Below are 53,398 nucleotides of genomic sequence, written 5' to 3'. Positions count from 1 at the left end.
GGCCCTCGTGACCCCGGTTCTTCACTCCTGCGCTCCTCCGCTTCGCTCCCCCGCTCCGTCGCTCCAGAACCGGGGCGGGCCCCGACCACTGAGGTCGACCGTCCGAATGAGGCGGAAGAGGTGCGCGGAGGTGCGCCCGGAGCAACCTGGGTAGGCGCACGTCACGGGAAGTACTCCCGGATCGCCGATCCGTAGAGGGCCGGATACATGCGCTCCGAAGCCACGGCGAGCCCGGACGGCTCAGGTCGACGTCCGGAAAGCAGTTACCAGTCAGCTGCCGTGTACGAGTTCACATACCGACCTGGACATCGACTGCCGCCGCACCCTACGAGTCGAGTTCTGCGAGACACCCTCAAAGGGTTGAGGCCCGTCTCGCCCTTGACCGGAGGTGCTCAACGGTCGCATTCATGGATGGCCGACCGCACGTCGCATGAGCCGAAGGCGCGAGTCCCGAGGCCTGAACGGCGAGACTTCGGGGGCCTCAACCCGCGCGCGCCAGCGCGCCAAAAACACAGCACCTTCACGAGCAACCCCACCTCGCACCTTCGCGAGCAACCCGCCTCCCCTTCACAAACAACCCCACCCCTCACCCTTCACGAACAACCCCACACCTAGACCTTTTCGAGCTCACCCAGCCCCCGTCGACCACAATCCGCCCCTACCGGTGCGTCCTGCTCACAACTCCCCGGGCGCCGCGGGAACCAGTGTGTGCGACTCCCCGCGCAGCGTCGCGTTCGCCCACCAGGCGACCTCGACCAGCACGATGCCCACCGCACCGCAGATGAACGCGGCCGTGGTCAGCCGGATGTTCGATGGGTCCAGCGCGAAGAATTCCCGGGTGAACGGCACCGTGAACAGCACCAGGTACGCCAGCACCGAGACCGCGATGAGCACGACTTTCCACCATGTGTAGGGCCGGGCGACGATCGCCAGTACCCAGACCGCGATCATGATCAGGGTGATGAGTGCCGTGGTGCCGGCCTGCATCTTCTGCTGTTCGCTGGCATCGGGACCGGCGTAGGCGATGAGGTAGGCGATGAAGGTCGCGGTGCCGATGACCACGCCGGAGGGGATGGCCAGTCGCATCACCCGGCCGACGAACCCGGTGCGGGCCCGCTCGTTGTTCGGGGCGAGCGAGAGGATGAACGCCGGGATTCCGATGGTGAACCAGGCCGCGATGGTGACGTGCCGCGGCAGGAACGGGTAGCCGATGGGTTCGTAACCGAAGATCTGCGAGCCGACGCCGGCGGCGCCGACCAGGAATGCCAGCAGCACCGAGTAGACGGTTTTGGTGAGGAACAGGTTGGAGACCCGCTCGATATTGCCGATAACCCGGCGGCCCTCACCCACCACGTACGGCAGGGTGGCGAATTTGTTGTCCAGCAGCACGATCTGCGCGACCGCGCGGGTGGCCGGGCTACCCGCGCCCATGGCGACACCGATATCGGCGTCCTTGAGGGCGAGTACATCGTTGACGCCGTCACCGGTCATGGCCACGGTGTGGCCCCGGGATTGCAGCGCGCCGACCATGGCCCGCTTCTGATCGGGGCGGACCCGCCCGAAGGTGGTCTGCTCCTCCAGTACCCCGGCGAGTTCGGTACGTTCCGCGGGCAGGGTGCGCGCATCGACGGCGTGTTCGCCGCCGGGCAGGTCCAGCGAGGAGGCGACCGCGCCCACCGAGACCGCGTTGTCGCCGGAGATCACCTTGATCGCGACGTCCTGGCTCGCGAAGTAGTCCAGAGTGTCGCGGGCGTCCGGGCGGACCTTCTGTTCGAGCACCACGAGGGCGACGGGGGTGAGGGTGCCGGGCGCGCCGGTGGCGTCCACGGCCCGGTCACCGCGGGCGAGCAGCAGCACCCGCAGGCCCGTCGCGCCGAGTTCTTCGGCGGCGCGGGCATCGGCCGAACCGCTGTCGAGCAGGACGTCGGGTGCGCCCAGCAGCCAGTCGCCGTGCTCGCCGTAGGAGAATCCGCTCCATTTCTTGGCTGAGGAGAACGGCGCGACCGCCGTGTACTTCCAGCCGGGTGTGTCGGGGAGTGCTTCGGCGATGGCCTGGACGCTGGCATTGGGCCGGGGATCGTCGGCGGCCATGGCGGCCAGGGCCTGCCGTGCGCGTTCTTCGGTGCCGGAACCGGTTTCGATCATCCGGAGTTCGGCCAGGCGCATACCGTTCTCGGTGAGCGTGCCGGTTTTGTCCGCGCACACCACATCCACCCGGGCCAGGCCCTCGATGGCGGGCAGTTCCTGGACCAGGCACTGACGCTGCCCCAATCGCACCACGCCGACGGCGAAAGCGATGGAGGTCATCAGAACCAGGCCCTCCGGCACCATGGGCACCAGGGCGGCCACCATACCGGTCACGGCGGGCCGCCAGGATTCCCCGCTGGACACCAGTTGGTTGTAGATACTCAGCGCGCCGGCCGGGATCAGCAGATAGGTGATGACCTTGAGGATGGTGTCGATGCCGTTGCGCAGTTCGGATTTCACCAGGGTGAACTTGCTGGCTTCCTCGGCCAGTTTCGCGGCATAGGCGTCCTTGCCGACCTTGGTCGCCCGATAGGCACCCGACCCGGACACCACATAGCTGCCCGAGAGCACTTGCGCGCCGGATTCTTTGGCGACATCGTCGGATTCGCCGGTGAGCAGTGATTCGTCGACCTCGAGCAGTTCGGCTTCCACCACTTCGCCGTCGACCACGATCTGGTCGCCCGGCCCGAGTTCGATCAGATCGTCGAGGACCACCTCACTGGGCGGGATCTGTTCGGCCCGGCCGTCCCGGCGCACGGTCGGTTCGGCCCGGCCGACGATCGCCAGCCGGTCGAGCGTGCGTTTGGCGCGGGTCTCCTGGATGATGCCGACCGCGCTGTTGGCCACGATCAGCAGGCCGAACATTCCGTCGATCACCGATCCGGTGGCCATCACCAGGACGAACAGCACACCCAGGATGGCGTTGATCCGGGTGAACACGTTCGCCCGGACGATATCGCGCACCGAGCGGCTGGCCCGGTCCGGTACATCGTTGGTGAGCCCGTCGCGCCGGCGCTGCGCAACCTCCGCGGCGGTGAGACCCGGCATCCCGACGGACTGCACAGTTGTCGACATGGGTGTCAGCGTAGTCAGCGGCGCGGCGCGCGGCTCACCAGGCGACGTTGATCGGGCCGGGCGACCAGGTTCCCGGATGGTCCTCCTGGGTGGTCTGCGGACGGGCCGGTACCGCTTCGGGGTCGATGGGGAGGTACTGCTGGAGTTGTCCCCAATCACGGTCCCAGTCCTGGTCGAGGTAGGTCGGCAGGGTGCGGGCGTAGAGCAGCAGGCCGGTCCAGCCGAGCGGGCCGCCGCCGTCGTGGTTCTGCCACAGGTCGGTGTCGTGCGCGCCGACCCGGTCCGGCAGGATCCGGTACTTCGGCGTCTCCGCGATTCCGACACGGTGATCGAAGGGCCGCTGGCAGGGGAACTGCAGACCCACCGCCCAGTCCAGTAGTACCGGATCGGTCGAGCCGACGACCGTGTTCAGGTCCTGGGTCCGCGGCATCCGCGGTGGGGTGAAGGCGAGCCACTGGCGCGGATCGCGGTCGCGGTCGGCGGCGACGATCCGCACGGTGTCGGCGTCGGCGTAGGGCGCCAACGGAACCCGCAGATTGCGCCACGAGGGAGCAGGGCCGATATCGATCGGGTTGACCCGGCGCAGCGGCACCGGATCGGCGGCCGAACCGCCGGGCGCGGTGGTGGAACCGAATTCGAGTTCCAGCGACTGTCCGTGGGTGACCACACCGTCGGCGTCCCGCGACCAGATCCGGCCGGCGGCGCTGAGCGCCAGGATATCCGCGCGGTCGGCGACCGGCGGTAGCGAATACCAGCCGGAGGTCAGTTCGGCCGGTCCGTCGGCGCGATCGCTGCCCAGTACAGGTGTTCCCGGGTCGAGGCCGAACGGCAGTGCGGGACTGTCGGTTTCGGTGGCCACCCCGGTACCGGCCGTCGCCGCGCCCACCGAATCGGCGATGGCGGCGTCGGCGCCTTCCTCGGCGTCGGCGCTGAGGTCGGCCGCGACACCGGTGGGGCTGAAGCCGGTTCCCGTGCCGGCCAACGCCGAAGCGGGATCACCGGACAGCGGTGCGAGCAGTCCGCGATTCGGATCGGTCTCGACCAGGATGTGCGGGGCCAGGCCGCAGGTGTTGCCGGCGAGAACGTTCAGATTGGAGCTCGCCAGCGAGAACGCCGGATACTGGGTGACAGCGCCTTTCGCGAACGACGCGACTTCGAAGAGCACCATGAAGGCGGCCGCCACCGTCAGTGTCGGAACCTTCGCGACCCGCCAGCCCCAGCGCGAGATCCGGTGGTGCCCGTCGTCGGGCGCCCGCACATGCCACCATGCCGCCAGCGCCAACAGCGCGACCGCGCCCAGCAGGAAGACCTTGTTGAAGGCGATCCCGGCCACCGACGGTTGTTTGTCCCACCACGGGACACTGTAGGAGGAGACGTACCACCAGCCGTTGGGACCGGCGAACACGAGGGCCAGCAGAAACGCCACCGCTGCGCCGAACAGTGCCCGGTTGCGCGGCGCGCGCATGACCCGCGGCCCGATGGCCACCGCGGTCAGGACCGCCACGGCTCCGGCGAGGCCGGCGAAGACACCGAGGTGATGGGTCCATTTCGTGGGGGTGGTCATCATCAGAGCCATCGCGCCGACGGTGACGCCCAGAATGCGGCGCGACGGCCCCACGGCGGCCGTCGGGATCCGGCCGCCCTTGCGCAGCAGCGTCAGCAGGCAGACGGCCAGCCCGGCGATCATCACGAAGATCCCGAACCGGCGGGCGACCGAACCGTCCACCGTGCCCATGAACAGGTACTGGTAGCGCAGGTATTCGTCGAACCAGAGAACGTTCGGTCCGGCCAGTTCGTGGACACGCTGCATCTCCAGCATGGCGCTGAACGGCTGATCGGCGAAGGCCACCACCAGAACCAGCACACCCGCGGCGAACAGTGGCAACAGCTGCGGCAGCCAGCCCGCGCGCGGGGCGCGAGCAGCCAGGATCTTGATCAGTGGCCGGAGCCCGGCCAGCAGCGCGGCCACACAGATGACGCCGTGCGGGCCCGCGGTACAGCTGAAGGCAGCGATCAGGAGGGCGACCGCGAACGGCAGCAGGCGCCGGGTGGCGATACCGCGCTCGACCGAGCACCAGGTGAGCAGTACCCCGAGCGCGACCATGGGTTCGGGTCGCAGCCCGTTGTTGTAGGGCAGCCAGACGGCGAGGAACACCAGCGCACCGGTCCACGGGACGAACCGGTTGCGATGCAGCGCGGCCCCGAACCGGGGCACCACCTCACGGCTGATCACCAGCCAGGCCAGCATTCCGGCCAGCAAGCTCGGCAGCCGTACCCACGGGCTGGCGGTGCTGAGATCGGCCATCCGGCCGATGAGGTCGTAGTACGGGGTGCCCACCGGGTTCTCCGGGACCCCGAAGTAGCGGAAGTAGTTCGCCATGTAGCCGGCGGCCTGCGAGGTCCGCCCCATCCCGAACTGGTAGCCGTCGTCGGAGGTGGTGGCACCGATGAAATGCCAGAGCAGCAGAGTGCCGAGCACCACGACATCGACGGGCCGGAAGGTCCACCAGCGGGCCGGTAGGAACCGGCGGGCGCGGCGACCGTCGAGACTGTCGAGCCGGTACAGCGCGAACAGCGAGATCAGGGTCGCGACGACCGCCGACCAGATGGCGATCCGCTTCAGCGGTGTGGGACTGGAGGTGAACCGGCTGTCGATATCCGCGGTCACGCTGGTGCCCGCCGGGTCCGTGAGATCGCTGAACACACCGACCATCTGAGGGCGGAAGTCACCGCCCAGCACCACCTGTTCGGATCCGGTGAGGGTGGCGACGGCTTCGGTCATATCGGCGCGGACCCCGAGTTCACAGCCCGGGGGCAGTTCCGCGACGGGCACGCTGAACAGCGATTGGTTACGCAGGACGACATCGAGTAGCGGGCCGGCCTCCGGGGTCGCGGGCCGGACCCGGGCGAGGAATCCGTAGCGTTCCAGGTCGGGGGCGCCGTAGGGCGCGGTCGAGCTCAGCACCCCGCCCTCGGGGCCTAGCTGTTGGATCGCGGCGCACGGCACGGTCGCCGTGAAGTTCAGCGGCGCGTAGGCCACCAGAGGTGCCTCGATCGAGGCGGCGGAATCGTCCTGCGGCCAGGACAGGGTGGCGGCATCCACCCGCACGGGCAGCAGCGGTACCGCCAATGCCAGTAGTGCTCCGATGAGCGCCGACACCAGCGCGACCGGCCGGGCCCAGCCACCGCGCGATCGGGATCGGGGACGTTCGGAGATATCTGCCGGCTCGGGCGCCGCCACCACCATCGTGTCAGCCACGGGGCGCAATCCTAGCGGGGCCCGTGTCCGCCCTTGCGCCTGCGCTCACCGAGCGCCCCGAACGACACCGGCCGGTCCGCTCAGCGCGGACCGGCCGGTTCGAACCGTGCGGAATCAGGCCACGCAGGCCGGGGACTGCACCTGGGCCTGGGCGAGCATATTGCAGGTCCAGGTCTTCTCGACCTTCCAGACACCGTCTTCGGCGACGAAGGGCACATCGACCACGTTCTGGGTGTCGCCCAGTTTGAAGTTGGCCTTGGCGTTGATGGTGTCGGCGAAATCGTTGACCTCGGTGACCTCGATGGTGGCGCCCGAATCCGTGTAGAACTGGGCCAGTTTCGCCGGCAGCTCCGGATCCGCCTCGGCGCCCTGCACCATCTGCAACTTCTCCTCGTTGGGCACGGCCGGGTCGAGGGCGCGCTGGAGTTGAGAGTTCAGGTCGGCGACCGACGGCACCGGCGGCAGATCGGCGGAGGCCTCTTCCGAGGCAGCCGCCGACGCGGAAGTGGTGCTCGCGGCTTTGCTGTCCGAGTCGGAATCATCGCTACCACACGCCGTCAGGGTCAGCGCGGCCACGGCGGCCACGCCGGCGATCGCGATACGTCCGGTCTTGCGAAGCTTCAACTGCTCGTCCTTTGCGTTCGAGGGTTCGGTGTCGTGCGCTACGACAGAGCCACCGGAACCGGCGACGCTGCCCCGGACCAAACTACCCGGCGGTCCTCACGACAAGCTGCCGAGCGGGTCCGCTGAGCACAACTCCGTATTGTCGGCAGCGAAAGTACGCGCGATCCCCGGTCCTGTCGAGCGGGTCTCGAACCGGACGGTCACTCGTCCGTGGCCGCAGCCCTGCACCCATCCGAACCCGAATTCGGGATGCCGCACATCCGAACCCGGCCGCCACCGTGCGTCGCCACCAGCGGAAACACCGGAATCCTGCGGTGCGGTGCGGTTTTCACCGGCGATCGCCGCGCCGGGCGGCCGATCCCGCGCAGTGTCCACGGAACTCGCCGTGGCCGCCGCACGTCTTACCGAATCCACAGAGGTCTCTTCGGGTACCGCCAGAGAATCCGGGGCCCGCGCCGCGGCCGGATCGACGGTGTCGGCGAGTACGGCCGGCTCGGCGCCCAGCCGGTCCAGTTCCGGGAACAGGGATTCCTGCCGGATCGCCGACAGCCCGGCGTAGCCGACGCCGACCAACCGGATCGGGCCCAGTTCCCGCGGGTCCACGGCGGCCCGCTGGGCGGCGGCGGTGAGGGTGGGCAGGTCCTCGGTCGCGTAGGCCAGTGTGGTGGAGCGAGTGGTGATGCTCATATCGGCACGACGCAGTTTCAGCACCACCGTACGTGCGGCGCGACCGTCACGGGTGAGCCGGCGGTGTGCGGCGGCGGCCATCTCACTGATCGCCGGACGTAACCGTTCGAGAGTGACGATGTCGTGCTCGTAGGTGGTTTCGGCACTGATCTGTTTGGCTTCGGCGCGTTCGGTGACCGGCCGGTCGTCGATACCGCGCGCGAGCCGGTGCAGCGCGGCGCCGATACTGCCGCCGAGGATCGATACCGCCTCGGTCTCGGGCAGCGCCGCGAAGCCGCCGACCGTTTCGATGCCGAGAGTGCGCAGCCGGGCCTCGGCCACCGGCCCGATACCCCACAGCTTCCGCACCGGGAGCGCGGACAACAGCGCCTGCTGCTCCGCGGGCGCGATCACCCGGATCCCGTCGGGTTTGGCCATCCCGGACGCGATCTTGGCCAGCTGCTTCCCGCTCCCGGCGCCGACCGAAGCGACCAGCCCGGTCTGCTCCCGGACCGCCGCCCGCAGCCCGGCGCAGAACGCGTTCACCGCGGCCGCGCCCGCTCCGGCCAGTTCGACCGGTTCGGCGAACGCCTCGTCGAAGGACAGAGTCTCCAGAACCGGGACCCGGGCGCGCAGAGCATCGAAGACCCGGCCGCTGAGCACGCTGTAGAGCGCGCCCCGTGGCGGCACCACCACCGCGGAAACCCCGACCAGCCGCCGCGCCTGGTGCATGGGCATGGCCGAGCGAGCGCCGAAGACCCGGGCCTCGTAACTCGCCCCGGCGACCACGCCGCGGGCTCCGGTCCCGCCGACGAGTACCGGCCGGCCGCGCAGAGTAGGACGGGTGAGCTGTTCACAGGACGCGAAGAACGCGTCCATATCGATGTGCAGCACCCAGCGCCGGGAAGTCTCTCCGGGTGCGCGGCGGCCGGGGCCCGGCCCGGCCGCCGGATGCCCGCCGCTCACCACGGGTCGGCCCGCGGTTCACCGGCCGGCCGCCACCGCCCCCGCACTCGGCGGCCGCGCGGACCGACGGCGGTACCGGTGAGCATGGAGTCCATGGGCGCAGAATCTACGCGGCGCTACCGACAGGCCCGGGGATGCGGATCGGTCACTACCGGGTTGCCGGGAGTTCCCTGGCCCGGCTACGTGTCACGGGGCCTTGCCCAGCCACCGCTTCCCTCGGCCGATCGACCCGGCCACCGGGCGTTTCCGGGATCACTGGACCGGGCCGGGATACCACGCCCCGGGTGCCGGGTATGTGATGATCGGACGATGAAGATCCGCAAGGCCGTGATCCCCGCTGCCGGTATCGGTTCCCGACTGCTGCCGCTGACCAAGGCGATCCCCAAGGAGATGCTGCCGGTCGGCGACAAGCCGGTGATCGAGCACACGGTACGTGAGCTGGTGGCCTCCGGGATCACCGATATCACCATCGTGGTCAGTGGCGGCAAATCGCTGATCCAGGACCATTTCCGGCCCAACCCCGCACTCGTGGCGCAGTTGCGCGCCGACGGTAAGACCGCCTACGCGGACGCGGTGGAGGAGGTGGGTGAACTGTCCCGGCTGGGCCATATCACCTACCTGGACCAGCACGGCCCGTACGGTAACGGCACTCCGGTGCTCAACGCGGCCCGGAGCGCCGCCGATGAGCCGATGCTGGTGCTGTGGCCCGACGACGTCTTCGTCGCCGAGGAACCGCGCGCCCAGCAGTTGATCCGCGCCTACGAATCGACCGGCTGCCCGGTACTGGCATTGATGCCGATGAATCCGAACGAATCGCAGCGCTACGGCGTCCCGGTGGTCCGGGAGGACCTGGACGACGGCCTGCTGCGCATATCGGGACTGGTGGAGAAACCCAAGCCCGAGGACGCACCCTCGGCCTTCGCCGCGATCGGCGGCTACGTGGTGACGCCGGGGATCATCGACGAACTGCGAGCCCAGACCGAGGATTGGTACACCCATCGCACCGGCGAGGTCTACCTGACCGATTCCATCAACGCCTACGCCGCGAATCACGCGGTGTACGGGCAGGTCATCCAGGGCCGCTGGTACGACACCGGGAATCCCGGTGACTACCTCATCGCCCAGTTCGCCTCGGCGCTGGCCCACCCCGACTATGGGCCGCTGCTACGCCGTCAGGTCGACTGACCACCGTTCGGCGGCGTCGTTGCCGCCGGCCGCCTCAGAAACGGCGGATGCTGTAGATGTAGAACTGATCGAGCGGGGTGAGTCCCACGGGGAACCCGGCGGCGTAGGCATTGAGCACCTGGCCGAACCCGGCGTAGATCCCCACATGGGACGCGTCCTGGTTGATGATGACGACGTCACCGGGTGAGAGCGCGTATCGCGGCACCGAAGCGCCGACCTCCGCTTGTTCCCATGTGGTTCGCGGGAGCATGACTCCCACCTGACGGAAGGCCCACTGCACCAGGCCGGAGCAGTCCCAGGTGTCGGGGCCGGTCGCACCCCATTCGTACATCTTGCCGGTCTGGGAGGTCGCTGCGGCCAGCGCACCCAGGCCGTTGCTGCTGGAGACCGGTAGCGCGGCCGACCCACTGGCGCTGAGCGATCCGGAACCGGAGGACGATCCGCTGGCCCCGCTACCGGTCTGCGCCCAACCGGGGGCGGCGCCGACGGCGCCGACGGCCGTCGCGAGAAGCACGCCGGCGATACCCCGGCGCAGTGCTATTCCGATCACTTGCCCACCCTTCTGCCCATCGGTGCCGGGACGTCGTGCGACGTCCCGGTTTTCTCGCGGCACCGCCACGGGGGTGGGGATACCGCAACCACAGGGGTCGCGCCGGGTGAATCTGTTCCGGCGCAACTTCACTCAGGTAGAACCGAACGAAATGATCACCGTTCCCGGTGGTCCGGGGACCCGGACTCAGCGGTATCGGGGATGATTTTGCCCGGCCCGCCGGGGGGCGGACAAGCTTCTAGCAAATATCTAGCATGTGATGAACATCACAAAAATGTTTATTGCGTTTGGGTCGCCACGTCGTTCAGCGTCTTGAGAACGACATCCTTGGTGGCCGCCGGGGACTCCACGAAGACCCCCACCTGCCAGACCGGTTCACCACCCGGCTCGGCGGCGAAGAAGCGGCTGAAGTCCACCGAGTACTTACCCTCGTCGTTGACCGCGGTCTCCACGTAGGAGGTCCGGTCGTCGAACTTGCGGGCCTTGCCCGGCTCGTCGAACCAGGCGGCGTCGAACTGGACCTGGGTGGCGGCATCACAGGTCGCTGGACATTTGCGAATGATGAGGTTGACCTTCTGTCCCGCAGCGGAATTGCCCTCGTCCACACAACCCCACGCCTGGGCATCCGGGATCTTCTCGATCGAGCCCTTCATACAACCCCACGAGCCCGGTGCCCGGAATGCGAAGGGCCAGCCCTGGAACGCCATCGTGTACGTGCTCTCCCCTGCCTGCCAGGTGGGGCCGAGCACAGCGACCGGCGCCAAACCCTCACGCAGCACGGGCTCGTCCGACGACGGCAGGGCGCTGGTGGTCGCGGCGCCGGAGGTCGTGGTGGCCGACGCGGACGGCTCGGCGGAATCGGTTGACTCCGAAGAGGTTCCGGACGCGGTGTTCTCCTCGGACCCCCGCCCCTGGAGGGCCACCAGCCCGACCACTCCGATCAGGACCAGCACCACCACAGCGACCAGTACCGCGATCAGCGGACCGTTGTTCTTCGCCGGCGGGCCTCCGTACCCACCGGCATCCAACGGGGGCACCTCCCAGGCCCCCTGCGGCGGAGCGGGTTGCGGGCCGTGCCCGGCCGTCTGCCCCCACTGCACGCCGGGACCCGGCTGCCCGCCTTGTGGCGGGTAGCCCTGTTGCCACTGCCCCGACGGGGAGTTCTTCTGCTGTCCCTCGGGAGAATGCTGCCACCACTCGTCGGGATTGTCCGAAGCCATAAGAACTCACCCTAATGTGCGACACCGGCCCGGGCATGACCGCGATTTCCCCGGACCGGTACCCCACGCCCTCACCTGTGAAGACCGCCGGCGGCGGCCGAGATCACGCCGGGCCGGGCGGATCACGCGGCCCCACCGGCCGGACCCGGGTCCGGCCGGTGTGAGCTCAGCCCGCCTTGACGATCCGGGCGCGCACCCCACCGGTGAGCTCCGCCGCAGCCGGACCAGCAGGCCCGAATTCCAGCTCGACGGCGAGGATCTCACCGGCGATCAACCCGCGATGGGTGTTCGCCCACGCGCTCCGCTCGGACGGCACTTCCAGTGTCGCGGTGACGCGGTCGGAAACGTCGAGGCCCAGCGATTTCCGGGTCTCCTGCAGATCCCGGATGAGATCGCGAGCCCAGCCCTCGGCCTCCAGTTCCTCGGTGACCACCGAATCCAGCACCACCAGACCCGCGTTACCGGGCAGCGCGGCAGTGGACTCCGGTTCGGCCGCCACCAGCCGCTGGGTGTACTCCTCGGGCAGCAGTTCGATCCCGGCGGCACTCACCACACCGTCGGCGGTCTCCGACCAGTCACCGGCCTTGACCGCCTTGATCACCCGCTGCACCTCCTTGCCGAGCCGGGGCCCGGCGGCACGCGCGTTGACCGCCAGCTCGAACCGGCCGTGGGTGGCGACATCGGTGGTCAGGTCGACCTTCTTGACATTCACCTCATCGGCGATGATGTCAGCGTAGGGGGCCAGCCGTTCCGCGTCCGGCGCGGCGATCGTCACCTCCGCCAACGGCAGCCGGACCCGCAGTTTCTGTGCCTTGCGCAGACTCAGCACCGTCGAGCACACACTGCGCGCCTCGTCCATCGCCTCGACCAACTCCGGATCCTGCGGCAGCGTATCGGCGGCCGGCCAGTCGGCCAGATGCACCGAACGCTCACCGGTGAGCCCCCGCCAGATCACCTCGGCGACCAGCGGCAGCAGCGGAGCCGCCAACCGCGTCACCACTTCCAGCACCGTGTGCAGGGTGTCGACGCCGTCACGGTCCTCGGCCCAGAACCGCGAACGCGACCGGCGCACATACCAGTTGGTGAGCGCGTCGGCGAAGGTACGCAGTTCCTCGCAGGCCCCGGCGATATCGAACTCCTCCAGCGCCGCGGTCATCACATCACGGCTCTGTGCCAGCTTCGCGAGGATGTAGCGATCCAGCACGTTGGGCGAATCGGTACGCCACACCCCGGGCTCGGTGGCGTAGAGCTGCAGGAACGTCCACGCGTTCCACAGCGGCCGCAGCGCATGGCTCACACCTTCACGGATACCGCGCTCGGTGACGATGAGATTGCCACCACGCAGGATCGGCGAGCTCATCAGGAACCAGCGCATGGCATCGGAGCCGTCCCGGTCGAACACCTCGTTCACATCCGGGTAGTTGCGCTTGGACTTGCTCATCTTGAGCCCGTCGTCGCCGAGGACGATCCCGTGCGCGACCACGTTCTCGAACGCCGGGCTGTCGAACAGCGCGGTGGACAGCACGTGCAGGTTGTAGAACCACCCCCGGGTCTGCCCGTTGTACTCGACGATGAAATCGCCCGGGAAATGCGAGTCGAACCACTCCTGGTTCTCGAACGGGAAATGGACCTGGGCGTACGGCATGGACCCCGACTCGAACCAGCAGTCCAGCACCTCCGGCACCCGGCGCATGGTGGACTGCCCGGACGGATCGTCCGGGTTCGGCCGGGTCAGTTCATCGATCGCGGGGCGGTGCAGATCTGTGGGACGCACACCGAAGTCACGTTCGAGCTCGTCGAGCGAACCGTAGACATCGATACGCGGATACGCCGGATCGTCGGACATCCAGACCGGGATCGGACTGCCCCAGTAGCGGTTCCGGCTGATGTTCCAGTCCCGGGCGTTCTCGAGCCATTTGCCGAACTGGCCGTCCCGGATATGCTCGGGAACCCAGCTGATCTGCTTGTTCAGCTCCACCATCCGCTCGCGGAACTGCGTCACCGCCACGAACCACGAGGGCACGGCCATATAGATCAGTGGCTGCCCCGAGCGCCAGCTGTGCGGATACGAGTGGTCGATGGTCTCCTGCCGCAGCAGTTTTCCGGCGGCCTTGAGATCTTTGATGATCACCGGATTGGCGTCGAACACCATCAGGCCCTCGTACGGCGGCACCATGGAGGTGAACTTGCCGCCCGGATCGAGCGGCTGCACCAGCTCGATACCGTTGGCGCTACAGACGTCCATATCCTCCTCACCGAAGGCGGGCGCCATGTGCACGATGCCGGTACCGGAGTCGGTGGTGACGTAATCGGCCGAGAGCACCCGGTGCGCGTTGGGATGCCCGGCGAAGAAGTCGAACGGTGGGGTGTAGCGCAGATCGACCAGTGCGGCGCCGTCGTACTCCCCGACCACTTCGGGCTGTTCGCCGAGTTCGCGCGCGTAGTGCGCGACCCGCTCGGCCGCGAGCACATAGCGTTTGCCGTCCGCTCCGCGCACCTGTACGTAGCGGACATCCGGATGCACCGCCACGGCGAGGTTGGAGGGCAGTGTCCACGGCGTGGTGGTCCAGATCAGCGCGTTGGCGCCGTCCAGTTCCCGCAGGGGGTGGTCCGGCGGCACCGACAGGGCCATATCCACCGTCACCGCCGGGTCCTGGCGCATCCGGTAGGCGTCGTCGAGCCGGGCCTCCTGATTCGACAGCGGCGTCTGCTCGTACCAGCTGTACGGGAGCACCCGGAAACCCTGGTAGATCAGGCCCTTGTCGTACAACGACTTGAACGCCCACATCACCGACTCCATGAAGTCGAGATCGAGTGTCTTGTAATCGTTGTCGAAGTCCACCCAGCGCGCTTGCCGGGTCACATAATCGCGCCATTCCCCGGTATAACGGAGCACCGACGACTTGCACGCGGCATTGAATTCCGCGAGCCCCATCGAGTCGATCTGTGATTTGTCCGTGATACCGAGCTGCTTTTCCGCTTCGATTTCCGCCGGCAGCCCGTGGGTATCCCATCCGAAACGCCGTTCGACCCGCTTACCGCGCATGGTCTGGAATCGTGGGATGACGTCTTTGACGTAGCCGGTGAGCAAATGACCGTAGTGCGGCAGACCGTTGGCAAACGGTGGCCCGTCGTAGAAGACGAACTCCTCGGCATCGGCGCGGTTGTCGATGCTGGCGCGGAAGGTTCCGTCGGCGGCCCAGGCGTCCAGTACGGCCCGTTCCAGCTCGGGAAAGGACATACCGGACCCGCCGCCGAGGTCGACCCGGGGGTATGCGCTGCTACTGGAATTCTCGTCCGCCATCGCGGATACACGTCTCCTCGTGCCCGGCGCGCCCGCAGGCGCGGTATCTCGGCACGGGGACGATCACGGCGCAGCGGGTGCGCCGGAACCGCGGTACCACCCCGCTTGTCCGCACCCGGCGAACCGGGCGGACCTCTCGTTGCGAGCTGTGACGGGCTCACCCGTTCGGTTCTAATGAGCGTGCGCACCGTAGGAAGCGCTGCGCGGCGCCGTTCTTCCGAAAGCTCCCCGGTGATGGCCGGATCGTCGCCGACTTACAGGTTTGATTCTAACCAGGACGGTCAACCACTTATACATCCGCCCGCGGAGCCGCGGCCCCGCAACCCCGGAAGGACGTTTTGGTTCTCGCTCGTTCTGCTCGTCAGCGCTTCGCGTGCTGGTCCCGTGGCGGCAATTCTTCGTCCGGTGCGCGCATCGACAGCGCACTCACCAGCAACACCACAGCACCGAGAACGCAGACGACGATGCAGCCCCAGGCCCACATCACCGAACCGGTGGCCAGGGACAGGATCAGCAGCGCCAGGCCGATTCCGGCCAGCGCCAGTGTCAAGACAAGCATGGTGACCCCCAGAACAGCAGGCCGGGTGCCCGTTCGCCCCCAGCGTTATCGGGCGTTCAGTCGCCTTTACCGAAGGACGCGGGGGCAAGCTGGTTGGCCCCGGTATCGAAGGAGTCACCCTCGTCGACCGGTACCGCCGAACCACGGTTCTCCAGCTCCTCGAGCTGCGACTCCAGATACGATTTCAACCGCACCCGGTACTCGCGTTCGAAGGTCTTGAGGGTCTGGATCCGGCTCTCCAGCACATTGCGCTGCTGGGTGATGGTCCCCATGATCTCGGTGTGCTTGCGCTCGGCATCCGCCTGGAGCGCGTCGGCCTTCTCCTTGGCCTGGCGCAGCTGGCTGTCCGAGCGGGTCTGTGCGTCGGAGAGCATGGCATCGGACTTGTGCCGCGCGTCGGCGATCATATCTTCCGACCGCGCCCGCGCATCGTTGACCAGCCGCTCCGAATTGGCCCGCGCGTTCGCCAGCAAATTCTCGGCTTCGGTCTTGGCATCACTGGTCAGGCGGTCCGCCATCTCCTGCGCCAGGCTCAGCACCTTCGCGGCCTGCATATTCGCGTCCGCGGCGGCATCGGCGGCCGACGGCGCGGGCGGCACCACCGGGATGGGCACCGAGGGCGGCGCCTGGACCGGGGGTTTGATCGGTTCCGGCGGCGGTGCCTGCTGCACCGGTTTACCGAGGCCGGGCCCGCCCGGGCCGCGGTTGCTCTTGGCGTCGGCCAGTTCCGCGTCGAGCTCGGCAACCCGCTGGCGAAGGTCGGCGTTCTCCTCGATCAGCCGGGAAAGTTCCTGCTCCACCAGATCCAGGAAGGCGTCGACTTCGTCCTCGTTGTAGCCGCGTTTCCCGATAGGCGGTTTGCTGAACGCGACGTTGTGCACATCGGCTGGGGTCAGCGGCATGGAAGGATCCCTTCGCGCGTTGGCAGATCTAGCGGCTCTGGCAAGTCTTCACGGCCCATTCTGTCACACCGGAGCTACCGGCTGCCCGAGCCGGCTCACGACCGACATCAGGATGAAGACCAGGAACAGCAGAACCATAATCGACAAATCGAGCCGAATTCCGCCCAGGGAGACCGGGGGTATCAGGCGCCGCAGCAGCTTCACGGGAGGATCGGTGATGGTGAAGATCACCTCGAGGATCACGACGACCACTCCGGTGGGGCGCCAGTCGCGGGCGAAGCTCCGGATGAACTCGACGATCACCCGGCTGATGAGCAACAGCCAGAAGATGAACAGTACGAAGTACAGCACCGCGAACAAGGCCACGACCTCACTCTGCCGCAAAATCGGCGCGGTGCAAAATGACCGCGCCGATCTTGTTTCCGGCATACGGCGCCCGACTCGGCGCGCCGTCCGCTATTTCTGGTTGTAGAACCCGGTTTCCGCGATCCGGCGGCGTTCCTCCGCCGATACGTCCACATCGGCCGGAGAGAGCAGGAACACCTTGGTCGCGACTTTGTCGAACGAACCACGCAGGGCGAAGGCCAGCCCGGCGGCGAAGTCGACGAGGCGTTTGGCATCGGCGTTGCTGAGATCGACCAGATCCATGATCACCGGGTTGCCCTCGCGAAACCGCTCCCCGATGATCGCGGCTTCGCTGTAATCACGCGGACGCAACGTGGTGATCTTGGACAAGGGACCTCCGTCCTCGAATATCGCGGGACGGCGGGCGGCGACCGGTTCGGGGCGGACCCGCTCGGCCAGCCGCCGCTCCTCGGCATCGGGGTCGACTGCCAGCGCTCCCCTGGTCGCGCCGCGCAGGGAGGCACCGCCGCCCGGACGATACCGGCCGGAGGAGGCGGCGTCGATCCGGGTGGGACGGCGCGGCCCCTCGTAGTCCTCGTCGTAGGCGTCGCCCGGGTAGTCGTCCCGGCGCGGCGCGGGATAGCTGGGCTGATAGGACGACTTGTACGGCGACTCGCGGTAGTCCGGGCCGTCGTAGCGGTCCTCGGGGTACCGGTCGTAGTCCGGACGGTCGTCGTAGTCGCGGGGAGCGCGGTCGGAGTAGTCACGCGGACGACGCGCACCGCGATCCTCGACCCCCCGGGGGGTGCGATCGTCGACGTAGTCGTCTTCGTAATCCTCGAGGGGAACCATGCCGAAGTACGCCTTGAACTTGTGCAGCGTACTCATGACCGTGCCTCGCTGTCGCTCGGCCCCGTCACGAGCACGCCCGTGGCTGCGCCCATAACTCGCTCGCTGCGCTCACTCATGACCGTGCCTCGCTGTCGCTCGGCTCCGTCATGACCACGATTGTGGCTGCGTCGAGTACTCGCTCGCTGCGCTCGCTCATTCTGGTCGACCTTCCTTCGGCCCCGGTGGCGGCCGGGTGTTGAAGTCTTGCTCAGCCCTCGTCGTGTCCCAGCATATGTGTCGAATGTGACTGATGAGGTTTGTTTGCTACGCCGAGGTTATCGGTCGGCTGCCCATGAGAGCGGTACCGACACGCACACACGTGGATCCATGGGCAATAGCTCTTTCAAGATCGTTGGACATTCCGGCGGACAGCTCTGTCGCACCGGGGTGTCCGGTGCGCAGACGGGTAGCGACTTCGGCCAGGCGGGCGAATTCCGCATCCGGATCGGCGGCGCGCGGCGGAATGGCCATAACCCCTGCTAGACGCAGCGCGCCGGATGCGGCGATCCGGTCGGCCAGCGCCGGCACCGCATCGGGCCGCACGCCGCCACGGGCCGGATCGGCATCCAGGCTCACCTGGATCAGGACCTCCAGCACAGTGTCCCGCTCACCGGAATCCAGCGCCGCCGCGGTGGCAGTCGCCAGCGCGGTCGCCAGACGTTCGCTGTCCACCGATTGCACCGTATGCACCCACCGCACCACCTGACGTACTTTGTTCCGCTGCAACTGCCCGATCAGATGCCAGCGCACGCCGAGGTCGCTCAATTCCGCGGCCTTGGCACCTGCCTCCTGTGGGCGGTTCTCCCCGAAGTCCCTGCGGCCCAGACGATACAGTGCGGCGATATCGGATGCCGGGAAATATTTCGTGACCGGCAGCAGCCGGACGTCCGCCGGATCCCGGCCGGCGGCCGCGCACGCTGCGTCGATCCGCGCGAGCACCCGGTCGAGACCGGCCGCCAGTTCCACCATCCGGGAGTCGTTCCCGGCCGCGGCGGCGCCGGTGTCCGGGACAGCCTGCGCCCCATCGCCTCCGGAAGCCGGCGCCCGCGCCGGGGAATCTGCATCCGTCCCGTCCCCCGAATGCGAGCCGGTCATCGCGACCCGCCGATCCGCCACGAACCCGCCTCGATCATCGGCCTCCCTGCTTCCCGCGCCGATCATCGGCTATCAGTCGAACATGTTGCGCGAGTACGGAACCCGCGCCGACCGTGACCCCACGGCGGCCGTAGCCGGCGCCGCGGACCACCCGGCCTGTCACGCTGTACCCGAATCCATCCAGATAACACTGCCCAATCGCCCGGTCGGGGCGCCGCGGCGATGGCTGAAAAGAGTCCTGTCCTCGATCGTGCAGCGCGGGTCCTCGGCGATCGCCGTGACCCCCGCGGCGGTGAGCTGCCGCCGTATCCCCGCGCGCAGGTCCAGACCGGGAGTGCCGTGCACCGTGGTGGTGGCGCTACCGGGGAGATGTGCTTCCACATCGGCCCGCATCGCGGCGGGCACCTCGTACTGCCGGCCACTGGCGGCCGGGCCCAGCAGCGCCCCGATCCGGTCGAGCCGGGCTCCGGCGGCGACCATCGCGTCCAGAACCCGCGGCACGATACCGATCCGGGCACCCACTCGTCCGGCATGCACAGCCGCCACGACTCCCGCTTCGTCGTCGGACAGCAGTATCGGCACGCAGTCGGCGGACAATGCCACCAGGGCCAGACCCGGCCGCGTGGTGATCAGGGCGTCGGTCCCGGGAAAGGGTTCGGTGCGCGGCCCGTCCACCGTCGCCACCGTCCGGCCGTGGATCTGTTCCATCCAGATCACATGATCGGCCGGCAGCCCGAGGGTCTCGGCGAGCCGGGCGCGGTTGCGTCGCACCGCCTCCGGATCGTCGCCGACATGATCGCCGAGGTTGAACGAATCGTAGGGCGGCGCGGAGAATCCGCCCGCGCGCGTGGTGACGACCCGTCGAACGGTGAGTACCGGTGCCGCTGTCATGACACCGAGCCTAGTGGCAACTCCGGCCGGGACCGGCTTCCGCGCAGGCCGGAGCCGACGACCCGGTGCGCGAACGTCCCGCCCTGTCCCGGCGGCCGCAAGGACCTCGGTCGCCACATCGGCGCGCGGGCGGCGAAAAGACGCCGGGCCGCCCGCGTGTCAGCGCGAGCGACCCGGTGGAAGTCGTGCAGTGTCCCCGATATCAGCGGCGCATGAAATCCGGGACATCCACATCGTCGTCGTCATCGTCGGGCAGATCCGGCGGCGGCTGGATATGCGACCGGCTGTTGTGACTGAGCGTCGGATCCACCGGCGGACGGGTGCGTTCGGTATCGCGGTAGCTCGGGGCCGGGCCGCGGGCGACGGACGAGCCCGGACCATCCGATGCCCGGACCGGGGCGGACTCCTCGGAATGGCCGCGGCCCGCGCCCAGTTCGGCTGTCCTGGACTGACCGAGTTCGGCGGTACGCGATGCCGCGGAGATCTCCGTGGTGCGACCGGATCCCAGCGAACCCCGGGTAGTGGCGGGGTCGAATGTGCGGCGCGCCGGGCCACCACCGTCGAATCCGGCGGCGATCACGGTGACCCGCACCTCGTCGCCCAGCGAATCGTCGATAACCGTACCGAAGATGATGTTGGCCTCGATATGCGCCGCTTCCTGTACCAGCGAGGCGGCCTCGTTGATCTCGAACAGGCCCAGATCCGAACCACCGGCGATCGAGAGCAGCACTCCGTGCGCACCGTCCATGGAGGCTTCCAGCAGCGGTGAGTTGATCGCCGCCTCGGCCGCTTTGACCGATCTGCCCTCCCCCCTGGACGAACCGATACCCATGAGCGCGCTACCGGCACCCGACATCACGCTCTTCACGTCGGCGAAGTCGACATTGATCAGACCCGGGGTGGTGATCAGATCGGTGATGCCCTGCACACCGTTGAGGAGTACTTCGTCGGCGGAGCGGAAGGCGTCCATGAGACTCACCGCCGCGTCCCCGAGTTGCAGCAACCGATCGTTGGGAATGACGATCAGGGTGTCGCAGGATTCGCGCAGCAGGTTGATACCGACCTCGGCCTGATTACCACGCCGCTTACCCTCGAAAGAGAAGGGCCGAGTGACCACACCGATGGTGAGCGCGCCCAGTTTGCGGGCGATACTCGCCACGACGGGTGCGCCGCCGGTACCGGTACCGCCGCCCTCTCCCGCGGTCACGAAGACCATATCGGCGCCCTTGAGCACCTCTTCGATCTCGTCCTTGTGATCCTCGGCGGCCTTTCGGCCCACCTCCGGGTCGGCGCCGGCGCCGAGGCCCCGGGTGAGCTCCCGCCCGACATCGAGTTTCACGTCGGCATCACTCATCAGCAGTGCCTGGGCGTCGGTGTTCACCGCGATGAACTCGACACCCTTGAGACCCTGCTCGATCATTCGGTTGACGGCGTTCACGCCGCCGCCGCCGATACCGACGACCTTGATCACGGCAAGGTAGTTGTGCGGGGGCGTCATGAGCTCTCGCCTTCCTTCGACTCAAAGTCTGTCGTTTTCGGATGTCCGGTACCGATCCGCGCGACCACGATCCGCGGACCACGATCCGGACAAACCCTGAACCTCAACCATAGGGTTGGAGTTATGTCAAGTATCCGACTGGTGCGGAACGCTATTCGCCGCCGTCGCGATCCGCTCGCAGGCGCGCCGAGACGATAACCAGTTTCTTCGGCGAACTTGCTTCTACCAGGGCGGTACGCGACGTATCGTGAACGGTTGCCCAGCGGTCGGCGCCCACATCGTGGGACGCCCCCGGCTCCCGCAACATACGGCCTCCGGGTGATCGCCCGGGACCGCGGTGGAGCTTCGAACCGAACAGGGTCGAACCGAACAAGATTGCTGGGAATCATTTTACCGTGACCAGACTGGGACTCGAGACGTCGAACACGGTCCCCGGCTGGGTGAGCAGCGGCAGTACCACCGCCGATTTGCGTTCGCCGTCCTCGCTGCTGCCCCAGAGTACAGTGCGACCGTCGCGCAATGTCAGCGAAATCTGCGACGCACCCTCGGCGCGCACGGTTTCCACCTGCACGTCCAGCGCCGGCGGCAGCACCCGGGCCACCTCGACCGCGGCGCGGGTCAGCGCATCGTCGCTGCCCGGCCGGGCGGTGACCAACTCCGGCACCCCGATCGGCGCGGGTTCGACGGCGTACTCGATACCGTCGGCGTCCAGTAGATGCGCGCCCTCGGGAGAGTCGTAGTACAGCACCGGGGTTCGCGCCTCGATCCGCACCCGCACCGTCGACGGCAGATCCCGCTGGACCCGGACGCTGTGGATCTTCGGAACAGTCGCCACCCGCGCCGCCATCGCCGCGGTATCGATCCGCAGGATCGAACCGGTCTCCGGTATCTGCAACAGCTCCCGGATCTGTTCCTCCGGGATCTCGCCCGCACCCTCGATCCGCACCTCCCGCACCGAGAGCAGCGGCGAGAACCAGGCGAGTGCGGCCAAGGTGACGACCAGGGCGAGCGCGGGCAGCGCCCACAGCCGGTAACGCCGCAATCCGCCCACCTCGAATCGCCGCGCCCCGGTCCGCACCATGCCTCACCGCCCGTACTGCGGACGCGCGCGTAGTCCGTCCAGGATCTGGCTGCCGAGCATGGTGACATCACCGGCGCCCATGGTGATCACGACATCGCCGGGCTGGGCGAGGCCGGCGACCTGACGGCCGACCCGGGACATATCGGGTTGGTAGTGCACGGGTTTGTGCACCGACTGTGCGACCAGCGCGCCGTTGACGCCCGGCAACGGCTCCTCGCGCGCGCCGTAGACGTCGAGCACCACGACCTCGTCGGCCAGGTCCAGGGCGGCACCGAACTCGGCGGCGAAGGTCGCGGTGCGACTGTAGAGATGCGGTTGGAAGACCACGATCACCCGACCCCGGCGCGAGAGCGCACCGTCGCGGGCCTCCTGCTCGACCAGTTCGGCCGCGGCCCCGAGTACCGCCCGGACCTCGGTGGGATGGTGTGCGTAGTCGTCGAAGACCCGCACCCGGTTCTCCCGGCCCACGAACTGGAAGCGGCGGTGCACACCACCGAAACCCTCCAGTCCCTGGATGATCTCGTCCACATCGGCGCCGGCCGCCCGTGCGGTCAGCAGCGCAGCCAGCGCGTTGAGGGCCATATGCCGGCCCGGCACCGCGAGCCGCAGCGTGCGCGGGGCCGGCTCGTCGGCGAGCTGGAACTGGGCGATACCGCCCACATCACGCGGTTCCCAGCTGTACAGGCGCACCCCCACGGGAACGGGAGCGTCGGGCAACTCCCCGGAGCCGTATCCCAGGACCCGGACACCGCGCGCGGCCAAGCGCTCGCCGGTGCGCTCGGCGAGCGCCCGCGCGCCGGGGTCGTCCAGGCACACCACCAGCAGCCCACCGTCCGCGAGCCGATCGGTGAAATCGTCGAACACCTGCACATAGGCCGCGTCGGAGCCGAAGAAGTCCAGGTGGTCGGATTCGATATTGGTGACCACCGCGACATCGGGGTCGTACTGCAGCAGCGAGCCGTCGCTCTCGTCGGCTTCGGCGACGAAGATATCGCCGCTGCCGTGATGGGCGTTGGTACCCGCCTCGTTGAGTTCACCACCCACCGCGAACGACGGATCGAGCCCGCAGTGCTGTAGCGAGACGATGAGCATCGACGTGGTGGAGGTCTTCCCGTGCGTCCCCGACACCAGCAGCGTGCGGTGTCCGCTCATCAGCGCCGCCAAAACGGTCGGCCGCAGCAGCACCGGGATATCGCGGCGATGCGCCTCGACCAGTTCCGGATTGGTCTTGGGGATGGCCGCGTAGGTGGTCACCACCACGGTCGGACCGCCCGGCAGCAGATCCAGCGCACCGGCGTCGTGTCCGATCCGTACCTGAGCCCCACGGGCCCGCAGCGCAAGCACACCGCGGCTCTCCTTGGCATCGGACCCCGACACCGCACCGCCGCGCGACAGCAGGATCCGGGCGATACCGGACATCCCGGCGCCGCCGATACCGACCATATGGACCCGGGCCAGTTCCGGCGGCAACGCGCCGGGACCGGTTTCGGGAGCGGTCAACTGCTCCCCGCTCACCGGCCCGCCGCCCGCAGCACGATTCGGGCGACCTCGTCGGCGGCATCGCGATGGCCCGCACCGGCGGCGGCACGGCCCATCTCGGCTATGCGTGCTGGATCCGTGAGCAGCGGTATCACCTCATCGATCACATATTTGGGGGAAAGTTCGGGGTCGGCAACGATTCTGCCACCACCGGCCGCGACAACGGGCCGGGCATTGAGTTCCTGTTCACCGTTTCCGTGCGGCAGCGGTACATACACCGCGGGCAGGCCCACCGCCGACACCTCGGCGACCGTCATCGCCCCGGACCGGCAGACCACCGCGTCGGCGGCGGCGTAGGCGAGATCCATCCGGGAGAGGTAGGGCACCGCCACATACGGCGCGGCCGGATCCACCGACTCGATATCGACCGAGTTCTTCGGGCCGTGCGCGTGCAGCACCGAGATCCCGGCCGCGGCCAACTGCGGCGCCGCACCGGATATCGCCTCGTTGAGCGAGCGCGCGCCCTGCGAGCCGCCGAACACCAGCAGTACCGGCCCCTCGGCCGGCAGGCCGAAATGCTCCCGCGCCTGCGCGCGCAGCCCGGCCCGGTCCAGCGAGGTTATCGCCGCGCGCACCGGGATCCCGACGACCTCGGCGTCGAGCCCGGAACCGGGTACCGCGGCCAGCACCCGGGTCGCCCGCCGCGCGCCGACTTTGTTCGCGATACCGGCCTTCGCGTTCGCCTCGTGCACCACCACCGGTACAGCACGGCGACGACGCAGCAGGCCGCGGCCGGCGGCGAGATAGGCCGGCAGCGCCACGTAACCGCCGAATCCGACGATCACATCGGCTTCCACCGCGTCGATGATCTCGCGGGTCCGCGATACCGACGCCCGGACCCGGCCCGGCAGCCGCAGCAGATCCGCGCTGGGTTTACGGGGCAACGGCACCGGCGGGATCAGTTCGAGGGGATAACCCCGTTCGGGCACCAGGGTGGTCTCCAGTCCGCGCTGGGTACCGAGCGCGGTCACCCGGATCCCCGGGTCGAGTCGCCGCAGCGCATCGGCGACGGCCAGGGCCGGTTCGATATGCCCCGCGGTACCGCCACCCGCGACGATCACCGATATCCCGTCCGCGCGCGGCGCCGTGTGCTCGCCTGCGGACTTAGGTGCGCTCACCTGTTTCTTCCCCGTTCTCGTGCGTGTGTCACCGAATAGCTGGGTTCCCAGGCCCGGGTCGCCCGCAGGGTGTCGGTACCGCGGCTGTTGGTACGCGGGCGGGTGCGCGGCGGCTCGTCGCGGGCGGGGCGGCGAGCCGGGCCCGGCTCGCGCGCCGGCGCGGCGGCCCGGGCGCGGGCGGGATGGTAGATCTCCGGTTTCGGCAGCCGCAGCAACCGGCTGACCCGGCCGTCCTGACCGGCGTGCAGGGCCGCCACCGCTTCGGGTTCGTGCCGGGCCGCGTTGGCGATGATGCCGAACATGAGCAGGGTCAGCGCCAGCGACGAACCACCCGCGGACACCAGCGGCAACTGCAACCCGGTCACCGGCAGCAGACCCACCACATAACCGATATTGATCAAGGCCTGTCCGGTGATCCAGGTGGTGGCGGTCGCGGTGAGCAGGCGCAGGAAGGGGTCCACCGAGCGGGCCGCGATCCGCAGGCCCGTGTAGACGAAGAGCGCGAACAGGCCCAGGACCAGGGCACACCCCAGGAAGCCGAGTTCCTCGCCGATGATGGCGAAGATGAAGTCGTTGTGCGAGTTGGGCAGATAACTCCATTTGGCCCGGCTCTGGCCGAGTCCGCGGCCCCACAACCCGCCGTCGGCCAGCGAGTACATCGCCTGCCGGGCCTGATAGTTGATGCCCTGTGGATCGTCGGCGGGATTGAAGAAGGCACGCATCCGGTCGGAGCGGTACCCGGCGGAGAGCGCGAGCGCGAGCGCTGCGATGGCGCCGGAGGCGAGAATGGCGACGAACAGCCGCACCGGTAGGCCGCCGAACCAGAGCAGGGCCAGCAACACGATTCCGAGCGCGATGGTGGTCGACAGATTCGGCTGCAACACGATCAACAGGCACACCAGCAGACCGGCCGGCACCAGCGGTACCAGCAGATTCTTCAGGCCCCCCGGATCGTTGGCCGCCCGGCCCGCGGCCCGGCGCGAGATCAGCAGATGCGCCCCCCACACCACGAACGTCACCTTCACCAGCTCCGAGGGCTGGACCGAGAAGATCCCCAGATCGATCCAGCGGCGAGCACCGTTGGCCGTACTGCCGACACCCGGGATGAGCACGAGCACCAGCAGCAGTACCGACCCCGCGAACACCGGGAACGACAACTGCCGCAACCGGCGCAGTGGTATCCGCAGCGCCAGATAGAACAGCACCGCACCGACCAGCGCGTACATCATCTGCTGTACGAACAGCGAATAGGCCGATCGACCGTCGACGTAGGACTCCACGCTGGAGGCCGACAGAACCATCACCAGGCCAAGCAGGGTGAGCAGGGTGGCGATGGTGACAACCAGATGGAACGAGGCCAGCGGCCGCGCCAGCCAGGCGCCGAACCGGCCCACCTGCACCTGTCGCGTGCCGCGCGGTCTCATAACCGCCGCCCGAGGTCCTCGTCCTTCAGGTCCTCGACCGCACCGGCGAAACTGCGGCCGCGATGGGTGTAGTCGGTGAACATGTCCAGCGACGCCGCCGCGGGCGCCAGCAGCACGGTATCGCCGGGTCCGGCGAACGCCGCCGCTTCCCGCACCGCACGCTCCATGATCGCGTCGGCGATCTCGGTGTTACGGGTCCCGGTGATCGCCTCGTCCATGACTGCCTGCCCCATACCGGCATGATCCCGCGTATCCAACTCGACCACGGGGACTTCCGGCGCGTGTCGCGCCAGCGCGGCGGCGATCACCGGGGCGTCGGCACCGAACAGCACGACCGCGACCAGCCGCTCGGCCACCTCCTCCACCAGATCCTCGACCCCTGCGCCCTTCAGCTGACCGCCGGCCAGCCAGACGACATGCTGATGACCCAGGATCGACGAACGCGCGGCATGCGGGTTGGTGGCCTTGGAATCGTCGATGAACTCGACTCCGCCCAGTTCGCGGACCAGCGCCGACCGGTGCGGGCCGACCTTGTGCTCGATCAGGCCCTCGCGGACGAATTGCGGCGCCACATCAATGGCCCGGGTGAGCGCGGCGGCGGCCAGGGCATCGGCGATACCGGCCGGACCGGGCGGGCTGATCTCTTTGGATTCGGCCAGGATGGCCGCCTTGGTGAAGGCCCGGTCGAGCAGTTTGCCGTCGACCACACCGAGTTCACCGTCGGCCGGCACCCCGATCCGGAAGCCGATGGTGCGACGCGCCTTCGAACGGCGGGCCAGCCGGGCGGCCACCGGATCGTCGAGTCCGACCACCCCGACCCGGCCGAGCAGGGCCCGCGATTTCGCGGCCGCGTACGCGTCCAGTCCGCCGTGCCAGTCCAGATGGTCCTCGGCCACATTCAGCACGACCCCGGCTTCCGGCCGCACCGACGGCGCCCAGTGCAGTTGGAACGACGACAGCTCCACGGCCAGCACCTGCGGTCCCGGATTGCGGCGCAGCGCGTCGAGAATCGGCAGGCCGATATTTCCGCAGGCCACACTGGGGATACCGGCGGCACGCAGAATGGAATGGGTCATCTGGGTCGTGGTGGTCTTACCGTTGGTGCCGGTCACCACCAGCCATTTACGGACCGGACCGTAGATCCGCGCCTGATCCACCCACCAGGCGAACTCGACATCGCCCCAGACCGGGATGCCCTCCGATACCGCCGAGGCCAGGACCGGAGAGTCCGGCCGCCAGCCCGGGCTGGTGATCACCAGCGCGAAACGCGACCAGTCGGTCCGCTCCAATTCGGGTGCGGGCGCGATCTCCAAGCCCAGTTCGGCGGCTTCCGCCAGCGCCGCGGGCCCGCTGTCGGTGACCACCGGCCGGGCCCCGATATCGCGCAGCGGTGTGATCAGCGAACGGCCCGAGACACCCCACCCCGCGACCAGCACATCGCGACCGCGCAGGAATTCCAGCATGGGGCCCGGCGAGCGCAGGGCCCGCGACGTATGTTCCTCCATCGTCAACTCACCCGACCGCGGAGAGATACTCGCTGTAGAACAGCGATAGTCCGGCTGCCGAGGCCATGGCGGCCAGCAACCAGAACCTGATGATCACCGTGGTCTCCGCCCATTTACTCAGTTCGAAGTGATGGTGGAACGGCGCCATCTTGAACAACCGGTTCCGGGTGGTCCGGAAGACGGCCACCTGCAGCACCACCGACGCCGCCTCGGCGACGAACAGCGCGCCGATGACCACCATCAGCAGTTCGGTCCGGGTGGTGATGGACAGTCCGGCGAGCAGACCACCCAGGGCCAGCGACCCGGTATCGCCCATGAAGATCTTGGCGGGAGCGGCGTTCCACCAGAGGAACCCGATACACGCCGCGGTGCCGGCGGCACAGACGAGCGCCAGATCCAGCGGATCGCGCACGTTGTAGCAGCCGGTCTCGGGTTTGGTCTCGCACGAGTGGTAGTACTGCCAGAACGTGATGACCACATAGCCGCCGAGCACCAGGCTCATCGACCCGGCGGCGAGACCGTCCAGACCGTCGGTGAGGTTCACCGCGTTCGACCAGGCCACCACGATGAGGCAGACGAAGGCCAGGAACACCACGACACTCATGGACACGGTGTTGATATCGCGCACATAGGACAGCTGCCGGCTGGCCGGGGAGAGCCCGCTGCCGCCGGGGAACTGCAACGCCAGCACACCGAAGACGACCGCCGCGGTGATCTGGCCCAGATATTTACCCGCGGCCGTGAGCCCCAGGTTGCGGCCCTTGCGGATCTTGATGAAATCGTCGATGAACCCGACGACACCCAGCGCGGTGGCCAGGCCGAGCACCAGCAGCGCCGAAGCTGTCGGACCTTCCGCCTCATAACCGATCCCGATCAGATGGGAACCGAGATACCCGGCCCACATACCGATGATGATCGCCACCCCACCCATGGTGGGTGTACCGCGTTTGGACTGATGGCTGGCCGGACCGTCGACCCGGATCTCCTGGCCGAAGCCCTGCCGGGCGAATATCCGGATCAGCAGCGGAGTCAGCAGGATCGACACCGTCAGCGCGATCGCCGCCGCGAACAAGATCTGTCTCATCGCACTGCCTCCGTGCTAACCCCGTCGGCGGCGGTGCCGCCCGGTGCCGGTGTGCCGGCACCCGTGTTCTTCTCACCCTCGGCCAGCAGCTGTTCGGCCACCGCCCACAGGCCGACCGATTGCGATGCCTTCACCAGCACCACATCACCCGCGCCGACTTCGGCGGCGAGCAACTCCACGGCCGCTTCGATATTCGGGACGAGTACCGATTCCTCACCCCATGAGCCTTCCATGACCGCTCCCTGGTGCATGCCCCGGGAGGGTCGTCCGGTCCCGACGACGATCAGCCGGTCCACATCCAAGCGGACGGCGAGACGGCCGATCCCGTCGTGTTCCACCACCGATTCCGGGCCGAGTTCGGCCATTTCGCCGAGCACCGCCCAGCTGCGCCGCGGAGTGTCGCCGGAGCGGGCCATGGTGACCAGTGCTTTGAGCGCGGCTCGCATGGAATCCGGGTTGGCGTTGTAGGAATCGTTGATCACCGTGACTCCGGCGACGCTTGTCCGCACGTCCATCCGCCGTGCCGATGCGGCCCGGGCGCCGGACAGCGCGGTGACCAGGGTGTCGAGATCGGCACCGCATTCCAGGGCCACCGCGGCCGCCGACAGTGCGTTCCCGACCTGGTGCTCGCCGTGCACGGCCAATGTCACCGGGCGCTCACCGAGCGGCGTGTGCAGGGTGAACGAGGCACGGGCCTGATCGTCGAGAGTCGTTGCCGTAGCACGGATCTGCGCGTTCGCGGACTGCCCGACCGTGACCACCCGGGCCACCGTACGCGAGGCCATCGCCGCGACCTTCGGATCGTCGGCGTTCAGAACCCCCAGACCGGTTTCCGGCAGGGCCTCCACGAGTTCGCCCTTGGCCTGGGCGATCGCCTCACGACTGCCGAATTCACCGAGATGCGCGGTACCCACGTTCAGCACCACCCCGATATTCGGCGGCGCCACCCGGGCCAGCGCGGCGATATGACCGGGACCGCGTGCCGACATCTCCAGCACCAGGAACCGGGTGTCCGGTCCGGCCCGCAAGGCGGTCCACGGATGGCCGAGTTCGTTGTTGAAGGAACCGGGCGGGGCCACCACCGGTCCCAGCGGGGCGAGTACCGCCGCCAGGAGATCCTTGGTGGAGGTCTTACCCGAGGAGCCGGTCACCCCGACGACCGTCAGTCCGCCGGCCGCGACCAGGCGCGAAACGCTCTCCCGGGCCAGCGCGGCCAGCGCAGTCAGTACCGCGGCGCCCGCGCCGGTCGAATCATGGCTCAGCGCAAGGGCACTCGACGGCACCGAGCCCGACGACGGTGCCACGACGATAGCGGGCACCCCCACCGGCCGGGCCGCGAGCACGGCGACAGCGCCCGCCTCGATCGCCGCGGCGGCGTAGTCGTGACCGTCGACGCGCTCACCGGGCAGAGCCAGGAAGATATCGCCGGGACCGACTCGGCGCGAATCGAATTCGACCGAGCCGGTCACCCGCGCCTCCGGGTCATCGACATCGTGCAACGTTGCGCCCACGACCTCGGCGATATCCCGCAGTGTCATTTCGATCATGAAACTGTCAAGTCCTCCGCGCCCGTCGACCACGAACCGTTGTCCGCGCCCCCGGAACTGTGCCGCAGTGCCGAATCGATCGCTGCCGCGAGCACCTCGCGGTCGTCGAACGGATATTTCACCCCGTTGATCTCCTGCCCTACTTCGTGGCCCTTACCCGCCACCAGCACCACGTCCCCGGCCTGCGCCCAGCCGACGGCCGCCTCGATGGCCGCGGTCCGGTCACCGATATCACGGACCTCGCCGCGCTGATCATCGGTGACGCTCTGCGCACCGGCGATCAGCGATGCCCGGATCGTGGACGGGTCCTCGGTGCGCGGGTTGTCGTCGGTGACGATGAGCAGATCGGCGCCGCGGGCGGCGGCCGCGCCCATCGGCGCACGTTTACCGGTGTCCCGGTCGCCACCGGCGCCGACCACCACCGCCAGCCGGCCTCGACTGCCGGCCGTGGTCAGATGGGTGCGCAGCGTCGCGATGACCGATTCCACGGCGGCCGGTTTGTGGGCGTAGTCCACCAGCGCGAGGAACTCCTGGCCCCGTTCCACCCGCTGCATCCGGCCGGGTACGTCCACCGTCGCCAGCGCGGGCGCGGCCGTCGCCGGACCGACCCCCGCAGCGGCGCACACCGCGACCGCGAGCAGTCCGTTGGCGACGTTGTAGTCACCGGGCAACCGCAACCGCACCGGGATCTCGCCGGCCGGACCGGTCGCGGTGAACTCCTGTTCACCGCCGTGCACGTGGGCCGGACCGGCCAGCGACCAGTCCGCGGCTTCGGTGGTCGACACGCGGACCGGCGCCTCCAGTCCGTCGGCGAGACGACGCCCCCAGGCATCGTCCACACACACCACCGCGGTACGGGCGGCCACCGGGGACTCCGGCTCGAACAGCCGGCGCTTGGCGGCGAAATAGTCCTCGAAATCGGCGTGGAAATCCAGATGGTCCTGCGACAGGTTGGTGAACGCCCCCACCGCGAACCGCACCCCGTCGACCCGGCCCAGGGTCAGGGCGTGACTGGACACCTCCATCACCACCGCGTCCACCCCCTGTTCCACCATCAACGCGAACATGGCGTGCAGTTGCGGCGCCTCGGGTGTGGTGAGCGCGCTGGGAACGCGACGCCCCCCGATCCTGGTCTCGATGGTGCCGATCAGCGCGGTGGACAGCCCACCGGCGGCCAGCCCGGCCTCCACCAGATACGACGTGGTGGTCTTGCCGGAGGTGCCGGTGATACCGATGATCCGCAACCGCTCCGACGGATGTCCGTAGATCGCCGCCGAGAGTTCACCCAGGATCGCGCGTGGATTCTCCCGTACGAGAACCGGCACCGACAGCTCACCGGCCAGTTCCGCGCCGGCGGCATCGGTGAGGACGGCGACCGCGCCGCGGGACACCGCGGCCGCGGCGAACCGGGCACCGTGCGCCCGGGAGCCGGGTAACGCCGTGAACAGGTCACCGGGTAGAACCGCGTCGGAGCGCTGTTCGATACCGGTGACGAGCAGGTCGGTGGCGACCGGTGGCCGAAGTTCGGCGCCGATCAGTTCCAGCAGGTCGGGCAGCGGTGTCGACAGCGGCCGGGCCGGCCGCAGCGCGTGCTGGCTGGACTGCGCGGGCACAGGATTCCTCTCTGCATGATGAAGCGCGGATACGACGACGAGTCAGGTTACCGACGCCGAGTCACGGTCGGGTAAGCCGGTTCGCCGAATCACGACGCCTGCAGGACGAACTGCCGTTCCGGTTCGCTCGACGGTGGTATCCGATCGCGCTGCAGGGCCCAGGACGCGATGTCGTGGAACAGCGGTGCCGCCGACTGCCCGCCGCTGCCGTCGGAACTGCGCACCGGCGCGTCGAGCATCATTCCGATCACGTAGCGCGGATCGTCCGCCGGCGCGATACCGGCGAAGGTGATCCAGTACGAGGAACTCGAATAGCAGCCGCAGTTCGGATCGACCTGCTGGGCCGTACCGGTCTTCCCGGCGATCCGGTACCCGTCGACGGCGGCCGCGGACCCGGTTCCCATCTGCACCCCGGTCGGATCGTTCTGCAGTACCGACTGGAACATGGTGCGCAGCACCCGCGAGGTCTGCGGGCTCACCACCCGCACACCTTCGGGAGCCGGCTCCTCGCTGCGGGTCCCGTCGGGCGCCACGGTCGCGCGCACGATACGCGGCGGTATCCGGACTCCGTCGTTGGCGATGGCCTGGTACATCCCGGTCATCTGCAGCGTGGTCATCGAAAGACCCTGACCGATCGGCAGGTTCGCGAAGGTACCACCGGACCACTGATCCCGGGCCGGCAGCCGCCCGGAACTCTCACCGGGGAGTCCGACCTCGGTTCGGCGGCCCAGACCGAAGCGTTCGAGCATATCGGCGAACCGGTCCTCACCCACCCGCTGCGCCAGCATGAGGGTGCCCACGTTCGAGGACTTACCGAAGATCCCGGTGGTGGTATACGGAGCGACACCGTGTTCCCAGGCGTCCCCGACGGTGACTCCGGACATATCGATACGACCCGGTACCTGGTGCACCTCGTCGGGCGTGGTGAGCCCGTACTCGATGGCCGCGGCCGCGGTGACCACCTTGTTCACCGAACCCGGCTCGAAGGGCTGGGTCACCGACGGGTTGTCCAGCCCGGCCGGATCCCAGTGCTGTGGACCGAGCGCCGGATTGAACGTGTTGTCGTTGGCCATGGCCAGCACCTGGCCGGTCTTGGCGTCCAGTACCACCGCGGAAGCCGATTTCGCGCCGGAGCGGTCTTTGGCCTGCTGTACCTGCTGCTGCACATGATTCTGCAGGTAGGAGTCCAGCGTGAGCTCGACGTTGTTCCCGTCCACCGCGGGCTGGCGGTCGCGGACGCTGCCGGGGATCACCGCGCCGTCGGAGCCGCGGTCGTAGGTGTAGGAGCCGTCGGTGCCGGCGAGTACCGAATCCAGTGAGGCTTCCAGCCCGACCCGGCCGTGGCCGTCCCAGCCGGTGGCCCCGACGATATTGGCCGCCAGCGCGCCGCCCGGGTAATCGCGCGGATCCTGCCGCTCGGTCCCGATCTCCGGGAATTTCGCCGTGATCTCGTCGGCCTTGCGCGGGTCGACATTGCGCGCCAGGTAGACGAAGGTCTGATCGCTGCGCAGTTTGTCCAGCAGCTCGGCTTCCTCGGGCCCCTCGTCACCGAGCACCTGGTGCACGGTGCGGGCGATATCGGCGAGCCGCAGATCGGGGTCGGGTGCAGTATCGTCCTTCGCCCGGGCGTCGGCGAGATCCTTGCGGACCCGGACCGGCTGGAAGTTCAGCGATTGCGCGGTGACGGTGAACGCCAGTGATTTGCCGTTGCGGTCGGTGATGGTCCCCCGGGTCGCGGGCAGGTCCTGATACGCGGTGCGCTGCCCGGCCGCCTGCGCCGACAGGGTCGGCGCGGCGATGGTCTGGATCCACAGCAGTTGCAGCGCCACCACGGTCAGCGCCACCAGCATGATCAACCGGCCCACGCCGAGCCGGACGCGGACCGGGCCGTTCGGCGCGGATCGCGAATTCGGGCGCGACCGCGTGGGCGAACGGGACCGCGCCGATTCGGCCACCGCGGCGGATTTCTGCTTCGACTTCCCGCGGTCGGCCGCGGCCCGGGATCTCGGCACGGAATCGCGGCCGCGCCCCGAGCCGCGCCGGTTCATCGCATCTCCTCACCCGCCGTAATGGGCGGCAACGGCGCGACCGGAGTGGGTTCGGTGGAACCGGGCACGTCCACCGGTGCCGGTACATCGGCCGGCGCGGGCGCCGCGGCCGCGCCCTCGACCGGAGCGGGAACAGCGGCCGGAGCAGCGCCCTCGGCCGGGGCGGGCTGCGGTATGCCCCCGTCGGCCGGTGCGCTCCCTTCCGGGGCCGGAGCCGGTACATCCGGCGCCGGAACGCCCGCGGCCGGCTGCGGCACCGGAGCGCCCTCGGCCGGCTGGGCCGCCGGAGTGGGATCGGCCGGCTGGGGCGCCGGAGTGGGATCGGCGCCGGGTGCCGCGAGTACATCGCCGGGACTCGGCGTGGCGGAATCCGACCGCGGCAGGGCCGGTACCGGCACGATCCGTTCTACCGGGGCGGCGCCGTTGCGGGGCGCCCCAGCGCGCGGCGGCCCGTTCAGCGGCGGAGCCGGCGGCCCCTGGGCGGGCTTCGGCTCACCGAGAACGGTGACCGTCCCGTCCGGGGCCACCACCAGCCGGGCCGGATCCCGGGCCGGGATCATGCCGAGTTCGCGTGCGCGGGTGGCGAGTTCGGGCGGTGAATCGGCCGCGGCGACCTCGCGCTGCAGGGCAGCGCGTTCGTCGGAGAGCACCCGGTTGGCCTCGCGTGCGTCGCTGAGCTGATAGCTGTCCTCGGCGGCCCGCGTGGTCAGTACCAGGGTGAGCGCGAGTCCACAGCCGAACATGGCCAGGATCGCGGCCACGAACGGACCCCGCCCCGCCAGTTCTGTACGCGGCGCGGCCACCGGCACCGCGCCGGGTCCGCCGACGCGCTGGCGGCGCCGGGCGTATGCCCGCTGCGCCGCACCGGATTTCACCCGCTCCGCATCGTGTACCCGCCGAGCCGGCCGCCCGGTTTCGGTACGTGTGCTCACGCTCATACCTGACACCCCCGTATCGGTGTGATTGCGCGCGGGATCGGCCCGCGCGCGTTTGTGCTGTGGTCCGTAATGCCCAGCCGGTGCTCCCCTGACACCACGACTTTGCGAACACCTATGCGATATCCGGATATCGCATGCACACCGTCGTACCGCAATCGCCCCACGCGGACAAGCGAATTCGCTGCTCCGCGGGCCGCTGCGGCACGGCCGGTGCCCGGGTTCATCCCGCCTCCTGCACGATCTTCTCGGCCGCGCGCATCCGGACCGGCGCGGCACGCGGGTTCTCCTCGATCTCGGCCGGACCTGCCTGTTCGGCGCCCCGGGTCAAGATGCGGAACTCCGGGCCCATACCGGGCAGCTCGACCGGAAGTCCCACCGGAGTACGGGATTTCGCGCGATCGGCCAGTTCGTGTTTGACGACCCGGTCCTCGAGCGATTGATAGGACATGACCACGATCCGCCCGCCCGGCCGCAGGGCCGTCAACGCGGCCGGTAGCGCCGCGCGCAGCGAGTCGAGTTCACCGTTGACCTCGACCCGCAGCGCCTGGAAGGTCCGCTTGGCCGGATGACCGCCGGTCCGCCGGGCGGGAGCGGGAATGGTGTCGTAGAGCAGGCTCACCAGTTCGGCACTGGTCCGCAGCGGTTGACGGGCCCGCCTGCGCACGATCTCGGCGGCGATCTTGTTCGCGAAACGTTCCTCGCCGTAGACCTTCAGGACCCTGGCGATCTCGCCCTGGCTGTAGGTGTTGAGCACATCCGCGGCGGTCGGGCCGGTAGTCGCGTCCATCCGCATATCCAGCGGCGCGTCCACGGAGTAGGCGAAACCGCGGTCGGCCTCGTCCAGCTGCATGGACGAGACACCGAGATCCATCAGGATGCCGCTCACCGACCCGGCGGCGGGCAGACCCGCCTGCCCGAGAGCCTCGGCGATTCCGTCGTATCGGGTGTGCACGAGTGTGATCCGGTCGGCATAGGGCCGGAGACGTTCGGTGCTGAGCGCGAGCGCGCGGGTATCGCGATCGAGACCTACGAGCCGAAGATCGGCATGGGTGCGCAGGAAGTACTCGGCGTGACCACCGAGCCCGAGTGTCGCGTCCAGATAGACAGCTGCCGGTGCGTCGAGTACCGGGTCGAGCAATTCGGCTGCGCGGGTGAGCAGAACAGGGACGTGTCGTGTGCCGTGCTGCTCACGGTTCAAATCGACCTCCCGGATCCGTGCCTCGCTCCGTGACGACCCGATCCGGGTCGCGCCGCGACCGTGTGTATGCGGATCACCGGCGCCGAAGCGGGCGAACAATTGATTGCGCGAGATGCGGCCGCCGCCGCTCGGTCCGGCGCGCTCACTATGTGTGCACCAGAAGGAAATCGGTGACGTTACGAATGCCGCGGGGTCTCTGACCGAAGCGGCACCTGGCGTCGGGGAAGTACGTCAGGGTCCGCATCCGGGCAGAGGCCGCGTGGCACTCGCGCGGGCTAGAAGATTCCGCCCAGTGCCTCGTCTCTCGCTTGCGCGTAGTCCTCCTCGTGCTCGGCGAGGTAGGTCTCCCACGCCTGCTTGTCCCATATCTCCAGGAAGTCGACCGAACCGATGACCGTGCAGTCGCGGGTGAGGTTTGCGTACCGGCGATGTTCGGCCGACAGTACGATCCGGCCCTGCGAATCCAGCCGCTGTTCGTCCGTACCCGCTGCCAGCGCCCGGACGAACGCCCGCGCCTGCGGGTTGCTCCGGGATGCCGACGCGGCGCGCCGGGCGAGCGCACTGAACTCGTCCTTCGGATAGACGGCAAGGCTGTGGTCCTGTCCTTTGGTGACCATCAACCCTCCCGCCAGATCGTCTCGAAACTTCGCGGGCAACGTGAGTCGCCCTTTGTCGTCCAGACGAGGTGTGTAAGTACCGAGAAACAACCCGATACCTCCTACCGGACCACCTCGAATGGTGTTGACCGGCTACGCCGGTCGAGTGCCTCACGGCCTCTCCTGTAGTGCGCGCTCCACATTACCCCACTTTCCCCCACTTTCAATCGAAACACGGGGTGATGTGGCTCCCCGGCCGATCGATTTCGCAGGTCATCCCAGCTATCACCGGCTGGGTGAACTTTTCGCGGGCTCTGCCTCCTTGCGCGCGTCCACCGCCGACGGCTCCGGCGGGCTCCGTCAACTTCCAGCAAACCCCCTGTTCACACCCAGTCGGACGGGTGGGTGGGGCGCGGTGGAGGATCCCGGTGGGGCGGGGTGGGAAAAGGTGGCCGGGATAGCTCGGGACGGCTCACGTGTCCCGCCCGCCGACCGGCGGGACACCGTGGTGAACCGGCCGGACGCGGCGAAGGACAGCGATGCCGCACCGGGGATCCGGTGCGGCATCGCTGGGTGCTCGTATCGCCGATCCGATCGGCGCAGCGGTTACTCCTCGAACCTTCTGCGGAAGCGGTCCTCCATCCGCTCGGTGAACCCACCGGAGCGCCGCGGGCGGCCACGCCCACCGGCTCGCTCCGACGATCCGGTCCCCGATGATTCGCCCGGCGAACCGCCGCCGCGGCCCGGCGAACCGCCCTTGGCGCCGCCGAGCAGGAGCAGCACTCCCGCGCCGAACATCACGATGAAGCCGATCAGACTGATGATCGGGAAGCCGCCGGGTCGCACCGGAAGGGCGATACCCGCGACGAGTAGGACAAGGCCGAGTACGAACAGGGCCGCGGCCTGGAGTCGACGACGACTCGAGGTCGTACGAAGACGTCCGCCGCGGACTGATGACGCGAACTTCGGATCCTCAGCATAGAGAGCGCTCTCGATCTGTTCGAGCATGCGCTGCTCGTGCTCGGAGAGTGGCACGGTACCTCCCCCGGCACTAGGACGTGGCTGTCGCCTCCGGGTAGGCGACAGATAACCCCTTGGCGGCTATCTGTCATCAATGATACGAGTTCGCCAAGAGCGGTACCACCATATGGGTGCAGCCGAACGAAGTTCGTCGCCGGATCGATTCCGGCGAGAGCCGAATATCGAGGTCCGGCGGCCGCGGCTAGCGTGGCGTGTCGTCACCCGCGGCACGCAGCCGCGCGGCGGGTGCGATGAGATCCTCGACGTCGTGCAGGAAGGCAGTGACCCGCGAGGAGAACTCGTCGGCCCATTCCTCGTCGATCTCCCGGGGCAGACCGGCCTCCAGTGCCGCTCGCGTGGCGGAGTGACCGCTGAAATAGTCCGCCCACATCACGAATTCGGGTGCGGCGCGCTGCAGCATGATCCATGCGTTACGCGATCGTGCCCGCGGCGCGGTGTCCGCGCCGGTGAGTGCGAGTACCGCTCCGGCGCCGCGCAGCGCCGCCAGATAGGCGACCCGGAATCGCTCGCGGGGATCCCGCTCCCCCGCGGCCTCCATGAGCAGTCCGTCGGCGCGCCGCAACAGCATCCCCGCCCGTCCCGGTTGTACCGGGTGAACGCTTCGATCCGACATGGCCGTCCCTCCGTATCTCGCCCGTCACACCCCGCGGCGGTCCACCGGTATGGCAGGCTGAGCGTGCACCGTGGGGGCCGAACAGGCATTCGAACGTTTGGCTCGAGCTTGAATATAGAGACGACCACCGACATGTTCGTGTGCTCGAAACCGCAGCTCCACCCCCACCGACCGCGAAAGAGCCCACCGATACTCCTATGACCGCCGTCAAGTCGAACCATCTCCCCGCTCCGGTCGTCGTCGACCTCTCGGTCACCGCGCTGCGCGCCCGATTGCACGACGCACTGGCCGTCTATGTCGCAGCCATGGAATACCCGCACGGTACCGAGCACCATCGCGCGCCGATGTGGACCGAACACACCCATCGCGCCGGCTGGCAGGCGGTCGCCGCGGTGGTCCCCGAGGACAACGGCGAGTTCGACCTGCGCCGCTCCCCGATCGTGGCCATCGCGTACGGGTACCGGGGCGGCCCCCATCAATGGTGGCAGCAGCAGGTGCACGCGGGTATGCGCCGGACCGGCTGGCCGGAACCGGCCGCCCAGCAGTTGCTCGGCGACTATTTCGAACTCACCGAACTCCATGTGCACCCGAGCGCGCAGGGCCGTGGTATCGGAGCGACCCTGCTGGAGCGCCTGCTCCGGGACCGGCCCGAGAACGCCGTGTTGCTGTCCACCCCGGAGGCCGGCGAGGAGGACAACCGGGCCTGGCGCCTGTACCGGCGGATGGGTTTCCGGGATGTGCTGCGCGATTTCGTCTTCGCCGGCGACCACCGGCGCTTCGGGATCCTCGGCCGGTCGCTGCCGCTGCTGCCATGAGTGTGCTGGTCATCGGTTCCGGTCACAACGCGCTGGTGGCGGCCTGTTACCTGGCCCGGGAGGGCCACCGGGTCCGGGTACTGGAACGCGATACCGTGCTGGGCGGGGCGGTATCGACCGTGGCGCGATTCCCGGGGCACCGCGTCGACCGGGGTTCCTCGGCACATCTGATGGTCCGGCACACCGGGATCATCGAAGAACTCCGACTGGACAGGTTCGGACTGCGCTACCTCGACTGCGATCCCTGGGCCTTCGCACCGGCCTGTCCCGACACCGGGGCGCCGCCGATCGTGTTCCGGCGCGACCTCGACCGGACCTGCGCCTCGGTGGCCGCCGCCTGTGGTGAACGCGATGCCGACGCGTATCGCCGGTTCGTCGGGGTGTGGGAACCCCGGGCCCGGCGGGTGATGCGCTCGTTCGGCGGCGCACCGACACCCGGCCGGCTGCTGCGGTCGTTCTGGGGGCTGGACGCTCGCGACGGTGGCAGCGCACTGTCCCGGGAGTTCCTGCAATCCGGTGACGCGCTCCTGGACACCTGGTTCGACGACGAGCGGCTGAAGGCGGCACTGGCCTGGTTCGGCGCCCAGTCGGGGCCGCCGATGTCGGAACCGGGGACCGCGCCGATGGTGGCCTTCGCGGCCCTCATGCACACGCTCCCCCCGGGCCGGGCGATCGGCGGCAGCGGTGCCCTCACCGAGGCACTGGTGGCGCGATTGAGCGCCGACGGCGGCGAGGTCGTGGCCGGCGACGCGGTCACCGCGCTGACCCGGCGCGTGGGCGGCTGGCGGGCCGGCACCGCGTCGGGACGCGAATACGATGCCGCGACGGTGATCGCGGGTACCCATATCCTCACCACCCTCGACCTGCTGCGTGCGGGCGGATTCGATCCGGAACAGCTCGAACGCTGGCGGCGGCGGATCCGAGTCGGCCCCGGGATCGGGATGGTGGTGCGGGTCGCGGCAAGCGCACTGCCGCGGTACCCGGGCGCGTCGACCGCCGACTCGGCAACGGGACTGCAGTTGCTGGTGGCCGATCGCCGCCACCTGGCACTGGCCCACGGCAGCGCCCTGGGCGGCCAGCTGCCGCCGCGACCGGTCGTGCTCGCCATGAGTTTCAGCGCGCTGGATCCCAGTATCGCGCCCGCGGGTCAGCATCAGCTGTCTCTGTGGTCGCAATGGCATCCCTATCGGCTGACCGACGCGGGCGGCTGGCCTCGGCACCGCGAATCCGAGGCCGACCGGATCATCGCCGAATTGGATCGGCACGCACCGGGTTTCGCCGACTCGGTACTGGACCGCCATATCCAGACTCCGCTGGATCTCGAAGACGAGATGGGATTGCGCGGCGGCAATGTCATGCATGTGGAGATGAGCCTGGATCAGATGATGCTGTGGCGGCCGATCCCGGAACTGGCCGGGCAGCGGGTGCCCGGCGCCCCGGGTCTCTACCTGACCGGCGCGTCGACGCATCCCGGCGGCGGTGTGTCCGGGGCGAGCGGGCGCACCGCCGCGCGGCTGGTGCTGCGGGACGGCCGCGGGATGCGCACGTGGCTACGCCGCTGACAGGCCCGGGAACGCGCACCGTGCGGCGCCGCGACCTGCTGCCGGCCGGTCTGTTGGTCGTACTCGTCGGGACACAGATCGCCTATCCGCTCACCGACGGCACGGCCCGCGACGCGGTGACGGTGGCCGTGGTGCTGTTGTCGGCCGGTACCGCGCTGCTGCACGCCGCGGTGACCCGTGGCATCCGCTACGCGGCCGGGTTCGCGGTGATCGTCTCCGGAACCGGGCTGGCGGCCGAGGCCGTCGGCACCGCGACCGGGATTCCGTTCGGGGCCTACGACTACGCGGACGGCCGGATCGGACCGGAACTGTTCGATGTACCGCTGGTCGTCCCCCTCGCGTGGACCGGCGGCCTGTATCCGATCTGGGTAGTGGCGGGCCTGCTGTGTGCCGCTCCCGCGGTACGGGTCGCCGCCACCGCGGTGGGCGCGGTGGGCTGGGATCTCTTCCTCGATCCGCAGATGGTGGCCGATGGGCAGTGGCGGTGGGCGGTGACCGATTCCGGGCTGCCGGGTCTCGCCGAGATCCCCTGGACGAACTATCTCGGCTGGTTGGGGGTGGCGGCCGTGATGGCCGCGGCGCTCACCGTCCGGGAACGATCCACGCCCCCGTCCGATCGGATCGGCGTCCCCGTCCTGATGTTCCTGTGGACCTGGCTCGGCTCGGCGCTGGCGCACGCGGTGTTCCTCGGCCTCCCGTACTCGGCGGTCTACGGCGGTCTCGCGCTCGGCATTCTCGGGGTTCCGCTGCTGGTCCGGCTCGTGCGCGACGCCACCGGCCGCGCGACCGAGCAAGATCGGCGAACCGTCGGGCCCGTCGCATGGCGTGGGTGAGTTCCGGCCTGGCACCATGTCATCCGTGCCTCCGAGTCCCGTTACCGCGAAACCCGGCTCCCCGCTCCCCGCTCCGCGCACGCGCCGCCGCCTGCGGACGCGGGTAGCCGCGGCCGTCGTCCTGGCCGCCCTGCTCACGCCCGCGCTGGCCGGCTGCCTCCGGGTCCAGGCATCGATGGGCCTGTCGTCCAACGACCGGGTCTCGGGCCGGATCGTGGCCGCGGTCGTACCGGAGAACAGCGAGGACAAGGGTCCACAGCTCACCGCCCCGGACGCCCTGGCCACCAAGGTCCGCATCGAGCCGTACAACCAGGACGGATACATCGGCAGCGAGGTGTACTTCGACGATCTGAACTTCGGCGAGGTCGAACAGCTCTCCCAGATGTCGGAGCAGGCGCAGGGCCTGTTCGACCTGAAATTCCAGCGCAACGGCGATCTGGTCAGCCTGAACGGCCGGGTGGATCTGGAGACGCTGGCCCCGCACGGGTCGGATGTGCAGTTGAGTGTGGCCTTCCCGGCCCGGGTCGCCAAGACCAACGGCAACCGCGAAGGCGATTCCGTGGTCTCCTGGAAGCTGCCCGCCGGCGAGGTCAGTACCGTTCGCGCCGAGGTCGGTTATGCCGATCCGAACACCCGTTCCTTCGCGGGCTGGGCCGGGATCGTCGGCGGAATCACGCTCGCGGTCGCCGCCGTCGTCATCGCGCTCGCCTATGTCGACCGCAATCCGCCCGCGCCGGGCGGGCCGACCGGATTCTCCCTGCGCCGCTGGTGGGAACAGGTCAAATCCGACGCGTGAGATCGGTGCCGCAAGATCCACGGGCCCGGGTCCGGCGGATGGTGAGCCTGGGCGCCGGTATGGCCGTGGGCGGTGCCGCGCTCGCCGTCTGGAACCGGTTCACCGTGCCCCGGCTGTCCGCTGCCCCCGCCCCGGTCACCGAATCCGTGACGGTCTGTGTCCCCGCACGTGACGAGGTCGCGCTGCTACCGGGCCTGATCGGCGATCTGCGTGCGCAGACCGGTATCGACCGGATGCGCATCCTCGTCCTGGACGACCTCTCCACCGACGGCACCGCCGCGGCGGCCCGCCGGGCAATGGCCGGCGACCCGCGATGCGAACTGATCCGCGGCACCACCGGCCCGCCACCCGGCTGGACCGGCAAGGCGGCCGCCTGCACCGCGCTGGCCGAATACGCAGCGGCCGCCGGCGCCGCCCCCGGCGTACTGGTTTTCCTGGATGCCGATATCCGGCTCGCACCGACCGCGCTGGCGGCGGCGGTACAGCGGCTCCGGCGCGAGGGTCTGGCGCTGCTGGCGCCGTGGCCGCGACAGCGCGCCGAAACTGTGACCGAACGGCTGGTGCAACCCCTGCTGTGCTGGTCGTGGGCCTCCACCCTGCCGGTGGCCCGGGCCGATCGCGGCACCCGGGCCTCGACCGTGGTCGCCTGCGGTCAGTTCCTGGTGTTCGATACGGCGGCCTACCGGGCGATCGGCGGGCACCGGCCGGTGGCCGGCAGTGTGACCGAGGACCTCGATATCGCCCGGGTGCTGCGACGCGCCGGCCATCGGAGCGCGGTCGCGGCGGCGGGCGAGCTGGCGCAGACCCGGATGTACCGGAGCGCCGACGAACTGGTGGCCGGTTACCGCCGCTGGCTCTGGTCGGCCTACGGCGGTACGGTCGCCGGCGGCGTGGCGGTGGGCGCGGTCGCGGCGTGGGCGTACTGGCTGCCCCCGCTGGCTGCTCTCCTGGGTCGCGGCCGCCTGCGCCGGACCGGCCTGATCGGTTACGCCGCCGCCGTCGCGGGCCGGCTGCTGGCCCGTGACCTGGAAACCGGACGGCGGCCGGGCCGGCGCGACCTCATCGACGCCCTGGCGCACCCGGCGTCGGTCGCCACCTACCTCCTACTGTGGCAACACTCACACCGCGCCCGCCGCCGCAACGCCCTGACCTGGCGGGGACGCCCTTTGACACCCCGCCAAGAGCTGGATTCTCGCTGATTCTTGGTCTTGTGCCCGCGCGGTAACCGGCCGGATGATGAACCCGCCCGGCACGACCGGCGGGCAGGGCCGTCGCGGCCCGGGGTTTCGAGGAGGCGCCACCATGACCATCGTCGGCCACACCAGCGTCGATACCACCTGGACGCAATGGCTCGAGCGCTTCTCGGTCCGACTGCGCAGCCCGCACGGCACCGGCGACCCGCTCGCCCGGCACCACCTCGGCGAAGCACCGGAACAGTTGCCGGGTCTGCCGGGTACCTGGTGGGTGATCGACGGACGCGTGTTCATCGCCGCCAAACCCGGCGACCGGCTGGATCACGCCGGCGAACGGATCGCCGGTATCGAGATCCTCGATCCGGTCGACGGCGCGCCCGGACTCGTCCTGCGTCACGACGACCGCGCGCTCGAGGTGGTCCGCCGGGACGACCTCATCGCGGTCAACGTGTACGCCCACGCCGACTGAACGCCGGTCAGGCGCTGAGCGGCGCGGCGGTGACGCCGTAACCCAGGTTGGTGAGCACCTCGCTGGTCGCCTTGGCGAAGTTCAGGGTGATGAAGTGCAGGCAGGGGGCGCCCTCGGCGATCAACCGCTCGCCCATCTCGGTCGCGATCTCGATCCCGGCGGCCCGGACCGCCGCACGGTCCTCCTCCGGCCCCGACCCGGCGGCCAGCCGCAGCCGCTCCAGCACGCGGCCCGGTAGTGGCCGGCCACACAACTCCTCGGCTCGTTCCACCGTGCGCAGCGAGGTGATCGGCATCAGCTCCGGAATGATCGGCTTGGCACCCTCCACCGGGTCCAGCGCCGCGATCCGATCGCGTAGCCGCAGGTAGTCGTCGACATCGAAGAACATCTGCGTGATCGAGTACTCGGCGCCGGCACGCAATTTCGCCGCCAGGTACCTCGTATCGTGGTCGAGGTCGACAGAGCGGTGGTGACCCTGCGGGAACGAGGCCACGCCGACGTGGAAATCGCCGAGATCGCGCACGATCCGGACCAGTTCCTCGGCGTACTCCACGCCGTCGGGGTGGCGATGCCATTCGCCGAGCGGATCGCCCGGCGGGTCGCCGCGCAGCACGAGGATATTGCTGATGCCGGAATCGGCGTAGGCCCCGACGATCGATCGCAGTTCGGCGACGCTGTGCCCGACCGCCGTGAGATGACCGACCGGCAGCAGGGTGGTCTGCAGGGCCAGTTCGCCGGTGACCCGGACCGTGCGGTCGCGGGTGCTGCCACCGGCACCGTAGGTCATCGAGACGAATGCCGGATGCATCCGCTCGAATGTGCGCACCGCACGCCACAGCCGCTGTTCGCCCGCCTCGTCCCGGGGTGGGGAGAACTCCACAGAGAAGGGCACAGCGCCGCCGGCGTGCCGGCCCAGGCTCTGCACAACCGAAGGCGTCGCGGAGACGTCCGGTGACGTGGGAGACGGCCGGCCAGGGGTCGGGAGTCCCCGCGCGTTGTCGAAAGTCACCGGCTCAGTCTAGAGCCGACCCTCTACCCGGCCCTGACTGTCTCCCGCGGCGCCCGCCACCGGATCCCGGCCGAGGCCCGCGCGCGGCGTATTCTGCGATCAGGTCCCGCCGCTGCGGCGGGCGAACGTGGGTCGTTCCCGCAGTACCGGCGCCGCCGGGCTCCGGCTGCCGCCCGCCCCGCGAATCCAACGAACTGGGAGGTCACCCTGTCCGCCGGAACCGGTACCCCGACCCGGCCGGGTCCCACCTCGGCCATTCCCGGGACAGCGGCCTTCGTGACCGCCGTGGAACAGGCACTGACCGATTTCTTCGGCACCCGCCACGATTCGGTCGCCGAACTGGGACCGATGTTCGCCGAGAGCGTCGAGGCACTCGAATCGTTCACGCTGCGCGGCGGAAAACGCACCCGGCCGGGTTTCGCCTGGATGGGCTGGCTGGGTGCCGGCGGCGATCCCGCGAGCGCCGGGGCGGCGGCGGTGCTGCGCGCGTGTTCGGCCCTGGAACTCGTGCAGGCCTGTGCGCTGATCCACGACGACATCATCGATTCCTCCCGTACCCGGCGCCGGTTCCCGACCGTGCACGTGGATTTCGAGCAGCGGCACCAGCGTGCCGGGTGGTCCGGCGATTCCGCGCACTACGGCGAATCGGTGGCGATCCTGCTCGGTGACCTGGCGCTGGCCTGGGCCGACGATATGGTGCACGACGCGGGTCTCGATCCGGCGGCCCTGGCCCGGTTCGCCCCGGTATGGGCCCGGATGCGTACCGAGGTGCTGGGCGGCCAGCTGCTCGATGTGCACGGTGAGGCCAGCGGTGACGAATCGGTGGCCGCCGCGCTGCGGATAAACCGGTACAAGACCGCCGCCTACACCGTGGAACGCCCGCTGCATCTAGGCGCGGCGCTGGCCGGGGCCGGCCCGGAGCTCATCGCCGCCTACCGCACCTACGGGACCGATATCGGGATCGCTTTCCAGCTCCGCGACGATCTGCTCGGGGTGTTCGGCGATCCGGCGGTGACCGGTAAGCCGTCCGGTGACGATCTGCGCGAAGGTAAGCGGACCGTCCTGGTCGCCGAGGCGCTGCAGCGGGCCGGCGAGACCGACGCGGCCCGGACCCTGCGCAGCGCGATCGGCACCGACCTCGACGAGGAACAGGTGGGTGAATTACGCGCCCTGCTCATCGAACTCGGCGCGGTCGACGCGGTGGAGGCGCGGATCGCCGCGCTGACCGATCAGGGCCTGACCGCCATCGACGCCAGTTCCGCCACCGCGGAGGCGAAGACGCGCCTGCGCGAAATGGCTCTGGCCGCCACCCGGCGCGCGGCATGACGCGCGCCGTCCGGGTAGCCACAGGGACCGATCGCCGCCGGCCGACGGGATGCCCGTGAAATCGGTGACCGGCCCGGCGAGCCGGGTGGTCGTGGTCGGCGCGGGATTGTCCGGCCTGTCCGCGGCGCTGTATCTCACCGGCGCGGGATGCTCGGTGACTCTGGTGGAGCGCGCCGATCATGTGGGGGGCCGGGTCGGGCGCTACCGGTTCGCCGACTACGAGATCGATTCCGGGGCGACCGTGCTCACCCTGCCCGAGCTCATCGACGACGCGCTGGCCGCTGTCGGGGCCGATATCTCGAATACGGTGCCGCCGCTGCGCATCCGGTCGCTGGACCCCGCCTATCACGCTCGTTTCGCCGACGGATCCGAACTCCGGGTCTTCGCCGACCCGGACCGGATGAGCGCGGAGGTGGCACAGACCTGCGGACCGGACGAAGCGGTGCGGTACCGGCGGCTTCGGCACTGGCTGGGCCGGGTGTACCGGGCCGAATACGACGAATTCCTGGCGGCGAACTTCGATTCCCCCCTGGATATGGTGCGCTACCCCGGGAAACGGGCAGCCCTGGTCGAGCTGATCCGGCTCGGCGCCTTCGGACGGCTCGGTAACCGGGTCACCCGGACACTGCGCGATCCCCGGCTGGCCCGGCTGTTCACATTCCAGGCGCTGTACGCGGGCACGGCGCCTGAGCAGGCGCTCGGCGTATACGGGGCGATCCCCTACATGGACACGGCGCTGGGCGTCTACTTCCCCGACGGCGGAATGCGGTCGGTCGCCGAAACCCTGGCGGGCGCCTTCACCGCGGCGGGCGGCCGCCTCGAACTCGGCACCGAGGTCTCCGGGCTCGACTATCGCCGGCGCCGGGCCCACCGGGTACGCCTGGCCGACGGCCGGGAGCTGCCGTGCGACGCGGTGGTCCTCACCGCCGATCTGGGTTCGCTGGATCGCTTCGGCGTCCGCCCGCGCCGCGGGCTGCGGGCCTCCCCGTCGGCGGTCGTCGCCCACGGCACCGTTCCCGCCGCCGTCGCCGAAAGCTGGCCGGTACAGGCACATCACACCATCGATTTCGGCGCGGCCTGGGCGGGTACCTTCGCCGAGATCACGCCGCGGCGCGGCGGGCGTCTCATGAGTGATCCGTCGCTGCTGCTGACCCGGCCCGCGCGCAGCGATCCCGGCCTCTACCTCACCCGCGGGCAGACCCGGTACGAACCGTTCTCGCTGCTCGCGCCCTGCCCGAACCTCGATTCGGCCCCGCTGGACTGGGACCGGCTCGGCCCGTCCTATCTGCGGGAACTGCTCGCTGTGCTGGAGCAGCGCGGATATCGCGGCATCGCCACGCAGTTCACCGTCGACCGGCTCGACACGCCCGCCACCTGGCTGGATCAGGGCATGCTCGCCGGAAGCCCGTTCTCCGCCGCGCACCTGTTCCGCCAGACCGGCCCCTTCCGCACCCGGAATCTCGCGCGCGGCAAGGAGAACGTGGTCTTGGCCGGATGCGGGACCACCCCGGGGGTCGGTGTGCCGACCGCGCTGCTGTCGGGAAAACTCGCGGCACAGCGCATTGTGGGCGAGAATCGCGGTGCCCGGACGCGCGCCCCCGCGACCGTCCGGCGGCCTCCCGCGACGGAAGCCGTAAACTGAGCGCCGACCTATTCGCCCGCGGTTGCGACCGCCGACCACCCAGGGGGGACCGACACCGGATGCCAGCCCCCCATATGCACACCACGACCACCACTGTTCCCGTCGCCGATACCGGCACGGCGATCTCGGATCCGCAGCTCGCGCGGCCGGCCGGACGTGCCGGATTCGCGCCCGGGTTCCGGGGTTGGCTGCGGTTCTGCGCCGACTTCCTGCGCAGCCCGGAAGGCCATGCGGCACTGCTCGGATTCGCCGGCGCCGTGATGATCACCTTCGGCGGTTTCGGCGCCGGCGGCGTGCGGAAACGCGATCCGCTGCTCGAAGCGGTCCATCTGTCCTGGCTCCGGTTCGGGCACGGGTACGCCCTGTCGATGATCTGTGTCTGGGCCGGAGTGCTGATGATGGTGGCCGCCTGGGTGCGGCTCGGCCGGATAACCCTCGGCTTCGGCGGCCACACCGGTGAGGTGCGGCTCAACGAGCTGCGTGCCATCGTCGGAATCTGGATCGCCCCGTTGATGTTCGCGGTACCCATGTTCAGCCGCGACGCGTACTCCTATCTCGCCCAAGGCGCGCTGCTGCGCGACGGATTCGACCCGTATCAAGTGGGCCCGGTCGCCAACCCGGGCATCCTGCTCGACAATGTGAGCACCGTCTGGACCACCACCACCGCGCCCTACGGTCCGGTGTTCCTGCTGATGGGTCGCGCGATCACCGCGGTCACCGGGGAAAGCGTGGTCGGCGGGACGATCGCGTTGCGCTTCGTCATGCTGCCCGGTCTGGTGCTCATGATGTGGGCGGTGCCCTACCTGACCAAACATCTCGGCGGCCGGCCCGCCGTCGCCCTGTGGCTGGCGGTGCTCAACCCGCTGGTGCTGATCCATCTGATCGGCGGCGTACACAACGAGATGCTGATGGTCGGCCTGATGTGCGCCGGGATCGCGCTGGTCCTGGAACGCCACCATGTGGCGGGGATCGTGGTGGTGGCGATCGGCGTCGCGATCAAGGCGACCGCCGGTATCGCGTTGCCGTTCCTGGTGTGGATCTGGATGTTGCACGAACGGGACCGCCGCGCCGAAGACGGCCAGCGTGCCGCCCTGGCCACCAGCAGCCGTGAGTTCCTGGCCCACCACTGGAAGATGTTCGCCAAGATCGCGAGTCTCGGTCTCGCGGTGTTCGCGGCCGTCTTCGTGGCGGCTTCGGCGATCGCGGGGGTGGGGATCGGCTGGCTCACCGCGCTGTCGGGCTCGCGCAAGATCATCAACTGGCTGTCACTGCCCACTGTTATGGCGCACGCCGTCACCTGGATCACCCCGTTCGGCCTGGATTCGACCCTCGAGGTGACCCGCATGCTCTGCATGCTGGCGCTGCTGGTGCTGCTGGTGTGGACATGGTGGCGGTTCAAACTCACCGAACGTGACGCGGTGCTCGGCATCCTGATCGCCTTCGTCGCGATCGTGATCCTGTCGCCTGCCGCTCTGCCCTGGTACTACTCGTGGCCGCTGGCGCTGGCCGCCGGCTTCGCCCTGTCCACCACCACGCTCATGACACTGGTCGGTGTCTGTACGTGGCTGATGCTGGTGTTCCAGCCCGACGGTTCGATCGGTCTGTACAACTTCTGGCATGTAGCGGCCGCGACCTTCGCCTCGGTGGTCGCCGCGCTCTCGCTGCGCACTATCGACCCGCTGCGATTGCGCGGCACACCCCGCGCGGTCCCCGTCCCCACCCCCGCGGTCACCACCGGTCTGTGAACCACGCGAGTCCCGGCCGGTCCGACGAACAATCGCTGTCGACGAGTCACGGTGCCGGGCCGGGTGACTACCGGCACTGCCGCCGGATCGCCGCGGCGCACGGCCGTACCTACTTTCTGGCGACCCGGCTCCTCTCGGCCGACCGCCGGCCCGCGGTGCACGCGCTGTACGCCTTCGCCCGGACGGTGGACGATATCGTCGACGCTCCGAACGGCCCCGCCGATAGCCCGGGCGCGGCAGTCACCACGCTGGACACCGTCGAGTATCGGCTCCGGACCGCATGGTCGCACCCCGGAGATGCCGGACCCCCACCGGTCCGGGCACTACCCCCGGAATTCGACCGGGTGGTGGCGCCGCTCACCGACACCGTCACCCGATTCGCGATCGAACCCCGGCACTTCTGGACCTTCCTGGACTCCATGCGCATGGACATCCCGGGATCCCCGCTGTTCCGCAACCGCTACCCCACGATGGCGGCTCTGCACGAGTACATGCGCGGGTCGGCCGCGGCCATCGGTCTGCAATTATTGCCCGTACTGGGCACCGTCTGCCCGGTGGCCGAAGCGGAACCCGCGGCGGCGGCGCTCGGCAACGCCTTCCAGCTCACCAATTTCCTGCGCGATATCGGCGAGGACCTCGACCGCGACCGGATCTATCTCCCGGCCGCGGATCTGGCCGCGTTCGGAGTGGACGAGGCACTGCTCGCCGACGGCCACCGCACCGGCCGCACCGATAGCCGGCTGCGCCGGGCACTGGCACATCTGATCGCGGTGAACCGCGAGCTGTACCGCGACGCGCAGCCGGGAATCGAACTGCTGAGCCCCCGCGTGCGCCCCGCCATCCGCACGGCCGCGACCCTCTATGCGGCCGTCCTCGACCGTATAGAGGACAGCGGCTACGCCGTCTTCGCGCAGCGCGCAGTGGTACCGCGGCACCGGCGGCTGCGGCTCGCCGCGGGCGCGGTACTGGGTGGCTGAACCTCGATCAGATCGGTTCCGCGGCAGCCCGGCGGAGCACCTCACGCGCCAGCGGCCCGTGCAGCGCCTCCACCGGTTTACCCGGCAAGGTGTCGTCGTCGGTGAAGATCCATTCCAGGATCTCCTCGTCGGTGTACTTGGCGTCACGCATCACCGTGATCAACCCGGGCAGAAATCTCAGCACAGCGCCGGTGTCGTCGAAGAAGATCTCCGGGATCCCGGCCACGCCGTCGCGCCGGACGGCCAGCAGTTGATTGTCGCGCAGCATCTGATGCACCCGGGTCACCACAACGCCCAGTTGTTTCGCGACTTCGGGCAGCGCGAGCAGGGGTACCGAGGCGGGCAGGACATCGGTACTGCAGGGGAAGGCACTCACGGAAGACAACCGTAGACGCTGCCCGCCGCCCCGCCGTGACACACCCGCGCCGACCCGGCCGATACCATCGACAACAGCCGCGCGGGGCGGCCACCGTGTGGACGCGGTAGGAAAGTGGAGAGGTTCGTGACAGCCGGAACAGAATTGATCGGTGCCGTACTCGACCGGCGCTACCGGATCGACGCACCGATCGCCCGCGGTGGGATGTCGATGGTGTTCCGCGGTGTGGACACCCGCCTGGGCCGCCAGGTCGCCATCAAGGTGATGGACCCCAAGTTCGCCGGTGACCCCCAGTTCCTGAGCCGTTTCGAATTCGAGGCCCGCGCGGTCGCCGGGCTCAAACACTCCTCCCTGGTCGAGGTCTACGACCAGGGCATCGACGGTGATTACCCGTTCCTCGTCATGGAGTTGGTACAGGGCGGCACCCTACGCGAACTGCTGCGCGAACGCGGCCCGATGCCCCCGCACGCGGTGCGCGCGGTAGCCGAACCGGTGCTCGCCGCGATCGGTGTCGCGCACGACGCGGGGCTGGTACATCGTGACGTGAAACCGGAGAACGTGCTCATCTCCGATTCCGGCGATGTCAAGATCGCCGACTTCGGGCTCGTGCGCGCGGTCGCCGCCGCCAATACCACCTCGGCCAGCGTCATCCTCGGCACCGCGGCGTACCTGTCACCGGAACAGGTGACCTCCGGAAGCGCCGACTCGCGCAGCGATGTGTACGCGTTCGGGATCCTGATCTTCGAACTGCTCACCGGCCGGGTGCCGTTCACCGGCGACAACTCGCTGTCGATCGCCTATCAGCGGGTGGAGAACGACGTACCGAGCCCCAGCGAGTTCATCGCCGGCGTACCGCCCGAATTCGATCGGCTGGTCGCCCGCGCCACCGCCCGGGAGCCCGGACACCGATTCGCCGATGCCGGCGAAATGGTCGCCGAACTACGCGCCGTCGCCGCCCGCCTGGATCTGCCCGCCTACCGCGTACCCGCGCCCCGCGAGTCGGCCGAACACACCAGCGCTCGGCATCCGGTCACCCGGCCGGCCCCCGAACCCGCTATGGTCGCCGGCCCACAGGCCACCCGGATGGTGACCACCGCCCGTCCCCGGAACGAGCCGCCCGCGCCTACCTACATCCCCCCGCAGCAACCCACCCAGTACAGCGCCTATCAGGAGTCCCGGGCCAACCATCGGCGCAACGGCATGATCTGGGCAGCGGTGGTGGTGGTGCTGACACTGCTCGTCGGAATCGGGGGCTGGTGGCTGGGGATGGGCCGCTACGCCACCGTCCCCTCGGTCGCCGGGATGACGCTGGAGAAAGCCACCGCCGAGCTACAGGACGCCGGATTCGCGACCGGCACCCGGGACAAGGCCTCCGATACCGTCCCGGTCGGCGGTGTTGTGGGTACCGATCCCGGCCCGGGCGCCCGCGAAACCAAAGGCTCCACTGTCGACGTTCTGGTCTCCAGCGGAAAACCCCAGGTACCCGCGGCCTCCCCCGGGGACGATTGGGACCGTGTCCAGCAGCTGATCCGTGATCAGGGCCTGCAACCGGTCGACGGCGGCGAAGTCGCCAGCACCGCACCCGAGGGAACCCTGGCCCGGATCGACCCCGGCCCCGGCACCGTCCTGCCCGCCGGCGCCCGGGTACAGATCTGGAAGAGCAACGGATCGAAGCCTGTCCAGCTACCGGACCTCCGCGCCGCCACACCGGAGCAGGCCAGGCAGAAACTCACCGACCTCGGACTCACCGTCAGCGGCGAACGCCCGGTCTACGACAAACTCGTCGAAGTGGGCCGCGTGGTCGGCACCGACCCGACCGTCGGCACCACTGTCGACGCCGGTTCCTCGGTGACCCTGCTGGTCTGCGAAGCGGTCACCATGCCGTCGGTTATGGGCAAGAAAGTGTCCGACGCCCGGCAGACCCTGGAATCTCTGGGCCTGACGGTCCAGGTACGGCAGCTGGCCCCGTTGGACTCCTCGGCCGTGGTCTCCCAGAATCCGCCGGCGAATGCCAATGTGGAGCCCGGGACAACGGTCACCATCGTCGCCTTCCCCTGACAGACCACTCTCGGTAAGGACAGCCGACAACCCCGACCCCGGTCCCCGGTACGCGCGAGCCCGCATGCAGACGAATATCGAATGCCCACGCAACCCGCGTGCGTCGAGTTTTACGAGACACCTCAAAGGGTTGAGGCCCGTCTCGCCGTTCAGGCCTCGAAGCGCATGCGCCGAAGGCGCGAGTCTCGAGGCCTG

The 53,398-nt window shown here is 69.2% G+C and carries 42 protein-coding genes; 12 read left to right on the top strand and 30 right to left on the bottom strand.

All coding sequences use genetic code 11. The annotated features are described in order from the left end of the window. Positions 1–675: 675 nt before the first annotated feature. The 4 genes from ACWCPQ_RS29315 to ACWCPQ_RS29300 form a co-directional block, all read right to left on the bottom strand. A complete protein-coding gene (locus tag ACWCPQ_RS29315) occupies positions 676–3,102 on the bottom strand; it encodes an HAD-IC family P-type ATPase (RefSeq protein WP_449904858.1) in 2,427 nt (808 codons plus the stop codon). 34 nt (positions 3,103–3,136) lie between these two features. Then, positions 3,137–6,349 carry an arabinosyltransferase domain-containing protein gene (locus tag ACWCPQ_RS29310; RefSeq protein ID WP_449904879.1) on the bottom strand — a complete coding sequence of 1,071 codons (3,213 nt, stop codon included), beginning with the start codon at positions 6,347–6,349 and terminating at the stop codon, positions 3,137–3,139. A 126-nt stretch (positions 6,350–6,475) separates the two neighbouring features. Further along, positions 6,476–6,985: a hypothetical protein gene (locus ACWCPQ_RS29305; protein ID WP_449904856.1), complete on the bottom strand. Its 510-nt coding sequence runs from the start codon at positions 6,983–6,985 to the stop codon at positions 6,476–6,478. A gap of 96 nt (positions 6,986–7,081) precedes the next feature. Then, complete coding sequence (locus ACWCPQ_RS29300; protein ID WP_449904877.1) at positions 7,082–8,530, bottom strand: DNA polymerase IV; 1,449 nt, start codon at positions 8,528–8,530, stop codon at positions 7,082–7,084. A 396-nt stretch (positions 8,531–8,926) separates the two neighbouring features. On the opposite strand from ACWCPQ_RS29300, the gene ACWCPQ_RS29295 reads away from it, so the two are divergent. Beyond that, positions 8,927–9,802 carry a UTP--glucose-1-phosphate uridylyltransferase gene (locus ACWCPQ_RS29295; protein WP_449904854.1) on the top strand — a complete coding sequence of 292 codons (876 nt, stop codon included), beginning with the start codon at positions 8,927–8,929 and terminating at the stop codon, positions 9,800–9,802. A gap of 34 nt (positions 9,803–9,836) precedes the next feature. Here ACWCPQ_RS29295 and ACWCPQ_RS29290 read toward each other — a convergent pair whose 3' ends face one another. The 24 genes from ACWCPQ_RS29290 to ACWCPQ_RS29175 all read right to left on the bottom strand — a co-directional run bounded on the left by ACWCPQ_RS29290 (position 9,837) and on the right by ACWCPQ_RS29175 (position 38,357). Then, a complete protein-coding gene (locus ACWCPQ_RS29290) occupies positions 9,837–10,352 on the bottom strand; it encodes an NlpC/P60 family protein (RefSeq protein ID WP_449904852.1) in 516 nt (171 codons plus the stop codon). 278 nt (positions 10,353–10,630) lie between these two features. Next, positions 10,631–11,572, bottom strand: coding sequence for a hypothetical protein (locus tag ACWCPQ_RS29285; protein WP_449904850.1), 942 nt, complete (start codon positions 11,570–11,572; stop codon positions 10,631–10,633). Positions 11,573–11,738: 166 nt separating this feature from the next. After that, entirely contained in the window at positions 11,739–14,876 is a 3,138-nt protein-coding gene (gene ileS / locus ACWCPQ_RS29280) for an isoleucine--tRNA ligase (protein WP_449904848.1), read from the bottom strand. Between the two features lie 361 nt (positions 14,877–15,237). Then, positions 15,238–15,435, bottom strand: a complete 198-nt coding sequence (locus ACWCPQ_RS29275) for a hypothetical protein (protein ID WP_449904846.1) — start codon at positions 15,433–15,435, stop codon at positions 15,238–15,240. Between the two features lie 56 nt (positions 15,436–15,491). Continuing rightward, positions 15,492–16,337, bottom strand: a complete 846-nt coding sequence (gene wag31, locus ACWCPQ_RS29270) for a DivIVA-like cell division protein Wag31 (protein WP_449904844.1) — start codon at positions 16,335–16,337, stop codon at positions 15,492–15,494. A 63-nt stretch (positions 16,338–16,400) separates the two neighbouring features. Continuing rightward, positions 16,401–16,703, bottom strand: a complete 303-nt coding sequence (locus ACWCPQ_RS29265; RefSeq protein WP_030523839.1) for a YggT family protein — start codon at positions 16,701–16,703, stop codon at positions 16,401–16,403. A gap of 90 nt (positions 16,704–16,793) precedes the next feature. Next, complete coding sequence (locus ACWCPQ_RS29260) at positions 16,794–17,570, bottom strand: cell division protein SepF (protein WP_449904842.1); 777 nt, start codon at positions 17,568–17,570, stop codon at positions 16,794–16,796. A 267-nt stretch (positions 17,571–17,837) separates the two neighbouring features. After that, positions 17,838–18,542 carry a YggS family pyridoxal phosphate-dependent enzyme gene (locus tag ACWCPQ_RS29255; protein WP_449904875.1) on the bottom strand — a complete coding sequence of 235 codons (705 nt, stop codon included), beginning with the start codon at positions 18,540–18,542 and terminating at the stop codon, positions 17,838–17,840. Between the two features lie 285 nt (positions 18,543–18,827). Further along, positions 18,828–19,559 carry a peptidoglycan editing factor PgeF gene (pgeF, locus tag ACWCPQ_RS29250; protein WP_449904840.1) on the bottom strand — a complete coding sequence of 244 codons (732 nt, stop codon included), beginning with the start codon at positions 19,557–19,559 and terminating at the stop codon, positions 18,828–18,830. A gap of 202 nt (positions 19,560–19,761) precedes the next feature. After that, positions 19,762–21,057: a cell division protein FtsZ gene (ftsZ, locus tag ACWCPQ_RS29245; RefSeq protein WP_449904838.1), complete on the bottom strand. Its 1,296-nt coding sequence runs from the start codon at positions 21,055–21,057 to the stop codon at positions 19,762–19,764. 385 nt (positions 21,058–21,442) lie between these two features. After that, positions 21,443–22,138: a cell division protein FtsQ/DivIB gene (locus ACWCPQ_RS29240; protein WP_449904836.1), complete on the bottom strand. Its 696-nt coding sequence runs from the start codon at positions 22,136–22,138 to the stop codon at positions 21,443–21,445. Positions 22,139–22,141: 3 nt separating this feature from the next. Continuing rightward, entirely contained in the window at positions 22,142–23,581 is a 1,440-nt protein-coding gene (murC, locus tag ACWCPQ_RS29235) for a UDP-N-acetylmuramate--L-alanine ligase (protein ID WP_449904873.1), read from the bottom strand. Between the two features lie 68 nt (positions 23,582–23,649). Then, positions 23,650–24,795: an undecaprenyldiphospho-muramoylpentapeptide beta-N-acetylglucosaminyltransferase gene (murG, locus tag ACWCPQ_RS29230; protein ID WP_449904834.1), complete on the bottom strand. Its 1,146-nt coding sequence runs from the start codon at positions 24,793–24,795 to the stop codon at positions 23,650–23,652. Continuing rightward, positions 24,792–26,219, bottom strand: coding sequence for a putative lipid II flippase FtsW (ftsW, locus tag ACWCPQ_RS29225; RefSeq protein WP_449904832.1), 1,428 nt, complete (start codon positions 26,217–26,219; stop codon positions 24,792–24,794). The genes murG and ftsW overlap by 4 nt, the downstream gene beginning before the upstream one ends. Beyond that, on the bottom strand, positions 26,216–27,682 hold the full coding sequence (murD, locus tag ACWCPQ_RS29220; protein WP_449904871.1) for a UDP-N-acetylmuramoyl-L-alanine--D-glutamate ligase: 1,467 nt from the start codon (positions 27,680–27,682) through the stop codon (positions 26,216–26,218). Before murD ends, ftsW begins: the two co-directional genes overlap by 4 nt. A 49-nt stretch (positions 27,683–27,731) precedes the next feature. Next, positions 27,732–28,808 (bottom strand): phospho-N-acetylmuramoyl-pentapeptide-transferase, encoded by a 1,077-nt coding sequence (mraY, locus tag ACWCPQ_RS29215; protein WP_030523849.1) that lies wholly within the window; start codon positions 28,806–28,808, stop codon positions 27,732–27,734. Beyond that, positions 28,805–30,355, bottom strand: coding sequence for a UDP-N-acetylmuramoyl-tripeptide--D-alanyl-D-alanine ligase (locus ACWCPQ_RS29210; protein WP_449904830.1), 1,551 nt, complete (start codon positions 30,353–30,355; stop codon positions 28,805–28,807). Before ACWCPQ_RS29210 ends, mraY begins: the two co-directional genes overlap by 4 nt. Next, the gene (locus ACWCPQ_RS29205; protein WP_449904829.1) at positions 30,352–31,968 is read right to left on the bottom strand and encodes a UDP-N-acetylmuramoyl-L-alanyl-D-glutamate--2,6-diaminopimelate ligase; all 1,617 of its coding nucleotides are present in this window, start codon (positions 31,966–31,968) and stop codon (positions 30,352–30,354) included. The genes ACWCPQ_RS29210 and ACWCPQ_RS29205 overlap by 4 nt, the downstream gene beginning before the upstream one ends. Positions 31,969–32,057: 89 nt before the next feature. Continuing rightward, positions 32,058–34,016, bottom strand: coding sequence for a peptidoglycan D,D-transpeptidase FtsI family protein (locus ACWCPQ_RS29200; RefSeq protein ID WP_449904827.1), 1,959 nt, complete (start codon positions 34,014–34,016; stop codon positions 32,058–32,060). After that, positions 34,013–34,948: a hypothetical protein gene (locus ACWCPQ_RS29195; protein WP_449904825.1), complete on the bottom strand. Its 936-nt coding sequence runs from the start codon at positions 34,946–34,948 to the stop codon at positions 34,013–34,015. The genes ACWCPQ_RS29200 and ACWCPQ_RS29195 overlap by 4 nt, the downstream gene beginning before the upstream one ends. 226 nt (positions 34,949–35,174) lie before the next feature. Next, on the bottom strand, positions 35,175–36,167 hold the full coding sequence (gene rsmH, locus ACWCPQ_RS29190) for a 16S rRNA (cytosine(1402)-N(4))-methyltransferase RsmH (RefSeq protein ID WP_449904869.1): 993 nt from the start codon (positions 36,165–36,167) through the stop codon (positions 35,175–35,177). Between the two features lie 260 nt (positions 36,168–36,427). Continuing rightward, positions 36,428–36,859 (bottom strand): division/cell wall cluster transcriptional repressor MraZ, encoded by a 432-nt coding sequence (gene mraZ / locus ACWCPQ_RS29185; protein WP_039823743.1) that lies wholly within the window; start codon positions 36,857–36,859, stop codon positions 36,428–36,430. Between the two features lie 495 nt (positions 36,860–37,354). Further along, on the bottom strand, positions 37,355–37,783 hold the full coding sequence (locus ACWCPQ_RS29180; RefSeq protein WP_449904823.1) for a DUF3040 domain-containing protein: 429 nt from the start codon (positions 37,781–37,783) through the stop codon (positions 37,355–37,357). Between the two features lie 187 nt (positions 37,784–37,970). Further along, on the bottom strand, positions 37,971–38,357 hold the full coding sequence (locus ACWCPQ_RS29175; RefSeq protein WP_449904868.1) for an SAV_6107 family HEPN domain-containing protein: 387 nt from the start codon (positions 38,355–38,357) through the stop codon (positions 37,971–37,973). Positions 38,358–38,599: 242 nt separating this feature from the next. On the opposite strand from ACWCPQ_RS29175, the gene ACWCPQ_RS29170 reads away from it, so the two are divergent. The 6 genes from ACWCPQ_RS29170 to ACWCPQ_RS29145 all read left to right on the top strand — a co-directional run bounded on the left by ACWCPQ_RS29170 (position 38,600) and on the right by ACWCPQ_RS29145 (position 44,070). Further along, on the top strand, positions 38,600–39,217 hold the full coding sequence (locus ACWCPQ_RS29170) for a GNAT family N-acetyltransferase (RefSeq protein ID WP_449904821.1): 618 nt from the start codon (positions 38,600–38,602) through the stop codon (positions 39,215–39,217). Next, positions 39,214–40,779 carry a phytoene desaturase family protein gene (locus ACWCPQ_RS29165; RefSeq protein ID WP_449904819.1) on the top strand — a complete coding sequence of 522 codons (1,566 nt, stop codon included), beginning with the start codon at positions 39,214–39,216 and terminating at the stop codon, positions 40,777–40,779. The genes ACWCPQ_RS29170 and ACWCPQ_RS29165 overlap by 4 nt, the downstream gene beginning before the upstream one ends. Next, positions 40,764–41,612 carry a carotenoid biosynthesis protein gene (locus ACWCPQ_RS29160; protein WP_449904817.1) on the top strand — a complete coding sequence of 283 codons (849 nt, stop codon included), beginning with the start codon at positions 40,764–40,766 and terminating at the stop codon, positions 41,610–41,612. Before ACWCPQ_RS29165 ends, ACWCPQ_RS29160 begins: the two co-directional genes overlap by 16 nt. Positions 41,613–41,628: 16 nt before the next feature. Beyond that, positions 41,629–42,408 carry an LppM family (lipo)protein gene (locus ACWCPQ_RS29155; protein ID WP_449904815.1) on the top strand — a complete coding sequence of 260 codons (780 nt, stop codon included), beginning with the start codon at positions 41,629–41,631 and terminating at the stop codon, positions 42,406–42,408. A gap of 38 nt (positions 42,409–42,446) precedes the next feature. Next, positions 42,447–43,607, top strand: coding sequence for a glycosyltransferase (locus tag ACWCPQ_RS29150; protein WP_449904866.1), 1,161 nt, complete (start codon positions 42,447–42,449; stop codon positions 43,605–43,607). Positions 43,608–43,710: 103 nt separating this feature from the next. Then, positions 43,711–44,070, top strand: a complete 360-nt coding sequence (locus tag ACWCPQ_RS29145) for a hypothetical protein (protein WP_449904813.1) — start codon at positions 43,711–43,713, stop codon at positions 44,068–44,070. Positions 44,071–44,077: 7 nt separating this feature from the next. On the opposite strand, the gene ACWCPQ_RS29140 is transcribed toward ACWCPQ_RS29145, so the two are convergent. Further along, positions 44,078–45,079 (bottom strand): methylenetetrahydrofolate reductase, encoded by a 1,002-nt coding sequence (locus ACWCPQ_RS29140; RefSeq protein ID WP_449904811.1) that lies wholly within the window; start codon positions 45,077–45,079, stop codon positions 44,078–44,080. A gap of 207 nt (positions 45,080–45,286) precedes the next feature. On the opposite strand from ACWCPQ_RS29140, the gene ACWCPQ_RS29135 reads away from it, so the two are divergent. From ACWCPQ_RS29135 to ACWCPQ_RS29120, 4 genes are read left to right on the top strand one after another with little or no spacing between them, the layout of a single operon-like run. Beyond that, a complete protein-coding gene (locus tag ACWCPQ_RS29135; protein WP_449904864.1) occupies positions 45,287–46,405 on the top strand; it encodes a polyprenyl synthetase family protein in 1,119 nt (372 codons plus the stop codon). A gap of 49 nt (positions 46,406–46,454) precedes the next feature. Next, positions 46,455–48,047 carry a phytoene desaturase family protein gene (gene crtI, locus ACWCPQ_RS29130; protein ID WP_449904809.1) on the top strand — a complete coding sequence of 531 codons (1,593 nt, stop codon included), beginning with the start codon at positions 46,455–46,457 and terminating at the stop codon, positions 48,045–48,047. A gap of 59 nt (positions 48,048–48,106) precedes the next feature. Beyond that, positions 48,107–49,792: an alpha-(1->6)-mannopyranosyltransferase A gene (locus ACWCPQ_RS29125; protein ID WP_449904807.1), complete on the top strand. Its 1,686-nt coding sequence runs from the start codon at positions 48,107–48,109 to the stop codon at positions 49,790–49,792. A gap of 35 nt (positions 49,793–49,827) precedes the next feature. After that, positions 49,828–50,769 carry a phytoene/squalene synthase family protein gene (locus tag ACWCPQ_RS29120; RefSeq protein WP_449904862.1) on the top strand — a complete coding sequence of 314 codons (942 nt, stop codon included), beginning with the start codon at positions 49,828–49,830 and terminating at the stop codon, positions 50,767–50,769. Positions 50,770–50,776: 7 nt separating this feature from the next. Here ACWCPQ_RS29120 and ACWCPQ_RS29115 read toward each other — a convergent pair whose 3' ends face one another. Then, on the bottom strand, positions 50,777–51,145 hold the full coding sequence (locus tag ACWCPQ_RS29115; protein ID WP_449904805.1) for an Rv2175c family DNA-binding protein: 369 nt from the start codon (positions 51,143–51,145) through the stop codon (positions 50,777–50,779). A 144-nt stretch (positions 51,146–51,289) separates the two neighbouring features. Here ACWCPQ_RS29115 and pknB point away from each other — a divergent pair, with 144 nt between their 5' ends. Next, positions 51,290–53,203, top strand: a complete 1,914-nt coding sequence (gene pknB / locus ACWCPQ_RS29110) for a Stk1 family PASTA domain-containing Ser/Thr kinase (protein ID WP_449904860.1) — start codon at positions 51,290–51,292, stop codon at positions 53,201–53,203. Positions 53,204–53,398 lie beyond the last annotated feature (195 nt).

It is taken from the genome of Nocardia sp. NPDC001965, assembly GCF_053594175.1.
This window is presented reverse-complemented; position numbering and strand designations above follow the sequence as displayed.

Coding starts and splice junctions, on each gene's coding strand:
- ACWCPQ_RS29210 (WP_449904830.1), bottom strand. CDS start 30,355: ATGATCGAAATGACACTGCGGGATATCGCCGAGGTCGTGGGCGCAACG.
- ACWCPQ_RS29260 (WP_449904842.1), bottom strand. CDS start 17,570: ATGAGTACGCTGCACAAGTTCAAGGCGTACTTCGGCATGGTTCCCCTC.
- ACWCPQ_RS29310 (WP_449904879.1), bottom strand. CDS start 6,349: ATGGTGGTGGCGGCGCCCGAGCCGGCAGATATCTCCGAACGTCCCCGA.
- ACWCPQ_RS29155 (WP_449904815.1), top strand. CDS start 41,629: ATGTCATCCGTGCCTCCGAGTCCCGTTACCGCGAAACCCGGCTCCCCG.
- ACWCPQ_RS29295 (WP_449904854.1), top strand. CDS start 8,927: ATGAAGATCCGCAAGGCCGTGATCCCCGCTGCCGGTATCGGTTCCCGA.
- ACWCPQ_RS29170 (WP_449904821.1), top strand. CDS start 38,600: ATGACCGCCGTCAAGTCGAACCATCTCCCCGCTCCGGTCGTCGTCGAC.
- mraY (WP_030523849.1), bottom strand. CDS start 28,808: ATGAGACAGATCTTGTTCGCGGCGGCGATCGCGCTGACGGTGTCGATC.
- murC (WP_449904873.1), bottom strand. CDS start 23,581: ATGGTCGGTATCGGCGGCGCCGGGATGTCCGGTATCGCCCGGATCCTG.
- pgeF (WP_449904840.1), bottom strand. CDS start 19,559: ATGACAGCGGCACCGGTACTCACCGTTCGACGGGTCGTCACCACGCGC.
- ACWCPQ_RS29125 (WP_449904807.1), top strand. CDS start 48,107: ATGCCAGCCCCCCATATGCACACCACGACCACCACTGTTCCCGTCGCC.
- crtI (WP_449904809.1), top strand. CDS start 46,455: ATGCCCGTGAAATCGGTGACCGGCCCGGCGAGCCGGGTGGTCGTGGTC.
- ACWCPQ_RS29150 (WP_449904866.1), top strand. CDS start 42,447: ATGGTGAGCCTGGGCGCCGGTATGGCCGTGGGCGGTGCCGCGCTCGCC.
- murD (WP_449904871.1), bottom strand. CDS start 27,682: ATGCTGGAATTCCTGCGCGGTCGCGATGTGCTGGTCGCGGGGTGGGGT.
- ACWCPQ_RS29175 (WP_449904868.1), bottom strand. CDS start 38,357: ATGCTGTTGCGGCGCGCCGACGGACTGCTCATGGAGGCCGCGGGGGAG.
- ftsZ (WP_449904838.1), bottom strand. CDS start 21,057: ATGACGCCCCCGCACAACTACCTTGCCGTGATCAAGGTCGTCGGTATC.
- ACWCPQ_RS29275 (WP_449904846.1), bottom strand. CDS start 15,435: ATGCTTGTCTTGACACTGGCGCTGGCCGGAATCGGCCTGGCGCTGCTG.
- ACWCPQ_RS29145 (WP_449904813.1), top strand. CDS start 43,711: ATGACCATCGTCGGCCACACCAGCGTCGATACCACCTGGACGCAATGG.
- ACWCPQ_RS29200 (WP_449904827.1), bottom strand. CDS start 34,016: ATGAACCGGCGCGGCTCGGGGCGCGGCCGCGATTCCGTGCCGAGATCC.
- ACWCPQ_RS29255 (WP_449904875.1), bottom strand. CDS start 18,542: ATGGTGGAACTGGCGGCCGGTCTCGACCGGGTGCTCGCGCGGATCGAC.
- ftsW (WP_449904832.1), bottom strand. CDS start 26,219: ATGAGACCGCGCGGCACGCGACAGGTGCAGGTGGGCCGGTTCGGCGCC.
- wag31 (WP_449904844.1), bottom strand. CDS start 16,337: ATGCCGCTGACCCCAGCCGATGTGCACAACGTCGCGTTCAGCAAACCG.
- ACWCPQ_RS29315 (WP_449904858.1), bottom strand. CDS start 3,102: ATGTCGACAACTGTGCAGTCCGTCGGGATGCCGGGTCTCACCGCCGCG.
- ACWCPQ_RS29240 (WP_449904836.1), bottom strand. CDS start 22,138: ATGGTGCGGACCGGGGCGCGGCGATTCGAGGTGGGCGGATTGCGGCGT.
- ACWCPQ_RS29165 (WP_449904819.1), top strand. CDS start 39,214: ATGAGTGTGCTGGTCATCGGTTCCGGTCACAACGCGCTGGTGGCGGCC.
- ACWCPQ_RS29285 (WP_449904850.1), bottom strand. CDS start 11,572: ATGGCTTCGGACAATCCCGACGAGTGGTGGCAGCATTCTCCCGAGGGA.
- ileS (WP_449904848.1), bottom strand. CDS start 14,876: ATGGCGGACGAGAATTCCAGTAGCAGCGCATACCCCCGGGTCGACCTC.
- ACWCPQ_RS29300 (WP_449904877.1), bottom strand. CDS start 8,530: ATGGACGCGTTCTTCGCGTCCTGTGAACAGCTCACCCGTCCTACTCTG.